This is a genomic window from Bacillus luti (assembly GCF_001884105.1).
GTDB lineage: Bacteria > Bacillota > Bacilli > Bacillales > Bacillaceae_G > Bacillus_A > Bacillus_A luti.
In genome coordinates this window covers 1-57,671 of the sequence record NZ_MACI01000026.1, presented here as the reverse complement: position 1 = coordinate 57,671, position 57,671 = coordinate 1, and the positions used below count along the sequence as shown (strand labels likewise).

The 57,671-nt window shown below is 35.7% G+C and carries 51 protein-coding genes, 1 pseudogene and 1 riboswitch (1 of these 53 running past the window's edge); of the genes and pseudogenes, 34 read left to right on the top strand and 18 right to left on the bottom strand.

Annotated features, from left to right (window positions below; translation table 11 throughout):
- The 7 genes from gatB to BAQ48_RS07125 form a co-directional block, all read left to right on the top strand.
- On the top strand, positions 1 to 959 hold the 3' portion of the coding sequence (gatB, locus tag BAQ48_RS07155; protein WP_001047679.1) for an Asp-tRNA(Asn)/Glu-tRNA(Gln) amidotransferase subunit GatB. The gene continues 469 nt to the left of window position 1, outside the view; 959 of the gene's 1,428 nt are visible here — the last part of the coding sequence; its start codon lies beyond the left edge, outside the window; its stop codon occupies positions 957 to 959.
- Positions 960 to 1,430: 471 nt separating this feature from the next.
- Positions 1,431 to 2,336, top strand: a complete 906-nt coding sequence (locus BAQ48_RS07150) for a diacylglycerol kinase (protein WP_071710543.1) — start codon at positions 1,431 to 1,433, stop codon at positions 2,334 to 2,336.
- A 140-nt stretch (positions 2,337 to 2,476) separates the two neighbouring features.
- Positions 2,477 to 3,223 (top strand): HAD family hydrolase, encoded by a 747-nt coding sequence (locus tag BAQ48_RS07145; protein WP_071710542.1) that lies wholly within the window; start codon positions 2,477 to 2,479, stop codon positions 3,221 to 3,223.
- Between the two features lie 154 nt (positions 3,224 to 3,377).
- The gene (gene gabT, locus BAQ48_RS07140) at positions 3,378 to 4,742 is read left to right on the top strand and encodes a 4-aminobutyrate--2-oxoglutarate transaminase (RefSeq protein ID WP_071710541.1); all 1,365 of its coding nucleotides are present in this window, start codon (positions 3,378 to 3,380) and stop codon (positions 4,740 to 4,742) included.
- A 115-nt stretch (positions 4,743 to 4,857) separates the two neighbouring features.
- The gene (locus tag BAQ48_RS07135) at positions 4,858 to 6,225 is read left to right on the top strand and encodes a sigma-54 interaction domain-containing protein (RefSeq protein ID WP_071710540.1); all 1,368 of its coding nucleotides are present in this window, start codon (positions 4,858 to 4,860) and stop codon (positions 6,223 to 6,225) included.
- Positions 6,218 to 7,669, top strand: coding sequence for an NADP-dependent succinate-semialdehyde dehydrogenase (gene gabD / locus BAQ48_RS07130; RefSeq protein ID WP_071710539.1), 1,452 nt, complete (start codon positions 6,218 to 6,220; stop codon positions 7,667 to 7,669). Before BAQ48_RS07135 ends, gabD begins: the two co-directional genes overlap by 8 nt.
- A 47-nt stretch (positions 7,670 to 7,716) precedes the next feature.
- Positions 7,717 to 8,040 (top strand): DMT family transporter, encoded by a 324-nt coding sequence (locus BAQ48_RS07125; protein ID WP_000641002.1) that lies wholly within the window; start codon positions 7,717 to 7,719, stop codon positions 8,038 to 8,040.
- 40 nt (positions 8,041 to 8,080) lie between these two features.
- Here the strand turns inward: BAQ48_RS07125 and BAQ48_RS07120 are convergent, their stop codons facing one another.
- Positions 8,081 to 9,310 (bottom strand): aminopeptidase, encoded by a 1,230-nt coding sequence (locus tag BAQ48_RS07120; RefSeq protein WP_000007358.1) that lies wholly within the window; start codon positions 9,308 to 9,310, stop codon positions 8,081 to 8,083.
- 116 nt (positions 9,311 to 9,426) lie between these two features.
- Positions 9,427 to 10,509, bottom strand: a complete 1,083-nt coding sequence (locus BAQ48_RS07115) for a polysaccharide deacetylase family protein (protein ID WP_071710538.1) — start codon at positions 10,507 to 10,509, stop codon at positions 9,427 to 9,429.
- A 536-nt stretch (positions 10,510 to 11,045) separates the two neighbouring features.
- Between BAQ48_RS07115 and BAQ48_RS07110 the strand changes: the two genes are divergently transcribed.
- A complete protein-coding gene (locus tag BAQ48_RS07110; RefSeq protein ID WP_071710537.1) occupies positions 11,046 to 11,753 on the top strand; it encodes a hypothetical protein in 708 nt (235 codons plus the stop codon).
- Positions 11,754 to 11,803: 50 nt separating this feature from the next.
- On the opposite strand, the gene BAQ48_RS07105 is transcribed toward BAQ48_RS07110, so the two are convergent.
- Positions 11,804 to 13,000 carry a NupC/NupG family nucleoside CNT transporter gene (locus BAQ48_RS07105; protein WP_001200500.1) on the bottom strand — a complete coding sequence of 399 codons (1,197 nt, stop codon included), beginning with the start codon at positions 12,998 to 13,000 and terminating at the stop codon, positions 11,804 to 11,806.
- 202 nt (positions 13,001 to 13,202) lie between these two features.
- A riboswitch (purine riboswitch) is annotated at positions 13,203 to 13,304 on the bottom strand.
- A gap of 121 nt (positions 13,305 to 13,425) precedes the next feature.
- On the opposite strand from BAQ48_RS07105, the gene rlmD reads away from it, so the two are divergent.
- The 5 genes from rlmD (at position 13,426) to BAQ48_RS07080 (ending at position 19,652) form a co-directional block, all read left to right on the top strand.
- Positions 13,426 to 14,802 carry a 23S rRNA (uracil(1939)-C(5))-methyltransferase RlmD gene (gene rlmD / locus BAQ48_RS07100; protein WP_071710536.1) on the top strand — a complete coding sequence of 459 codons (1,377 nt, stop codon included), beginning with the start codon at positions 13,426 to 13,428 and terminating at the stop codon, positions 14,800 to 14,802.
- A gap of 285 nt (positions 14,803 to 15,087) precedes the next feature.
- A complete protein-coding gene (locus BAQ48_RS07095) occupies positions 15,088 to 16,077 on the top strand; it encodes a tRNA dihydrouridine synthase (protein ID WP_000566679.1) in 990 nt (329 codons plus the stop codon).
- A 181-nt stretch (positions 16,078 to 16,258) separates the two neighbouring features.
- A complete protein-coding gene (locus tag BAQ48_RS07090; protein ID WP_071710535.1) occupies positions 16,259 to 18,277 on the top strand; it encodes a GAF domain-containing sensor histidine kinase in 2,019 nt (672 codons plus the stop codon).
- A 54-nt stretch (positions 18,278 to 18,331) separates the two neighbouring features.
- Positions 18,332 to 18,850 carry a YehS family protein gene (locus BAQ48_RS07085; protein WP_071710534.1) on the top strand — a complete coding sequence of 173 codons (519 nt, stop codon included), beginning with the start codon at positions 18,332 to 18,334 and terminating at the stop codon, positions 18,848 to 18,850.
- A gap of 94 nt (positions 18,851 to 18,944) precedes the next feature.
- Entirely contained in the window at positions 18,945 to 19,652 is a 708-nt protein-coding gene (locus tag BAQ48_RS07080; protein ID WP_071710533.1) for a M48 family metallopeptidase, read from the top strand.
- Between the two features lie 62 nt (positions 19,653 to 19,714).
- Here BAQ48_RS07080 and BAQ48_RS07075 read toward each other — a convergent pair whose 3' ends face one another.
- Entirely contained in the window at positions 19,715 to 20,410 is a 696-nt protein-coding gene (locus BAQ48_RS07075) for an N-acetyltransferase (protein WP_071710532.1), read from the bottom strand.
- A 14-nt stretch (positions 20,411 to 20,424) separates the two neighbouring features.
- Positions 20,425 to 21,534, bottom strand: a complete 1,110-nt coding sequence (locus tag BAQ48_RS07070; protein WP_071710531.1) for a mandelate racemase/muconate lactonizing enzyme family protein — start codon at positions 21,532 to 21,534, stop codon at positions 20,425 to 20,427.
- Between the two features lie 93 nt (positions 21,535 to 21,627).
- Between BAQ48_RS07070 and BAQ48_RS07065 the strand changes: the two genes are divergently transcribed.
- Positions 21,628 to 22,899, top strand: a complete 1,272-nt coding sequence (locus tag BAQ48_RS07065) for a transcriptional regulator (RefSeq protein WP_071710530.1) — start codon at positions 21,628 to 21,630, stop codon at positions 22,897 to 22,899.
- Here the strand turns inward: BAQ48_RS07065 and nhaC are convergent.
- Positions 22,888 to 24,309, bottom strand: a complete 1,422-nt coding sequence (gene nhaC, locus BAQ48_RS07060) for a Na+/H+ antiporter NhaC (RefSeq protein WP_000711537.1) — start codon at positions 24,307 to 24,309, stop codon at positions 22,888 to 22,890. The genes BAQ48_RS07065 and nhaC overlap by 12 nt on opposite strands.
- Positions 24,310 to 24,586: 277 nt before the next feature.
- Here nhaC and BAQ48_RS07055 point away from each other — a divergent pair, with 277 nt between their 5' ends.
- The 3 genes from BAQ48_RS07055 (at position 24,587) to BAQ48_RS07045 (ending at position 27,212) form a co-directional block, all read left to right on the top strand.
- Positions 24,587 to 25,702 (top strand): M20 peptidase aminoacylase family protein, encoded by a 1,116-nt coding sequence (locus BAQ48_RS07055; protein ID WP_071710529.1) that lies wholly within the window; start codon positions 24,587 to 24,589, stop codon positions 25,700 to 25,702.
- A 151-nt stretch (positions 25,703 to 25,853) separates the two neighbouring features.
- A complete protein-coding gene (locus tag BAQ48_RS07050) occupies positions 25,854 to 26,462 on the top strand; it encodes an SAM-dependent methyltransferase (protein ID WP_071710528.1) in 609 nt (202 codons plus the stop codon).
- Between the two features lie 3 nt (positions 26,463 to 26,465).
- Positions 26,466 to 27,212 carry a hypothetical protein gene (locus tag BAQ48_RS07045; RefSeq protein ID WP_071710527.1) on the top strand — a complete coding sequence of 249 codons (747 nt, stop codon included), beginning with the start codon at positions 26,466 to 26,468 and terminating at the stop codon, positions 27,210 to 27,212.
- Positions 27,213 to 27,252: 40 nt separating this feature from the next.
- On the opposite strand, the gene ahpF is transcribed toward BAQ48_RS07045, so the two are convergent.
- Together ahpF and ahpC are read right to left on the bottom strand one after the other, a co-directional pair.
- A complete protein-coding gene (gene ahpF / locus BAQ48_RS07040) occupies positions 27,253 to 28,779 on the bottom strand; it encodes an alkyl hydroperoxide reductase subunit F (protein WP_071710526.1) in 1,527 nt (508 codons plus the stop codon).
- 14 nt (positions 28,780 to 28,793) lie between these two features.
- A complete protein-coding gene (gene ahpC, locus BAQ48_RS07035; protein ID WP_000924420.1) occupies positions 28,794 to 29,357 on the bottom strand; it encodes an alkyl hydroperoxide reductase subunit C in 564 nt (187 codons plus the stop codon).
- Positions 29,358 to 29,945: 588 nt separating this feature from the next.
- Between ahpC and mtnK the strand changes: the two genes are divergently transcribed.
- From mtnK to BAQ48_RS07020, 3 genes are read left to right on the top strand one after another with little or no spacing between them, the layout of a single operon-like run.
- Positions 29,946 to 31,172, top strand: coding sequence for an S-methyl-5-thioribose kinase (gene mtnK / locus BAQ48_RS07030; protein WP_071710525.1), 1,227 nt, complete (start codon positions 29,946 to 29,948; stop codon positions 31,170 to 31,172).
- A 9-nt stretch (positions 31,173 to 31,181) separates the two neighbouring features.
- On the top strand, positions 31,182 to 32,228 hold the full coding sequence (gene mtnA, locus BAQ48_RS07025; RefSeq protein WP_084064455.1) for an S-methyl-5-thioribose-1-phosphate isomerase: 1,047 nt from the start codon (positions 31,182 to 31,184) through the stop codon (positions 32,226 to 32,228).
- 52 nt (positions 32,229 to 32,280) lie between these two features.
- Positions 32,281 to 32,922 carry an L-fuculose-phosphate aldolase gene (locus tag BAQ48_RS07020; RefSeq protein WP_000926562.1) on the top strand — a complete coding sequence of 214 codons (642 nt, stop codon included), beginning with the start codon at positions 32,281 to 32,283 and terminating at the stop codon, positions 32,920 to 32,922.
- Between the two features lie 40 nt (positions 32,923 to 32,962).
- Here BAQ48_RS07020 and BAQ48_RS07015 read toward each other — a convergent pair whose 3' ends face one another.
- The 3 genes from BAQ48_RS07015 to BAQ48_RS07005 are packed head-to-tail and all read right to left on the bottom strand — an operon-like array spanning position 32,963 to position 35,973.
- Positions 32,963 to 33,970 carry a FecCD family ABC transporter permease gene (locus BAQ48_RS07015; protein WP_071710523.1) on the bottom strand — a complete coding sequence of 336 codons (1,008 nt, stop codon included), beginning with the start codon at positions 33,968 to 33,970 and terminating at the stop codon, positions 32,963 to 32,965.
- The gene (locus BAQ48_RS07010) at positions 33,967 to 35,007 is read right to left on the bottom strand and encodes a FecCD family ABC transporter permease (RefSeq protein ID WP_002017353.1); all 1,041 of its coding nucleotides are present in this window, start codon (positions 35,005 to 35,007) and stop codon (positions 33,967 to 33,969) included. The genes BAQ48_RS07015 and BAQ48_RS07010 overlap by 4 nt, the downstream gene beginning before the upstream one ends.
- A gap of 48 nt (positions 35,008 to 35,055) precedes the next feature.
- On the bottom strand, positions 35,056 to 35,973 hold the full coding sequence (locus BAQ48_RS07005; protein WP_071710522.1) for an iron-hydroxamate ABC transporter substrate-binding protein: 918 nt from the start codon (positions 35,971 to 35,973) through the stop codon (positions 35,056 to 35,058).
- Between the two features lie 332 nt (positions 35,974 to 36,305).
- Here BAQ48_RS07005 and BAQ48_RS07000 point away from each other — a divergent pair, with 332 nt between their 5' ends.
- Both BAQ48_RS07000 and BAQ48_RS06995 read left to right on the top strand, forming a co-directional pair.
- Positions 36,306 to 37,355 (top strand): NAD(P)/FAD-dependent oxidoreductase, encoded by a 1,050-nt coding sequence (locus BAQ48_RS07000; RefSeq protein ID WP_071710521.1) that lies wholly within the window; start codon positions 36,306 to 36,308, stop codon positions 37,353 to 37,355.
- A 364-nt stretch (positions 37,356 to 37,719) separates the two neighbouring features.
- Complete coding sequence (locus tag BAQ48_RS06995; RefSeq protein ID WP_071710520.1) at positions 37,720 to 38,169, top strand: YkvA family protein; 450 nt, start codon at positions 37,720 to 37,722, stop codon at positions 38,167 to 38,169.
- Between the two features lie 190 nt (positions 38,170 to 38,359).
- Here the strand turns inward: BAQ48_RS06995 and BAQ48_RS06985 are convergent, their stop codons facing one another.
- A complete protein-coding gene (locus BAQ48_RS06985) occupies positions 38,360 to 38,728 on the bottom strand; it encodes a hypothetical protein (RefSeq protein ID WP_000235480.1) in 369 nt (122 codons plus the stop codon).
- Positions 38,729 to 38,914: 186 nt separating this feature from the next.
- Here BAQ48_RS06985 and BAQ48_RS06980 point away from each other — a divergent pair, with 186 nt between their 5' ends.
- The 9 genes from BAQ48_RS06980 to BAQ48_RS06940 all read left to right on the top strand — a co-directional run bounded on the left by BAQ48_RS06980 (position 38,915) and on the right by BAQ48_RS06940 (position 46,843).
- Positions 38,915 to 39,154 carry a helix-turn-helix domain-containing protein gene (locus BAQ48_RS06980; protein ID WP_000993177.1) on the top strand — a complete coding sequence of 80 codons (240 nt, stop codon included), beginning with the start codon at positions 38,915 to 38,917 and terminating at the stop codon, positions 39,152 to 39,154.
- Between the two features lie 235 nt (positions 39,155 to 39,389).
- On the top strand, positions 39,390 to 39,932 hold the full coding sequence (locus BAQ48_RS06975; protein ID WP_071710519.1) for a spore coat protein: 543 nt from the start codon (positions 39,390 to 39,392) through the stop codon (positions 39,930 to 39,932).
- A 21-nt stretch (positions 39,933 to 39,953) separates the two neighbouring features.
- The gene (locus BAQ48_RS06970) at positions 39,954 to 40,397 is read left to right on the top strand and encodes a spore coat protein (protein ID WP_071710518.1); all 444 of its coding nucleotides are present in this window, start codon (positions 39,954 to 39,956) and stop codon (positions 40,395 to 40,397) included.
- Positions 40,398 to 40,574: 177 nt separating this feature from the next.
- Entirely contained in the window at positions 40,575 to 41,243 is a 669-nt protein-coding gene (locus tag BAQ48_RS06965) for a hypothetical protein (RefSeq protein ID WP_001004289.1), read from the top strand.
- A 242-nt stretch (positions 41,244 to 41,485) separates the two neighbouring features.
- A complete protein-coding gene (locus BAQ48_RS06960; RefSeq protein WP_071710517.1) occupies positions 41,486 to 42,751 on the top strand; it encodes an S-adenosylmethionine decarboxylase related protein in 1,266 nt (421 codons plus the stop codon).
- Between the two features lie 146 nt (positions 42,752 to 42,897).
- Positions 42,898 to 44,124, top strand: a complete 1,227-nt coding sequence (locus BAQ48_RS06955) for an ATP-binding protein (RefSeq protein WP_071710516.1) — start codon at positions 42,898 to 42,900, stop codon at positions 44,122 to 44,124.
- Positions 44,125 to 44,353: 229 nt separating this feature from the next.
- A complete protein-coding gene (locus BAQ48_RS06950) occupies positions 44,354 to 44,734 on the top strand; it encodes a hypothetical protein (protein ID WP_071710515.1) in 381 nt (126 codons plus the stop codon).
- A gap of 104 nt (positions 44,735 to 44,838) precedes the next feature.
- Entirely contained in the window at positions 44,839 to 45,948 is a 1,110-nt protein-coding gene (locus tag BAQ48_RS06945; RefSeq protein ID WP_071710514.1) for a PRK06851 family protein, read from the top strand.
- A 112-nt stretch (positions 45,949 to 46,060) separates the two neighbouring features.
- Positions 46,061 to 46,843 (top strand): nucleotidyltransferase domain-containing protein, encoded by a 783-nt coding sequence (locus tag BAQ48_RS06940; protein WP_071710513.1) that lies wholly within the window; start codon positions 46,061 to 46,063, stop codon positions 46,841 to 46,843.
- Between the two features lie 93 nt (positions 46,844 to 46,936).
- Here the strand turns inward: BAQ48_RS06940 and BAQ48_RS06935 are convergent, their stop codons facing one another.
- On the bottom strand, positions 46,937 to 48,463 hold the full coding sequence (locus BAQ48_RS06935; protein WP_071710512.1) for an FAD-dependent oxidoreductase: 1,527 nt from the start codon (positions 48,461 to 48,463) through the stop codon (positions 46,937 to 46,939).
- Between the two features lie 578 nt (positions 48,464 to 49,041).
- Here BAQ48_RS06935 and desB point away from each other — a divergent pair.
- Complete coding sequence (gene desB / locus BAQ48_RS06930; RefSeq protein ID WP_071710511.1) at positions 49,042 to 50,127, top strand: Delta(10) desaturase DesB; 1,086 nt, start codon at positions 49,042 to 49,044, stop codon at positions 50,125 to 50,127.
- Between the two features lie 53 nt (positions 50,128 to 50,180).
- Here the strand turns inward: desB and BAQ48_RS06925 are convergent, their stop codons facing one another.
- The 4 genes from BAQ48_RS06925 to BAQ48_RS06905 all read right to left on the bottom strand — a co-directional run bounded on the left by BAQ48_RS06925 (position 50,181) and on the right by BAQ48_RS06905 (position 54,498).
- Entirely contained in the window at positions 50,181 to 50,873 is a 693-nt protein-coding gene (locus tag BAQ48_RS06925) for an amino acid ABC transporter permease (RefSeq protein WP_071710510.1), read from the bottom strand.
- A 93-nt stretch (positions 50,874 to 50,966) separates the two neighbouring features.
- Positions 50,967 to 51,761 (bottom strand): ABC transporter substrate-binding protein, encoded by a 795-nt coding sequence (locus tag BAQ48_RS06920; RefSeq protein ID WP_071710509.1) that lies wholly within the window; start codon positions 51,759 to 51,761, stop codon positions 50,967 to 50,969.
- A gap of 119 nt (positions 51,762 to 51,880) precedes the next feature.
- Positions 51,881 to 52,603, bottom strand: coding sequence for an amino acid ABC transporter ATP-binding protein (locus tag BAQ48_RS06915; protein ID WP_071710508.1), 723 nt, complete (start codon positions 52,601 to 52,603; stop codon positions 51,881 to 51,883).
- 170 nt (positions 52,604 to 52,773) lie between these two features.
- Positions 52,774 to 54,498 carry a methyl-accepting chemotaxis protein gene (locus BAQ48_RS06905; protein WP_071710507.1) on the bottom strand — a complete coding sequence of 575 codons (1,725 nt, stop codon included), beginning with the start codon at positions 54,496 to 54,498 and terminating at the stop codon, positions 52,774 to 52,776.
- 202 nt (positions 54,499 to 54,700) lie between these two features.
- On the opposite strand from BAQ48_RS06905, the pseudogene BAQ48_RS28540 reads away from it, so the two are divergent.
- Together BAQ48_RS28540 and BAQ48_RS06900 are read left to right on the top strand one after the other, a co-directional pair.
- A pseudogene (locus BAQ48_RS28540) lies at positions 54,701 to 55,051 on the top strand (HAMP domain-containing protein); the annotation flags it as partial.
- On the top strand, positions 55,043 to 55,993 hold the full coding sequence (locus BAQ48_RS06900) for a methyl-accepting chemotaxis protein (protein WP_415783964.1): 951 nt from the start codon (positions 55,043 to 55,045) through the stop codon (positions 55,991 to 55,993). The pseudogene BAQ48_RS28540 and the gene BAQ48_RS06900, both read left to right, overlap by 9 nt.
- A 31-nt stretch (positions 55,994 to 56,024) precedes the next feature.
- On the opposite strand, the gene BAQ48_RS06895 is transcribed toward BAQ48_RS06900, so the two are convergent.
- The gene (locus tag BAQ48_RS06895; RefSeq protein ID WP_071710505.1) at positions 56,025 to 57,359 is read right to left on the bottom strand and encodes an FAD-binding oxidoreductase; all 1,335 of its coding nucleotides are present in this window, start codon (positions 57,357 to 57,359) and stop codon (positions 56,025 to 56,027) included.
- Positions 57,360 to 57,671: the final 312 nt, after the last annotated feature.

Genomic DNA, 57,671 nt, shown 5'->3' with positions numbered 1-57,671 from the left:
TGCGTACGCCAGAAGAAGCATATGCATATTTAGAGAAGTTAAAATCAATCATTCAATACACTGGTGTATCTGATTGTAAGATGGAAGAAGGTTCTCTACGTTGTGATGCGAACATTTCCCTTCGTCCTGTTGGACAAGAGAAGTTCGGTACAAAAGCGGAACTGAAAAACTTAAACTCATTCACTTACGTACAAAAAGGTCTTGAGCACGAGCAAGTGCGCCAAGAAAAAGAATTATTATCTGGTGGTATCATCCAACAAGAAACACGTCGTTATGATGAAGCAACAAAGAAAACAATCTTAATGCGTGTGAAAGAAGGATCTGACGATTACCGTTACTTCCCAGAGCCAGACTTAGTTGAACTTTACATCGATGATGCGTGGAAAGAAGAAGTTCGTGCTTCTATTCCGGAACTTCCAGATGCACGTAAAGCTCGCTACGTTGCAGAAATTGGCTTACCAGCTTATGACGCACACGTATTAACATTAACGAAAGAGATGTCTGATTTCTTCGAAGCAACTGTTGCAGACGGTGCTGATGCGAAATTAACATCAAACTGGTTAATGGGTGAAGTGCTTGCATACTTAAACAAACAACAAAAAGAATTAAAAGACGTTGCATTAACGCCTGCTGGTTTATCTAAAATGGTTCAATTAATTGAAAAAGGTACAATTTCTTCGAAAATCGCGAAGAAAGTATTTAATGAATTAATTGAAAAAGGTGGAGACCCAGAAGAAATCGTTAAAGCGAAAGGTCTTGTTCAAATTTCTGACGAGGGTACACTTCGTAAAGTTGTAACAGAAATTCTTGATAATAATGAGCAATCTATCGAAGACTTTAAAAACGGTAAAGACCGTGCAATTGGCTTCTTAGTTGGTCAAATTATGAAAGCTACAAAAGGACAAGCAAATCCACCGCTTGTTAATAAAATCTTACTTGAAGAGATTAATAAGCGATAATAGTAGTAACTTTTAAAGATTAAGCAGAAAAACACCCACACATGGGTGTTTTTCTAGGTTAATCAAACGTTTGTTTAAATGAGGGGAAATCGTTTAAACAAACGTTTGATTAACTGTCAAAAGTGAAAAAATGTTTGTATAGTGACTATGGTATGATAGTTGCAAAAAGGTGGGAATAATGATAAATCTAGACATAGAGGTTTTTTTCATCTCATGAAATAATAGATAATTATTATTCGTTATATGTAAATTGTTGTGAGGAAATAGATGGGCATAACTTTTTTTGCCAAATAAAACAAAACCATCGAAATGAATATTTACTTTTGATGGGCTACACGAATCGGGTTCTTACTGCCTGTTTGAGAGGGATAAAAGTAGGATAGGAAGATGAGAGGAGGTAGGCATAGGAATACTGAAAGGAGTTTCGGTATGTTCTTTTTCAATGAATAAAGAAATTTCCTGTGCTAATAAATGATGAAGCGAGCAAGAATTATTTATAATCCTACTTCTGGGCGTGAGCTATTTAAGAAGAGCTTACCAGAAGTATTACAAAAATTAGAACAAGCTGGATATGAAGCATCTTGTCATGCGACAACGGGTCCTGGAGACGCGACTGTGGCAGCGAGGCAAGCTGCGGATCGTAAGTTTGATGTTGTTATCGCAGCTGGTGGCGACGGCACGTTAAATGAAGTAGTGAACGGTTTAGTGGGACATGAGCACCGTCCAAAGTTTGGAATTATTCCAGTTGGAACGACAAATGATTTTGCGCGTGCAATCGGTGTACCTCGTGTTATTGAAGAGGCTGCGGATATTATTTGTGAAGGAAAAACAGTTCCTTTAGATCTTGGCAGAGCAAATGATACATATTTCATTAATATTGCTGGTGGCGGTCGTATTACCGAATTAACATATGAAGTACCAAGTAAGTTAAAAACGGTATTAGGTCAGCTTGCTTACTATTTAAAAGGAATCGAAATGTTACCGTCATTACATCCGACATACGTTGAAATCGAGTATGATGGGAAGTTACTACAAGAAGAAATTACGATGTTTTTAATTACAAATACTCGTTCAGTTGGTGGATTTGAAAAGGTAGCACCATATGCATCTATTAACGATGGGTTATTTGATTTATTAGTACTGAAAAAGGGGTCTATCGCAGATCTAATTAAAGCAGCAACGCAAGCACAACGCGGTGAACATATTAATAATCCGAAAGTATTATATACACAAGCGAATCGAATTAAAGTCCATTCACCAGATAAACTAATGATTAATTTAGACGGTGAATATGGTGGGGATGCCCCAATGGAATTTGAAAATATGTACCATTGTCTCGAATTATTCGTTCCTGAACATCAAGAGGATGTCCTGTAAAGGCATCCTTTTTCTTTGTATAGAGGAATTGTAAATTGGAAGTTGGTTTGATTTTTATGGTATTTTTACAATTCGTTTATTTTATATCCATACTTTGTTGATACACTGGAGGAGATAAGAGACGAGAGGTAGGGTGTGCTATGGAGAAGGTAAAAGCAATACTATTTGATAAAGATGGGACATTAATGGATTTTCATTCAATTTGGATAAAAGTAGCTGAAGAACTTGTAGCGGACTGTATAAAATTATATCAACTCCCAGAGTCAATGCAGCAGGCTTTACTAAAGGAGATCGGTGTGGAGGGGACATTTGTCCATCCGAGTAGCGCATTAGCGGCTGGAACAAGCCTTGATGTAGCAAAGGGGCTTTGTAAGCATATTGCGTCTTCTAAGGAAGAGGAGATGCATGAGTGGGTAAGTGAAAAATTGTTTTCGCTTATGTATGAGCACCGCTCCTATATGAAAATGACAGCAGATTTACCGAGGATTTTACAAGGTTTAAAGGATAGAGGATTTATTTTAGGTGTTGTTACAGCTGATGATTTCGCACCGACAGAATTATTTTTAAAACAGTATCAATTAGAGTCCTTTTTTGATTATGTTGTAGCTTCAGATACATTTCCGGCACAAAAACCAGATAAAAGAATTGTAGAATCCTTTTGTGAAAAATTTCATTTAGAGACATGTGAAGTAGCAATCGTTGGGGATACGCCGACGGATTTACATTTAGCTAAAAACGGTGGCGATTGCTACGGAATCGGAGTGCTATCTGGTACAGGGGATCGCCAAACATTAGAACCACTTGCGGATTTAGTAGTACAATCTGTTGAGGATTTGATTTCTCATGCAGGTGAGTTTATTTGGGAGCAAGAAAAGTCTAACGTGTAAGAAAAATAAGTCTATAAAGACTCTCTATGAGTCTTTATAGACTTATTTTTTATGCCTAGATACAAAGAATATAGGATGAATGCTAGAAAAGAAAGTTGGCATATATTTTGCAATAAAAAGAGAAAACAATGTAAAGAAAAGGATGGGGTATGCAATGAACACAAAAAAATTTGCTAAAGTAAATGAACAAATTCCAGGACCAAAAGCAGCGTCTTTATTAGAACGCCGCCAAAATATAGTACCAAAAGGAGTAAGTAACGGCATCCAAACGTTTGTACAATCTGCAAATGGTGCTCTTGTAACAGATGTTGATGGCAATCAGTACATTGATTTCGCAGGAGCAATCGGAACAATTAACGTAGGGCATTGTCATCCAGTCGTTAAAGAGGCGCTCCATAAACAAGTAGATCAATACATTCATACTGGATTTAATGTCATGATGTATGAGCCATATATTGAATTAGCAGAAAAACTTGCGGCATTAGCACCAGGGAATTTTGATAAGCAAGTACTATTTTTAAATAGTGGTGCAGAAGCAGTTGAAAATGCGGTGAAAATCGCTCGTAAATACACGAAAAGACCTGGTATTATTGCGTTTTCAAAAGGCTTCCACGGACGTACATTAATGACAATGACGATGACAAGTAAAGTAAAACCATATAAATTTGGATTCGGTCCATTTGCTCCAGAAGTATATAAAGCGCCATTCCCATATGAATACCGTCGTCCAGAAGGATTAACGGAAGAGCAGTATGATGATTTTATCATTGAAGAGTTTAAGAACTTCTTCATATCAGAAGTAGCACCAGAAACAATTGCAGCCGTTGTAATGGAACCTGTCCAAGGAGAAGGTGGGTTCATCGTGCCAAGTAAGAAATTTGTTCAAGAAGTACGAAGCATCTGTTCAGAGCATGGCATCTTATTTGTAGCAGATGAAATTCAAACAGGCTTTAGCCGTACAGGAAAATACTTTGCGATTGATCATTATGATGTCGTGCCAGATTTAATTACAGTGTCTAAATCGTTAGGTGCTGGTGTACCGATAAGTGGTGTCATTGGTCGTAAAGAAATTATGAATGAGTCTGCACCGGGAGAGCTTGGTGGAACGTATGCAGGAAGTCCACTGGGATGTGCGGCTGCATTAGCTGTACTTGATGTAATAGAAAAAGAGAAATTAAATGATAGAGCGATAGAATTAGGTCAAGTCGTCATGAACCGATTCCAAGAGATGAAAAATAAATACAATTGTATCGGTGATGTACGTGGGTTAGGAGCGATGTGTGCATTTGAACTCGTTCAAGATCGCAAAACGAAAGTACCAGATAAAGTATTAACAGCTAATTTATGTACAGAAGCAAATAAGCGCGGGTTACTTTTATTATCTGCTGGAACGTATGGAAATGTTATTCGTGTGTTAATGCCATTAGTTATTACAGATGAGCAACTTGAAGAAGGATTAACAATCATTGAAGAATCATTGCAAGTCTGTTATGAGAAAGCAAATACTGCACATGTTTAAAAGCTAAATAATAAATCGCAAACATTCTAGCTGACTCTATATAAAATGCAGAAAATTCACTTTATAATAAAGGTAGTGAAGTGAATCGATGGATTGGAAGTTAGGAGTGGCTAGGATGGTTGCAGAAAAGGAACGAATGTTAATGGATTTACAAGATGTATTTGAATATGCGTTTGACGAAATTTTTGTAACTGACGAAAAGGGAATCGTTGTGCGTGTAAATAGTACATGTGAAAGGCACTATCAATTAGCTGCTAAAGAGTTAGTAGGTAAGCATGTGAAAGAATTGCAAAAGGATGAGATCTTTTATCCGTCAGCAACATTAGAAGTAATAGAAAAGAAGAGACCAATTGAACTTGTTCAAACGACAAAATCAGGAGAGTATTTGCACGTTCGTACAAGGCCCGTTTTTGATGATGAAGGAAATTTAAGAAGAGTGATCAGTTATTCTCGAGACCTTACTGAACTCTATCAATTACGTCAAAAGGTCGAGGAAATGGATAATCAATTAAAAACATATAAAAAAGAATTAAGAGAAACATATGAACATGAAGGACTTATTTTTAAAAGTATCGCTATGCAAAAAATAGTCGAGACAATCAAGAAAGTATCCGTGGTAGATAGTACAGTTCTCGTTTTAGGTGAGACAGGAGTAGGGAAGAGTCGATTAGTACGTCATTTACATGAAGTGAGTAACCGGAAGAATGAAAGTTTCTATGAAATTAACTGTGCGGCATTGCCAACGAATTTAATTGAATCAGAGCTTTTTGGATACTCAGGTGGATCTTTTACAGGTGCGAATCGTGAAGGGAAAAAGGGATTATTAGAGGTAGCGCATAGAGGAACTCTTTTCTTAGATGAAATTGGCGAAATGCCGCTTGAAATTCAAGCGAAGCTTTTGCAAGTGTTGCAAGAAAAAACGTTTCGCCCTATTGGCGGAAGAGAATTAAAAAAAGTGGATGTTAGAATTGTAGCGGCAACAAATCGAGATTTAAGTATGATGGTGAAACAAGGAACATTCCGGAAAGATTTATATTATCGTCTGAATGTCATTCCAATTTTAATTCCGCCACTCCGGGAAAGAACCGAAGACATTTTGCCACTCATTTATCATTATTTACAACACTTTAACGAGAAATATGGCCGGAATGTAAAATTAGCACCTAGCACATTGCAAATGTTTGTTGGTTACCCCTGGGAAGGAAATAATAGAGAAATTGAAAATGTGATTGAGCGAATTGTTATAACTGCTGACGATATCGTTACGATAGAAGATCTGCCAATAGCGATGCAAGAATCAACGGTTGAACAGTCCGGTCAAAGTCTCTATAAAATGTTAGAAGAAGTAGAACGGAATATTATTTTGAAAGCATATAAAACATATGGATCGAGTTATAAAGTAGCGGAGTTTTTAAAAATAAGTCAATCTGCTGCCACTAGGAAAATAAAGAAACTTATAGAGGAGGAAGAAAATATTGGATAAAAAAGCGACGTTCGTAAATGTAGAGAAAAAGGCGATGTATATAAATGGTGAGTGGATTACACTACAAGAGCAAATCGAAGTAAATAATCCAGCGACGAAGGAAATATTTGCAACTGTACCAAAGGGCGGCGTAACAGAGGCAAAGCAAGCTGTTGATGCTGCGCATAAGGCTTTTAAATCATGGTCAAAATTAACAGCAGCAGATCGAGCAGTGAAATTAAAAAAGTGGTTCACGCTTATTGATGAAAATAAAGAAGAAATCGCAGCGATTATGACGAAGGAGCAAGGAAAGCCATTTGCAGAAGCACTTGGTGAAGTGAATTATGCAAATAGCTTCGTTGAATGGTATGCAGAAGAAGGAAAGCGCGTATATGGTGAAATGATTCCTGCTTCTCATCCGAATAAACGTATTTTAGTTATGAAGCAACCAGTTGGCGTTATGGCAGCAATTACACCTTGGAACTTCCCAGCTGCTATGATTACGAGAAAGGTAGCCCCAGCGCTTGCAGCAGGCTGTACGGCAGTTGTGAAGCCTGCAAGTCAAACGCCGTTAACTGCATTGAAATTAGCTGAATTAGCTCATGAAGCAGACATTCCAAAAGGTGTAATAAATATTGTAACAGGTAGTGCGAAAGCAATTGCTGATACGTGGATGGAAGATGGACGCGTTCGAAAAGTGTCCTTTACAGGATCAACGGAAATCGGGAAAGAATTAATGGCTAGTGCTGCGCAAACGATGAAAAAAGTTTCGCTTGAGTTAGGTGGTCATGCTCCATTTATCGTAATGAATGATGCAGATTTAGATAAAGCGGTAGAAGCGGTAATTGGTTCAAAATTCCGTAACGCAGGACAAACGTGTATATGTACAAACCGAGTATTCGTTCAAGAAGACGTATACGAAGTATTTGTAGAGAAGTTCCAAAAGGCAGTAGGGCAGCTGAAAGTAGGAGACGGCTTCGGTGATGGAACGACTGTAGGGCCGCTTATTGATGAGAATGCAGTTTCGAAAGTACAAGAACATATCGAAGATGCAGTTCAAAAAGGTGGAGAACTCTTATATGGAGGCCAACAGATTGTAGAGTTAGATGGACATTTCATGCAACCGACTGTAATTGGGTTGGCAAATGATACGATGCTTTGTATGACTGAAGAAACATTTGGACCAGTCGCACCAGTTGCGAAATTTAAAACAGTTGAAGAAGTAATCGAAAGAGCAAATAATACACCATACGGCTTGGCTGCGTATATTTTCACGAAAGATATTAGTCAAGCATTCCAAATTAGTGAAGCGTTAGAATACGGTATTATCGGATTAAATGATGGACTTCCATCAGTTGCACAAGCACCGTTCGGTGGCTTTAAAGAGAGTGGCATTGGCCGTGAAGGAGGCCATTTCGGTATCGAGGAATATTTAGAAATTAAATATATTTCATTAGGACTATAAGTAGTATACTAGAATCTCTATAAGGTAACAGAGAAGGAGATTCTAGTATGATATATTGGCTATTATTACTTGTAACAATTATTTTTGAAGTAGCTGGAACGATTGCGATGAAACTATCAAATGGTTTAACAAAGCCCGTTCCAAGTGTACTTATTTTCGTATTTTATGGTATTTGTTTTAGTGTGTTCGCCATCGTTGTGAAAAAGATTCATTTAAGCATTGCTTATGCGATTTGGTCTGGTGTGGGAACATTGCTTATTACAATTATTAGTGTGTACTTTTTTAAAGAGCATATTAGCTTATTCCAAGCATTTTGTATTCTTTTTATTGTTTTGGGTGTCATTGGGCTTAAGGTTTCATCGGCATCATAAAAGGCTATCTTCCGGTGTGGAAGATAGCCTTTTATTTGTATTAAAACGCCCAGTTACCTTTACGGAAGATAGGCTCATGTCTGCCATCAGCAGTAATACCATCGATATCAAGTTCAGCTGATCCAATCATGAAATCTTCATGTGTAATACTAGCGTTTGCACCATTTTCAGCAAGTTCTTCTTTAGACATTGTTTTACCGCCATCTAAGTTAAATGCATAAGCATTTCCGATTGCAAGGTGGCAAGATGCGTTTTCATCAAATAGCGTATTGTAGAATAAAATATTTGTGTTTGAAATTGGTGAGTCATGAGGTACTAAAGCTACTTCTCCTAAGAAGTGAGAACCTTCATCTGTTTCTACTAAATGTTTTAAAGCTTCCTCACCAGCTTCAGCTTTATAGTCTACGATACGGCCATTTTCAAATGTTAACGTGAAGTTATCAATAATATTACCTGCAAATGCTAACGGTTTTGTGCTAGATACTTGACCGTTTACACCTGTTTTAAGTGGCATTGTAAATACTTCTTCAGTTGGAATGTTAGCCATAAATGGTACGTTCTTTTCATTTAAGCTACCTGCACCAGCCCATACATGTTTTTCTGGAAGTTCAATTGTTAAGTCTGTCCCAGGACCTGTATAGTGAAGAGCTGTATAGTGCTTTTCGTTTAAGTAATCAACTTTTGTATGTAGTGTTTCATCATGTTCTTTCCATGCTTCTACAGGGTTTTCTAAATCAGCGCGAGTAGCTTTGAAAATAGCATCCCATAGTTTTGCTTCTTGTTCTTCTGGTGCTACGTCAGGGAAAACTTTCGCAGCCCATTCTTTCGTAGGAACAGAAATGACACACCAGCTTACTTTATCTGCTTGTACGTAATCACGGTATACTTTCATTGCTTCACCAGCTACTTTATGAGCTGTCGCGATACGTGTTGGTTCTACACCTTTTAATAAATCAGGGTTTTCTGCATAAATAGACATAAATGCAGCACCTTCTTTTGCTAATTCTTCACGAGCATGTGCTTTCCAAGATGGAAATTCAGCGAATGCTTCCTCAGGAGCTAGATCGAACTTTAAGCGTGTTAACGTCTCATCATTCCAATCCACATATACGTGTTTTGCACCAGATTTATATGCTTTTTCTGTAACGAGGCGTACAAATTGTACAGCTTCAAGAGGTGCACTAATTGATAAAGTTTGTCCTGGTTGAATATTAACACCAACATTAACTGCAAGAGCAGCATATTTCTCTAACGTTTGTTCAAATGACATATGTATAATCTCCTTTAGTTTGAAAGATTTCTTACTTTATATAATACAAGAAAATTCTAAAAATATATATAAATATAAACTAAAAAGAGAGCTCAACATGCATTGAGCTCCCACACTTATTTAATGGAAGAGGCGAATTGCTCCACAGTAGTTGCATGGTGTATACGAACACGTTTCATCTTTAGCAATTCATCGGGTTCACCTTTTGTAATGAATTGTCCAGGCTTCGTTGTCGTTGCAAATTGATAATATTTCTTCGTTTCTGCGACGACTTTATCATCGACATGACCGAACGGATAAGCAATAGCGATAACTGGCTTACCTGTTACTTTTTCTAGCTTTTCTTTCGATCCTTTTAATTCTTCTTCATAGTTTGTAATTTTCGGTAAATCAGCATGCGTTGCTGTGTGAGATTGCACTGAGAAAATACCGGAATCAACCATTTCTTTTATTTCAGATGTAGAAAGAGAGCTTTCTGCATCAACGTTATCAACAATCATATATTCTGTTGCTGTTGGTTTAAACGTATCATCTCTTAGCTTTTGTAAAATGCGAAATGCATTCATATTATTTTTCATACCATCATCAAATGTAACGAAAATAGGTTTATTTACTTTATTTATATCGCCCCAATGTTCAAAAGTTAGTAATGTATAGCCATTGTCCTTTAAATACTTCATTTGGGCTTCAAAATTAGCTGGTGATACGAATAGGTCTTTAATGCCTTGACCATGATAATCATCAATTGCATGGTACATGAGAACAGGAACTTTTTGCTCGAAAGTAATAGTAGATTTTGTGAGTGGAATTGTTTTCCCATCTTCTTTTATTCCTGCTGCTTCAATTTGAAATTCACCGCGTTTTCCTTCAAACTCTTTTATATCAAAAGGAAGGGGAAATTGTTTTTCCTTTTCTTTAGAAGAAAAGGATTTAGCATGTTCCTTTCCATCAGCAGTGCGCCAAATTGTATATTGTACCTCGGTTAAAGAATCCTTAATGTCTGTAATATGAATACTTGTGTTTGTAGATTCGTGTGTAATTGGATTATAAGAAATTTTACCTTGTTCTTGCATAGTCTCTTCTTGCTTCTTAACTTCTTGAACCTTTTTCTCTTTTTTAGGTTCTTGACTTACATTGCTAGTATTACAGCCTGCTAGAATGGCAGATGTACATAAAGCAATTGCTGCGTATTTTCTCATAAAATCACCTTCTATTGTGTATTATGTTGCATATTTACATTAAAATCCCCACCGCTGTAAGAGTGGTGGGGATATACCCTTGTTCATCATATCATTTGAAGAAAATGAGGGGAATATGATTTTTAGGGGGATTAGGGTGATAGATTAGTGGCTTTGAATAGATGTATTCTTTCGTTTTTTATTCAAATTGATAATAATATAACCAACTATAAAGATAAGAGGAATAATGAAGACATAGATAGGCATTCCCCATACATAATAGCTTTTCATGCTCAAGACTAGTAAGTGTAAAAAATCGAAAAGGGCGTGAATTTTCATAAGGTCCTCCAATATACTTTTTTTACAAATTATAGCATTTTAATTTTTGATTTGTATATTTTGGTAAATGTTTTAAGGTAATTTTAAAGTAAAGGAAGGGCTTATTAATATGCAATTTTGCATATAGATGCTATTTTTATTAAAATATAAGGATTTTAGATTATAATAAGAACCGCTATAAATGTAAGTAAGAATGATGTACGGAATGGAGAACAGAAATGAAATATAAAAAAATAGTATATATCCTTCTCATATCGCTATTTGTAGTTGGTTGTCAAAGTGAAGTGAGTAAGGTGAATAGTGTGGAGGAGTATATTCCAGCACATCTTATGAACGCGGAAGTTACGGCGGATATTATGACGTTAGAGATGGATCCAGATACTCTTAAAAAAGTAGGGAATATTGGTCAAAGAATGAGAGAGCATCTAGCGAATAATATGGAATGGTATTTAAAATACATAGAAGAGCATGCTGAGAAAAAAAGTCTTCCATATCATCTTAATTTCGGTGTTACAAAAGAAGAGTATGAGTTTGTACTAAATGCAATTGATCAAAGTAAATTGGTGAATACAAAGGATGGAAAGCTTAAATTTAAGAAAAAAAGTGATCATGAAGTAGAGATTTTTTCAAGTGAAAGTATAAAGCTTCTTAAATATATAGTTATTGATACGGAGAAGAATACAGTAAAAACATCTCTAGGAGAATGTGAATATTTTGGAGAGATACTGGCATCCCCAGAGCAGAAGTTAACTGGTCCTTGGCACGGAAAACAATGGATGTTAAAAAAAGATGACTTAATATATATGTTTTCTTTAGGGAAAATGGAAACAGGAAATAAATCAATTATTGATATTTCGGTGAAAGGTAAATATAAGGGAGAAATTATTAATAAGGAAGAGGCATTAGAGTTTTCCTCAGTTTCTTAAATGATAATAAAAAAATCACCTTGCTGTGTAAGCAAAGGTGATTTTCTTTGTTAAATAAACAATCCAGCGATTGTCGCAGATAAAATAGAAGCAAGTGTTGATGCAAATAGCATTTTCCAACCGAATTTAGATACGATACTTCCTTGTTTTTCAGAAAGAGCACGAATTGTACCAACGATCGCACCAATTTGGCTAATACTTGCGAAACTAATTAAGAATACTGTAACGATTCCAACTGTACGTGGAGATAATGTTGCAGCTGCACCTTTTAAATCAAGGATTGCTACAAACTCGTTTAATACAATTTTCGTACCCATAATACCACCAGCCGGGATAATATCTTGAGCTGGAATACCCATTAAGAATGCGAATGGAGCAAGTATATAACCGAAGATTTGTTGTAATGTAATAGCATGTCCCATTGCACCTGAAGCTGCGCTAATTACGTAGTTTACAACTTCCATCACACCGATGAAGGCAATCATTAACGCCGCAACGATACCAGCTACTTTTAAACCATCAAGCGCACCGTTAATCATTGCACCGATAAAGCTGTCTCCGAATAGAGTTCTATCAAATTTTTGAATTACTTCGTCTTCTTTTTTCGTATCAACTGGTGTTAATAGCGAACAAACGATTAAGCTTGAGAATAAGTTTAGCGGAAGAGCTGCAAGTACGTATTTTGCATCTAACATCATTACGTATGATGCTGTAACAGAAGCAGAAACTGAGCTCATCGCAGAACAACAAATGATAAACATACGGTTTTTATTGAAATGTTGTAAATCATTTTTAATAACGATTAACGCTTCACTTGAACCGAAGAATACAGAGTTTACTGCGTGGAATGATTCGACGCGTGGTAAACCAGTAATTTTTGAAATGGCACCGCCGACAATGCGAACGATGAATGGTAAAACACCTAAATAACTAAAGATTGAAAGTAGTGCTGAGAAAAATACGATAATTAATAATACATTTAAGAAAAAGACAAAATCTCTTTGAATTCCATTAAAGAGAAAATCGACACCTGTCGTACCAAGTTTAATTAGTTTGTTGAAAACTTTACTAATGAAAATAATGATTTGTTGACCAATCTTTGTGCCAAACATAAACCAACCGATTAAAATTTGGAAACCAATCATAATAGCAATTGCACGGAAGTTGATTTTACTTTTGTTGTTTGACAAAGCAAAACATAAACCTAAAACGACAAGAATACCGATAATGCTCATTACATATTGCATGTAGTTGCCCCTTTCAGAAGTTCGTATAAAGTTTGTACATAAAACGCTCGTTATATTACTAAAAATAAAACGGAAAGGTTTTATGTCATACGTAAGATGTCTGACCTTTTAGAAAAATAAAAATAAAAAAAGACCCATATGGATTCACTTTCATCTATGAGAGAAAGCTAATCAATATGAGTCCTTTTTTGCACATAGGCTAATATTCATTAGTTTTCCCCATAGTCCAGCAATTTAAGGTTGCCGGGTAGAAACTCTCGATCCATATTATCAAGTATATATGAGGTAACATCGTCCGTATTAAATTAGTAGTAGCGTAACATTACTAGAGAACTATCGTCAATAGCTTTTTTTCTTCCAATAGAAATAGACCATATAAGTATGATAAAATGTAACGCAGTGTTATGAAAAAGAGAGGTCGGAAAATGAGTACAAAAATGACGCCACCAGTTGAAAAAAACGAGTTTATAGATGTAGTATTTGAAGATTTAACACATGATGGTGCCGGTGTTGCGAAAGTAAAAGGCTATCCTATTTTCGTTAAAAACGGCTTACCAGGTGAAGAGGCTCAAATTAAAATTATTAAAGTGAAGAAAAACTTCGCATTTGGTCGTTTAATGAAGCTTCATACAGAAAGTCCATATCGTAAAGATGCAGAGTGCCCAGTATATAACCAGTGCGGCGGTTGTCAGCTTCAGCACTTAACATATGAAGGACAATTACAAGCGAAGGAAAAACAAGTACGTGACGTGATGCAGCGTATTGGCGGACTAGGCGATATTCCTGTTCACCCTGTACTTGGCATGAAAAACCCGTGGGTATACCGTAATAAAGCACAAGTACCAATCGGAGAACGTGAAGGCGGACTTGTAGCAGGTTTCTATCGTCAAGGAACACATGACATCATTAATATGGAATCGTGTTTAATTCAGGCGGAAGAAAACGATACATTAATTCAAGAAGTAAAACGTATTTGTGAAAAGCACGGTATTTCGGCATATAACGAAGAGCGAAACAAAGGAACACTTCGCCACGTAATGGCTCGCTATGGACAAGTAACAGGGGAAATTATGCTTGTCTTCATTACGCGTACTGCAGAATTGCCAAACAAACAAGCGATTATTGAAGAAATCACAGCGAAATTCCCAGAAGTAAAATCGATTGTTCAAAACGTAAATCCGAAACGTACAAACGTAATCTTCGGAGACAAAACGACAGTATTGTACGGATCAGAATATATTTATGACTTTATCGGTGACATTAAATTTGCGATTTCAGCACGTTCATTCTATCAAGTAAACCCAGAACAAACGAAAGTGCTATACGATAAAACGTTAGAATACGCAAAATTAGACGGTAACGAAACAGTAATTGATGCATATTGCGGAATCGGATCAATCTCCTTATTCCTAGCGCAAAAAGCGAAAAAAGTGTACGGTGTTGAAATCGTTCCAGAAGCAATCGAAGACGCAAACCGAAACGCAGCACTAAACAATATGACAAACGCTGAGTTTGGAGTAGGAGAAGCAGAAGTAGTCATTCCAAAATGGTACAAAGAAGGCGTAATTGCTGACACAATGGTCGTAGATCCGCCGCGTAAAGGTTGTGACGAAGCATTACTAAACACAATCATTGACATGAAGCCAAAACGCGTCGTATATGTATCATGCAACCCTGCGACATTAGCACGTGACTTAAAAGTATTAGAAGAAGGCGGATATAAAACGCAGGAAGTACAACCTGTTGATATGTTCCCGCATACGACTCATGTGGAGTGTGTGGCTTGGCTTAAGTTGGTATAATAAAAAAGCAGTTGATATAGAAAAAGTCTATACCACCTGCTTTTTGGTTTATCCCGCTATTTGCGGATCGTAAGACCCCTACTTCAAAATTCAGCAAAAGCAAAGAAGTTAGGTGGGGACCACTGATTAAAGTTTCACTTTATAAAAATACTATTCAGCAACGATTTTAGTTAAAATAACTATTGCTGATTTTTACAAATAATAAATGTCCAGTTGTTATTTGGCCATATATTTTAAAATTGAGAGTTTGAAATTGCATTCATAGTGAGAGGATTTGAATTTAAAATGATAGATAATTTTTGGCGTGATTTACCGCGACCATTTTTCGTACTTGCACCAATGGAAGATGTGACAGACGTTGTGTTCCGTCACGTAGTAAGTGAAGCAGGTCGACCAGATGTATTCTTCACAGAGTTTACAAACTCGGATAGCTATTGTCATCCAGAAGGTATGAAAAGTGTGCGTGGCCGTTTGATTTTTACAGAAGATGAACAGCCGATGGTGGCGCATATTTGGGGAGACAATCCTGAATATTTCCGTCAAATGAGTATTGGCATGGCAGAGCTCGGATTTAAAGGAATCGATATTAATATGGGCTGTCCAGTACCGAATGTAGCGTCGAGAGGAAAAGGGAGTGGCCTTATTCTACGTCCAGACGTTGCAGCAGAACTTATTCAAGCAGCGAAAGCGGGCGGACTACCTGTCAGCGTAAAAACGCGACTTGGCTTTAAAGAGTTAAGTGAGTGGGAAGATTGGTTAACGCATATTTTCAAACAAGATATTGCAAACCTTTCTATTCATTTACGTACAAGAGAAGAAATGAGCCAAGTAGATGCGCATTGGGAACTAATTCCGGAAATCAAAAAATTACGTGACCGTATTGCACCAAATACGTTAATAACAATCAACGGAGACATCCCTGACCGCAAAACTGGGCTGGAACTTGCTGAAAAATACGGCATTGATGGCGTAATGATCGGACGAGGCATTTTCAAGAATCCATTTGCGTTTGAAAAAGAGCCAAGAGAGCATAGCAGTAAAGAACATCTAGACCTTTTAAGACTACAGCTTGATCTTCAAGATCAATATGCAGAAGTACTACCACGTTCAATCACAGGGCTTCATCGCTTTTTCAAAATTTATGTAAAAGGATTCCCTGGAGCTGCTGAACTAAGAAATCAATTGATGAGCACGAAATCAACAGATGAAGTGCGTGTATTGCTGGATAAGTTTGAGGCTAGTGTTGATAAGGCTGGCGATAGTGAAACGGTATAACTTTTGAAAGTTAGAGGGGATGCTTTATTAAGTTGAACCGTATCATAGGTAAGCGAGGTATTCTGTGTAAAACAAGGGGAAGAAAAGAATACAGGAGAAAATCTGAAATGACAGGTTGGTCTTGATTTTCACTGATATTATCATGTTTATTTTATTGTGCCTATAATTGGAGGCTATGTAAATGTTAAGTGATCAGACGAGATATTCTAGGCTCGCGAATATAACGAAAATAATAAATACAAAATTAGAACTACGTGAAGTATTGCAGCGTGTAACAGTAGCGATATCAGAGGAGATTGTTAAGTGCAACGCTGTTGGAATTTATTTACCACAGGAAGATGGAACGTTTAGAGGGTTTGCAGGAAAACCAGAGACTATAAATGGCGTAACGCTTGATACTCAGGTCATTGATCCTGAAATAGACTTACTAGCAAAAGAAGTTATTGAAACAAAAAAAACCATCTATATCCCTGACACCTCAAAGGACCATCGGCCGGATCCGAGACCGGTTGATGCGTTCAAAATTAAGTCCTTATTAGCTCTGCCTATTTCATTTGAGCAAGAGTTATTTGGTCTGGTTTTTCTATTTGATTATGGAACTCCAATGAACTTAACAGATTCAGAAATTCAAAGTGTTGAAGCTTATGTAAATATGGCTGCGGTCGCAATTCAAAACGCAAATAATTTAACACAAAAAGAAAACCTTATTGCCGAGAAACAGCTGTTACTAAATGTTACCCGTGATTTATCAATGTGTTCCTCGATACAGGAAAGTTTTGACAAATGTTTTTTTTACTTAGGACAGGTTTTAGAGAGCAAAAAAATGGCTGCCCACCTTTTAGACCCGCTAGACAAAACAACGATTAAGACAACGAAGTTAAGCTCGGACTGTGATTGGACAGAAGCAGATTGGATGGAGAAAAGCTATGAAGCCAAAATCCAAGAGGTTATTCAAACAAAAAATATAGATAGCAAGGGTTTACTGATGATTCCATTAGTTTCAATGGGAGAAGTATTAGGGGCGATCGTCGTTGGCGAAGAGGGAAAAGCTCACAATTACGATAATTCACAAATTCAACTGGCAAAATCTATCGTTGATGCCACAGCTCCTACGTTTTCAAACTTGTTATATATGGATCAACTTGAAAGCATGGTGGCAGAACGAACGAGAGAACTAGCAAATGCTAATGAGAAAGTTACAAGTGTGATTGAAAGTATTACGGATGGACTCTTTACTTTGAATAATAAATGGGAATTTACGTACGTAAATAAGCATCAATATTTTCCGCAAAGAAAAACAGCAAAAGATGTATTAGGCAAGAATGTATGGGAGATTTTCCGGAGTAGCGTCGACACAGTTATGTATAAGGAATTTCATCGTGCAATGTCAGAGCGAACTACAGTGCACTTCGAAGTTCTTTCTACCTCTGATGAATATTGGCACGAAGTGATTGCCTACCCGTATGATGATGGTATTTGTTGTATTTTTAAAAATATAACGGAAAAAAAGCAATATGAGCAGGAATTGAAAAGGTTATCCAACATAGAGTTAATAGGGCAAATGGCAGCAGGTATCAGTCATGAGATTAGAAATCCAATGACAGCAGTACGGGGGTTTTTGCAGTTATTAAAAGAAGAGAACACTTATGAGAAACATAATCAGTACTTTAAATTAATGATTGAAGAACTTGACCGTGCCAATTCTATTATTACTGAATTTCTATCAATGGGTAATACAAGGAAATCAGATTTGCAGATGTTAGATTTAAATGCAATTATTCACGACATTATCCCTTTAATAAAGGTTGATACGTATAATCAAAATAAATATATTCAAGTCGATACAAATGACATTCCGGAATTACTTTTAAATCGGAATGAGATACGGCAATTATTAATAAACTTATACCGTAATGGCTTAGAAGCGATGAGCGAAAGGAAAGTACTAGCCATTAGCACCTACAAGGAAGGCAAAAATTGCGTGGTGCTTGCAGTGCGAGATCAAGGAAAAGGTATTAAGCCTGAAGTATTAGAAAAACTGGGTACTCCATTTTACACGACCAAAGATAATGGAACTGGATTGGGGTTAGGCATATGTTATGCCATTGCTGCCCGTCATAATGCAAAAATAGAAATTCAAACAGGATCGGAAGGCACTACTTTTTTAGTTAAATTTAATTATGAAAATAATGAAAAATAACCTTATTTAAGTAAAGCCTAAGTAAACATAATCAACATTTCAGGAGGAAAAACAATGGCAATGAGCAATAACGATATATTAAAAAGAGTAAGGTACGCTTTAGATATAAAAGATATCGATATGGTGGAAATCTTTAAACTTGGCGGAATGGAAGTAACGAAAGAAGACGTAGTTGATATGCTTACAAAAATAAAGAGAGCGCCTCAGCATGAATCTGAAAATGACGATGTAATCGAAGATGAGTATGTACTAACATGCGATATGATGATGTTAGAGTCATTTTTAAACGGATTTATTACTTTAAAAAGAGGAAAGCAAGATCCAAAACCAGGACAACCTGCACCTGTACAAAGCAAAGAAAGTGCTAATAACCTTCTTCTAAAGAAAATGAAAATCGCACTATCTTTAACAAGTGAAGATGTACTTGATATATTAGATAGCGTAGGCGTTACAGTAACAAAAGGAGAGTTAGGCGCTCTATTAAGAAAAAAAGGTCATAAAAATTACAAAGAGTGCGGCGATAGATACGCAAGGAATTTCATTAAGGGATTAGGTGTAAAGTATAGAGGGTAATGAGTTCGTTAAAGCAGTAAATGATATAATAGGTAGAGTAGGACGTTTGTATCCTACTCTTTTTTATTTGTAAAATAATACGTTAGGTGATGAAATGGTACATACATATTTAGGTGAGACAATTAATTTTCATATAACTTATAAGAAGAAAAAGTCGGTGCGTCTTTTTGTAGATTCATACGGCAATGTGGAAGTTCAAGCTCCGAAGGGAACACCTGTTGAATACTTAGTCCAGTTGCTAGAGGAGAAATGGGATTGGATTCAGAAAACACGTAAGGAAATGCAAGAGCGAGCGCTTGGACCACAGGAAAAGGATTATGATCAAGGAGAGGGCTTTTTGTATTTAGGAAATACGTATCCGATACAAATTTCTCAGGATGCAAGTATTACGCAAGACAATGCAGTGTTTGAAGGAGAGAAGTTACATATTTATGTGAAAGAGCTTAAGGATGAGAAAATCCAGCAGGCTTTAAAACGATTTTACTATAAGCAGTGCAAGGCATTAGTAGAGAAGAGCATTAAAGCACATCAAAGTAACTTCAAAACAAAACCGCGTTCTATTCGTATTACAGACAGTAGTCGTACGTGGGGTACTTGTGATTCAAATTTACAGTTAACATTCAATTGGAAGTTAGCGATGGCACCACAGCGAGTAATTGATTATGTAGTTGTTCATGAGATGTGCCATATGGTTCATTTAAATCATGATCGTTCTTTTTGGCGTCTTGTCGGGAAGATAATGCCTGATTATAAGGAAATGGAGAACTGGTTAGCGTTATCGAGTTGGAAGATGACGGTGTAATTATTATTTTAGGATGAAATAAAGTAGAACCCTAATAAATTAGGGTTCTCTTTGTACATAGATTATCGTCCGAACTTCACAATGAAAGTATCGTCTGTTTTCTCCATCTTATACCCACGATACCCCTCTGAAAGCAACGCCTGCTGTCCACTAGCATCACTCATCGGAATACTCTTAACATCGGACCAATTTCTTTCTATATCATTACGCAATTCCTTCACAAAAACATACCGCATACTACCACTATACTTCTCTTTCAGTGCAGCAACCTCCATCCCTTGCGCAAACTTATCCTTCAAACTCGGAATGTTAAAAGGAGCTACGGTGCAGCAAACGTAATCGTATTTGCCATCTTCTTTTTGTAGTTCATCCATGATGACTGTCGCTAATATTTTTTGCATACCATTTCCGCGGCAGTTTGGATGAACGTTTGAGATTTCTTGATAGATGACGCGGTGTAGTTCGCTTTCTGATAGGCCGATATCAAGTCCTAAATGCTCATCATCGATAGGAGGGACGAGTAGGGCACGGAATGCGATGAGTTCGTTTTCGATAAAGGCACCGATCATCATGCCGTTTCCTTCTAGAATGTATTGAAATTCTTCTTGTGAGAGTGGTTGTAAACGACCTTTATCTTCTAGTGCTTCAACTACAACGTTTTGTAGTGATAAAATTTGTTCGATATGCTTACTTGATAGTAATGTAACGTGAAATGACTCGTTATTTTGTTTTAATGCACCTTCATATAGAACTGTCATGTATGAGTCCTCCTTTAGCGTACAACGTCTTGAAAGACGGTTAGTTCTTGCAGGGTATCTTCATTTATTTCAATACCTAGTCCTGGCTTTTCGTTTAAACGAATGAATGGCACGTCGTAATGTAAGTTACCAATGTCTTTCGTAAATTTTAATGGCCCTGTTAGCTCAACGCTCGTAATGATTTTCTTTGAGAAAGCGACATGGAATCCTGCGGAAGAGGCAACGGATGATTCGACCATTGATCCCACTTGGCATTCAATGCCGGCCATTTCAGCTTGATGAGCAAGTTTTACGGCAGGATATATGCCGCCGCATTTCATTAGTTTTATATTCACTTTATCAGCTGCGTCTAATTTAATGATTTGGCGCATTTCACGAGAACCTTTTAACCCTTCATCAACCATAAGTGGAAGGTCTGTTTTAGAACGAATATGAGCCATTGCGTCAATATCGTCGGCGATAACAGGTTGCTCAATCCAGTCAATGTTTAAATGTCCTAATGAACGAAGTGCCGTTAATGTGTTGGCGCTATTTTTCCAACCTTGGTTTACATCAACGCGAATCGCGATGTCATTTCCTACACGTTCACGCACCGCTTCAATTCGTTTTACATCTTCTTTTACATTTGTACCGACTTTCATTTTGAAAGATTGGTAACCTTTTTGAATCATAGAAGCAGCTTCTTCAGCCATATTTTCTGGAGCAGCGATGCTTAAGACGTGAGTAACGGGGAACTCATCATGGTAGCGCCCGCCAATTAATTGATATACAGGTTGATTTAATTTTTTGCCCATTATATCAAAACAAGCAATATCAATTGCAGCTTTCGCTGTTGGAACACCGTAAATTGTATTGTCCATCATATCGTGTATTTTTTCGATATTCATTGGATTTTGTCCGATAAGAGCAGGAGCTAGCGTATGTTTTAAAGTATGGAAAGTACTTTCCCATGATTCACCTGTAACGTGATCATCAGCGACGCCTTCACCGTAACCGATAATGCCTTCATCAGTTTCCATTTTGACGATAATAGAAGGCATATCAGAATAAGAACCATAACTAATAACAAACGGATCGCGAAGTGGTAAACGAATTGCGTAAAGATGAATAGCTGTAATTTTCATTGAATAAAGACCCCTTCCTGTTTACAATAGTTTTGTACATTTGATATAGTTGACGTTAAATAGTCGTTAATTAATGATAAGGAGTTAGAGAAAATGATAATAAAAATTGCAGTTGTCGGTTCAAAGGAGTTTATGGAGAATCTTTTACCTATTGCTCATAAATTAGAAGAAATAGAGATTGATCCATATATTTACCTTCATCCGGCTGAATCTTCTGAAATATTAAAGCGTTTAAAACCTTGTGATGTTATCTTTTTCTCGGGTGCCCTACCTTATTATATGGCAAAAGAAATAAGAGAACAATTACGAATTCCAAGTACGTACCTACAACAAGACGAGACAACGGTTGCATCTTCACTCCTTTCTATAATATATCATCAAAGCATTCAACCTCATAAAATTTCAATTGATTTAGTAGATCGTTCGTTTATTACAAATGTATTCCACGATATTGGTTTGAAAGAAAAGCCACAAGTGATGGATTATGAAAATATGTTGTGGAGTAAAGACGAAATAAATAGAGTCATCGATTTCCATGTAGCTAAGTATCAATCAGGAGATTCGGATCTAGCTTTAACTAGTATTCACGCTGTTTATGATGAGCTTCAAAAAATAGGTATCCCTTCAGAGCGTATGATAGATCCGACGCAATCCATTATACATGGGTTAAAAGATGCAAAAATAAAAGCCGAGTTAGCAAAAAGCCATTCAGCAACTGTTGGTGCTTGTATTATATCCTTTATGGAGATACAAGAAAGCTCGCTTGAACAATTAAATGTAGTTTCAAAAGAATTACGTGGTTCATTTAAACAAGTTGATGAAATGACATTTATTTTGTATACGACTCGTGGTGATATTGAATCGAGTATAAAAACAAATATGATAGATAACATATTTATGAGTATAGAAGGTAGGATAGCTATTGGGTTTGGTTACGGGAAAACTGTGAAAGAAGCGGAGCAAAATGCTAAAATCGCTCAAGATTTCGCGAAGAATAATCCAATAGATCATTGTTTTTATATACTAACTAGTGAGAAGGAACTATTTGGTCCATTTCCGAAAGAACAGAGAGTACAAAGTTTGAAAAATGCTAACCCAGAATTAATGAAAATAGCGAAGGAAACGAAGCTTAGTCCAGCAAACTTGTCAAAAATTATTCAGTTTAGTCAATCACACCCATCATTGAAATTTACAGCAGCAGATCTTTCTGAGTACTTACAAGTGACGCGGCGATCAACAGAAAGGTTGCTAAAGAAATTAGTTGATTATGGGTATGCCCATATTTGCGGCGAGGAAATGCCCTATCAACAAGGGCGTCCTCGCGCAATATATGAACTGAATTTACCGCTATTTTTAAGCTTCTAGTTGAGCTTTTTGTTTCTTTATTAGTTCTGCTTTTTCAATGTCTGATAGTTTCGTAATTGTAAGACCGGTTATGCCGTAAATAATGGAGATAATAGGTACGATGAAATTCAATATAGCATAAGGAGCATATTCGAATGCGCCTACTCCAAGTGTTGCGAGTATAAATACACCGCACGTATTCCAAGGAACGAAAACAGAAGTTAATGTTCCGCCATCTTCTAATGCTCTGGATAAATTTTTAGAATGTAGTCCTTTTTCAGTGTATGCATTTGCGTACATTCTTGAAGGAACAACAATCGAAATATATTGTTCAGAGCAAGTAAGGTTCGTTGCAAAGCAAGATGCGATAGTAGAGGCGATAAGTCCCTTTGCTGATGTCGCTAATTTTAAAATTTGATTTACAATTGAGCGAAGAATCCCGGTATGTTCTAATACTCCGCCGAAAGTCATAGCGACAATTGTCATAGAAACTGTATTCATCATCGAATCTAAGCCACCGCGGTTAAATAGTTCGTCTACTAGCTTGTTTCCAGTGTCTATGACAAATCCAGCTTGGAGTGCACCGACAGAGGCTGAGACAGAACCGCCTTGAATAAAGACTTGTGATAGAAATCCTAAAATAATACCTACGAGAATAGCTGGTATAGCTGGCACTTTTTTAGCGACCAATACCATAACGACTACGGGTATGATTAATAGGAAAGGTGAGATAACAAAGTTTTGTTGCAAGACTTGTAACGTTTGATCGATGCTTTTTGCATCAATATTGTTCTCGCCGAAGCTTCTTCCTAAGAACGCATAGACGATAAGAGTAATAATTAAACCTGGGATTGTAGTAAATAACATATGACGGATATGCGCGAATAAATCTGTATTTGTTAATCCTGCGGCTAAGTTTGTTGTGTCTGAAAGCGGTGACATTTTATCGCCGAAATAAGAGCCTGAAATAATGGCACCAGCAACCATTGGAGCTGGGATTCCCATACTTAGGCCAATACCCATTCCAGCAACGCCGATTGTTCCCATTGTAGACCAGGAGCTACCGATTGCTAACGCAACGATAGAACAAATCACGGTAATTGAAACTAAAAATAGTGATGGAGTTAAAAGTTTTAAACCGTAATAAATCATTGTTGCGACAATTCCACCGCCAATCCAAGCACCAATCGTTAAACCTACAAGAATAATGATAACGATAGCGGGTAATGCAAGACGAATTCCTTTATACATTGCTTCTTCAAGATCGTTCCATTTGTAGCCATAGCGCCAAGCGACGATAGAAGCAACGGTTGTGCCGATAATAAGTGGGACGTGAGGGCTTTGTTTTAATACAACAATTGTAACCATCATAACTGCAACTGTAATGATAATAGGGATTATTGCTACTCCAAAAGGTATTTCTTTTTTCATAAACTGCCTCCTCATTATGTATGTTTTGTATTTTTAGAATTGTCGCAAAATAGACGTTATTAAATTATAATAACTAAAAATTGATGTGAGCGTCAATAAAAAAACAGAAAATAACGAATGTTCTTTCTGCATAAATTGAGTGGAAATGAGTTATTAATAGTAACTGAAAATAAACAATTGACTTTTTTCTTAAAATTCAATATGTTCATAAAAACATCTGTTTTTCATAAGTATAATTAACCTGATTGCTTTGGAATTTGGGAAGGAGAATGTAGCTTTGAAAACATTAGAACTACAAGAGCGTTTAACGGAAATTTTTCAGCATTTACATGAAAACCCTGAAGTGAGTTGGAAAGAGTATGAAACGACAGCATATATTACTAACTTTTTAAAAGAAGAAGGAATTTCATATAAAATATTTGATGATTGCCCAGGTGTAATCGCTGAGATTGGTACTGGGAATCCGGTTATCGCAATTCGTGCTGATATGGATGCACTTTGGCAAGAAGTGAATGGAGAATTTAAGGCGAATCATTCGTGTGGTCACGATGCTCATATGACAATTGTAATGGGGCTTATTTTACAATTAAAGAATATGAGATGGAAAAGCGGTACGGTTCGATTTATTTTTCAGCCGGCAGAGGAAAAAGGAAATGGCTCTTTAAAGATGGTAGAGAAAGGCGCTGTGGATGATGCTGATTTCTTATTTGGTGTTCATTTAAGGCCGATTGAAGAACTACCTTTGAAACAAGCTGCCCCATCTATTCGTCACGGAGCAGCCGGATTTTTAGAGGGAACAATTCATGGGGAAGACGCACATGGTGCAAGACCCCACCAAGGTGTGAATGCCATTGATGTCATTTCTATGATTAATATCGGTTTGAAAAATATATGGTTACCACCGCAAAGTTCATATTCAGTGAAAATGACGAGGTGCCAAGCTGGTGGTGATAATCTAAATATTATTCCAGGTAACGGTCATTTCAGCTTAGATGTCAGAGCAGAGAGTAATGTGCTATTACAAGAATTAAAGAAAAAGATAGAGTGTGTAATAGAATCTGCTGCATCGATGGGATCAAAAACTTCATACGAATGGATTGATCTTGCCCCAGGAGCAGAAGTATCAGAAGAAGCAGAGCGTTATATGCGCAAAGGTATTATCGAAGTGTATGGGGAAGAGAGATGTACAGGACCACTCTATACGACAGGAAGCGATGATTTCCATTACTACACAGTGAAGAGACCGCATTTAAAAGCAGTTATGCTTGGACTAGGGGCAAACTTACAACCTGGATTACACCATCCGTATATGAAGTTTGATCATAGTTGTATTATGGATGGGGTAGAAATATTGAAACAAACGGTATTGAAAGTGTTAGAGGACAGGGGCTAGAGAGCTCCTGTTTTTTGTTGTGAATTGTCGAAACGTCGATATATTGAAAAAATCACCTATATAATTTCACGTATCAATTAAGTCGATAAAAAATTGCTCTCTAGTTCATGGTGTATAATAATAAGTACCATTTCTTAATAGGAGAAAATCAATGAACGAACAATATTATGATGCAGTTTTAAATATAAAAACAGTCGGTGAGCAAAAAGGATTTAACAAGTCTATGCACTATCACCGATATGAACCGACGCCATATAGCGGATTAGATGAGTTATTGAATCAATATGAAATAAGAAGTAGCGACCGAATTGTAGACTTTGGATGCGGGAAAGGAAGATTAAACTTTTACATGCACCATAAGTGTGGTGCTTCAGCCGTTGGAATTGAAATGAATGAAGAGTTTTATAACGAAGCGATGGTTAATCGTGATCGGTATGCGCGAAAGGCACGAAACAGTAAAGATAAAATTGGGTTTGAATGCTGTTTAGCACAGGAATATGAAATTGATCCACGTGATAACCGATTTTATTTCTTTAATCCGTTTTCAGTACAAGTGTTTATGAACGTAGTAAATAACATTTTGCTTTCGGTAGAAGAAACGGGGAGAGAAGTGGATATTATTTTATACTACCCTTCTGAAGATTATATTTTCTTCTTGGAGAATCAGACTGCGTTTGAATTGAAGAAGGAAGTAAGGTTGCCAGGTGCTTATGAGAAGAATGGGAATGAGCGGTTTTTAGTTTATAGATTGGAGTGCTAGTGTATGGGGGCTTGGGGAGTAGCGATATTATCAGATGATATCGCTAAAGATATTCAGTTGATTTATAAGGATTTGTTAGGAAATGAATATTCAAATGAAGAAGCAAGTAGGATTGTAATTGAGGAATATCAGACTGAACTAGATGATGAAGAAATACTGGTTTTTTGGTTAGCATTTGCTTACATACAATGGAAGTTAGGAAGGCTTCAAGAGAATGTTAAACAGGAGGCATTGCAAATAATAGAGGGTGGTGAAGATTTAGCACGGTGGAAGGCTGAACCTAAATTGCAGAGAAAACGTGAAGTAGTCTTAAATAAACTTAGGGAACAGTTACACTCTCCGCAGCCACAAGCTAAAAAAATACCGAAGAGATTTATAGCAAATACTTCTTTAAAAGCAGGTGATGCTGTTAGTTACAAATTAGTATCGGGGAAGTATATTATTCTGAAAGTCATCGAGATTATTCAACAGTGGTATGGGGATCGATATCCTCTATTTGAAATATGTGATTGGGAAGGGAAAGAGATTCCTTCAAAAGAACAAATTGACCAATTAGATTTAAAGAAAAGGATTTATGAAGATGGAGAGCAGGAAATAATTAAGCTTGCTATTTATCCTTCAGGAAAAAGAGATAACCCAGAAAAAAGAATACAATTAGTAGCAGAAGATGTAAATGTAGTATTAGATATAGAACCACCGTATGATTTAATATGCTGGAAGGAATTTGACGACCATTTGCATACAATGTAATAAAAAAAACGCGCAACCTATTGGTAGCGCGTCTTTTTTATTAGTTACGGATTAAGTAATCAAATGCACCTAAAGCTGCGTTTGCACCTGAACCCATAGAGATGATGATTTGTTTGTACGGATTATTTGTACAGTCACCTGCAGCAAACACTCCTGGTACGTTTGTAGCGCCATGCTTGTCTGTTACGATTTCACCGCGAGCGCGTTCAACAGTTTCGCCTAACCAGTCTGTGTTTGGCACAAGACCGATTTGTACGAATACACCTTGTAATTCAACGTGATGAACTTCTTCAGTTTCACGATCGATGTAAGAAATACCGTTTACTTTGTCAGTACCAGTAATTTCTTTCGTTTGAACGTTTTTCAGAACAGTTACGTTTGGTAAGCTGTTAAGACGCTCTTGTAATACAGCATCAGCTTTTAATTCTGGCATGAACTCAAGAACAGTTACGTGCTTAACGATACCCGCTAAGTCGATAGCTGCTTCGATACCAGAGTTACCGCCACCGATAACTGCTACGTCTTTTCCAGTGAATAATGGACCGTCACAGTGTGGGCAGTATGCTACACCTTTATTTTTGAACTCAGCTTCACCTGGTACGCCAACGTTACGCCAGCGAGCACCTGTTGAAACGATTACGCTCTTACTTTTCAGAATAGCGCCGTTTTCAAGTTCCACTTCAATAAGTTCTTTTTTCTCTAAACGTTTCGCACGTTGTAGATTCATTACATCGATGTCGTATTCTTTTACGTGCTCTTCAAGACTTGCTACTAGCTTAGGACCTTCAGTGCGTTTTACGCTGATGAAGTTCTCAATGCCCATAGTATCCATTACTTGACCACCGAAGCGCTCAGCAACGATACCAGTGCGGATGCCTTTACGTGCTGCATAAATTGCTGCACTAGCACCAGCAGGGCCGCCACCAACAACAAGAACATCGTATGGATCTTTATCAGAAAGCTCTGATGCATCTGGACCGTTACCCATTTTAGCTAAAATTTCTTCAAGTGTCATACGACCGCTTCCGAAAGATTCGCCGTTTAGATAAACAGTTGGTACTGCCATGATGTCTTTGCTTTCTACTTCCTCTTTGAATGCAGCGCCATCAATCATAGTATGTGTAATACCAGAGTTAAGAACGCTCATTACGTTAAGAGCTTGTACAACATCAGGACAGTTATGACAACTTAGGCTGATATAAGACTCAAAATGATATTCGCCTTGAATGTTTTTAATTTGATCGATTAATTTTTGTTCAACTTTTGGAGCGCGTCCACTTACTTGTAGTAAAGCTAACACTAATGAAGTAAATTCGTGTCCTAATGGAATACCAGCGAATACGACACCAGTGTCTTCACCAGGGCGGTTTACGCTAAAGCTTGGTGTTCTCTCTAATTCAACTTTTTCTACTGTAATCTTAGATGACATAGTAGCTAATTCGTCTACTAGAGCTAACATATCTTTAGATACGTTGTCGTCTCCTGCGCTTACTTTAAGTAAAATATCGTTCTCCATTAACTGAAGGTATTGGGATAGTTGTGTTTTTATATCTGCATCTAGTATCATTTTGATCGAACTCCTTAGATTTTGCCTACAAGGTCAAGGCTTGGTTTAAGTGTAGCAGAACCCTCTTGCCATTTAGCTGGGCAAACTTCACCTGGGTTGTTACGTACGTATTGAGCTGCTTTAATTTTGTTAACAAGAATGCTTGCGTCACGGCCGATACCGTCAGCATTGATTTCCATAGATTGGATAACGCCGTCTGGATCGATGATGAATGTACCACGAGCAGCAAGACCTTCTTCTTCCATTAAAACGTTGAAGTTTGTAGTGATTGTGCGAGTTGGGTCACCAATCATGATGTACTCGATTTTGCCGATAGTTTCTGAGCTATCATGCCATGCTTTGTGAGTGAAGTGAGTGTCTGTAGATACAGAGTATACTTCAACGCCTAAATCTTTAAGAGTTGCGTATTGGTTTTGTAAGTCTTCAAGTTCAGTTGGACAAACGAATGTGAAGTCAGCTGGGTAGAAACAAACTACACTCCATTTTCCTTTTAAACTTTCGTCAGTAACTTGGATAAATTCTCCATTATGGTAAGCATTAGCTTTAAACGGTTTTACTTCTGTGCCGATTAATAACATATTAAAATTCCTCCTAAATGTTGGTTGTGAGCATCAAAAAATAGTGTGCTCATAAAATATATTTTTTAATTAACTATAATAATTCTAATTCGATATTAATTATCATATAGAATTGGTTATTTTGTCAAGAGAATAAACCAACTTTATACCAATTTAATTAATATTTATTCTCAATTAAGGGTGTTAGGGAATAAAAAGGTAATTTACATGCCATAAATTTTTGATGAGTGTTTGAAAGAGTAGTGTGTATGTTAGAGATATGGTGTAAGTATAAGTTCTTCGGGAGGAAATATTTCTTAGAAGTTTTGGATTTGAAAGGAACTGCTTATTTCTATTTTACAAAGAATTGTGCGATAAATAAAATAAAATGAATCGGAATCTTTGTGAACAATTTTTGTCATCCAAAATATATAATTAAGAAGTATATTGTAAGGATAATTAGAAACATTGACTCAAAGTACTAACAAGATATAATAAAACCTAGATATACATTTCAAAAAGAAGAATATATATTATAGGATAAAACAGTTCATCTACTATTTTTTACGGCTTTTAGAAAACGCTTACAATTAGTGTGGAGGGGAAACCATGTCTAAGTTCACGAAGTATTTTTTAATGGAAGCTAAAGATGTGATTGCATATGTGAAAGAGAAAGTGCCTAAGTTTGAACAGGCAAAGGGGTTACAGTGTAAAGAAATAGGTGATGGCAATTTAAATTATGTGTTCCGCGTTTGGGATGAAAAGGAGAACATTTCCATCATCGTAAAGCAGGCTGGGGATACAGCCCGTATTTCAGATGAGTTTAAGTTGTCGACGAATCGAATCCGTATAGAATCGGATGTTTTACGATTAGAGGGTGAATTAGCACCTGGACTGGTGCCAGATGTATATTTGTTTGATAGTTTGATGAATTGTTGCGTGATGGAAGACTTATCAAATCATACGATATTGCGCACAGCACTTATAAATCATCAAATGTTTCCAAAGCTTGCAGATGATTTAACTACTTTTATGGTAAATACTCTTCTATTAACATCAGATGTTGTAATGAATCATAAAGAGAAGAAGGAACTTGTGAAGAGTTATATAAATCCTGAATTATGTGAGATTACAGAGGATCTCGTATATTCAGAGCCATTTACAAACCATAATAAACGTAACGAGTTGTTTCAATTAAATGAAGGATGGATTAGGGAGCATATTTATAGTGATAAAGAGCTTCGTATGGAAGTAGCGAAGCTTAAATTTTCTTTTATGACGAATGCGCAGGCGCTTATCCACGGTGATTTACATACCGGTTCTGTTTTTGTGAAAGGTGATTCTACAAAGGTTATTGATCCTGAGTTTGCTTTTTATGGGCCTATGGGATATGACATTGGGAATGTAATGGCGAATTTAATGTTCGCTTGGGTGAATGCAGATGCAACGATGCCGCTTAGTGCTGAGAAAGATACGTATATGGATTGGCTACAAACTACAATGGTAGAGGTAATTGATTTATTTAAGAAGAAGTTTTTAGATGCTTGGGATATTCATGTGACAGAGATTATGGCGAAGGAAGAAGGCTTTAACGAAGTTTATTTACAATCTGTATTAGAGGATACAGCGGCAGTGACAGGTCTTGAGTTAATTCGTCGTATTGTTGGATTAGCGAAAGTAAAGGATATTACTTGTATTGGGAATGATGAAGCACGTGCTAGAGCAGAGCGAATTTGTCTTCAGGCCGCGAAGAAATTTATTCTAGAAGCAAATCAATATAAAACAGGTAGCAGTTTTGTAGAAACGTTAAAACAACAAATGCATAGCACGAAGTAAGGGGAGAAGATGATGGCAGAGCAATTAATACCCATTCAGTGGAAAGATGATGCTTTAGTATTATTAGATCAAACAGTATTACCGAACGAAGTAGTCTATGAATCTTTTAAAACGGCTGAGGGTGTTTGGGATGCGATTCAAGTAATGAAAGTACGAGGAGCACCGGCAATAGGTGTTTCAGCAGCCTATGGTGTGTATCTAGGGGTAAAGGAATTTGCTGAAAGTACGGTAGAAAGATTTATGGCTGAAGTAAAAAAAGTATGTGCATACTTAGCGACATCAAGACCGACGGCAGTAAATCTATTTTGGGCGCTTGAAAGAATGGAGAATATAGCGACGGCGAATACTCACTTATCAATCTCGCAGTTGAAAGATAGATTACTAGAAGAGGCAAAAGAGATTCATAGAGAAGATGAAGAAATTAACCGTCAAATTGGAGAACATGCATTAACATTATTCCATGATGGAATGGGAGTATTAACACATTGTAATGCAGGTGCGTTAGCGACGACTAAGTATGGTACTGCGACAGCTCCAATGTACTTAGCGAAAGAAAAAGGATGGGACTTAAAAATCTATTCTGATGAAACGCGCCCTAGATTACAAGGTTCAACGTTAACGGCATTAGAACTACAGCGAGCGGGAATTGACGTCACTGTCATTACGGATAATATGGCAGCTATGGTCATGTCACAAGGGAAGATTGATGCGGTAATCGTTGGATGTGACCGTGTAGCAGCAAACGGTGATGTAGCAAATAAAATTGGAACATTAGGTGTATCTATTTTAGCTAAATACTACAACATTCCATTTTATGTAGCGGCACCAACACCAACGATTGATTTAAAAACACAAACAGGAAAAGGAATTCCAATCGAAGAAAGGGATGCCTCTGAAGTAATTAATCGCTTCGGACAATATTCTGCTCCGAAAGAAAGCAAAGTATATAATCCAGCATTTGATGTTACGCCACATGAAAATGTAACAGCGATTATTACGGAAAAAGGGATTGTAAAAGCACCGTTTACGGAGAATTTAAAAAAGCTATTTCAATAAGTAGATAAATCTAAAGTCAGTCATCACAAGCTTCATACTTAGGGGGATATATATGTTATTACAAAAAGAAAGAGAAGAGATTGTAGCGTACGGAAAGAAAATGATTTCTAGCGGTTTAACAAAGGGGACAGGAGGTAACATTAGTATTTTCAATCGTGAACAAGGTCTTGTTGCGATTAGCCCAAGTGGTTTAGAGTATTATGAAACAAAGCCTGAAGATGTAGTTATATTAAACTTAGATGGTGAAGTAGTAGAGGGAGAGAGAAAACCATCAAGTGAACTAGATATGCATCTTATTTATTATCGAAATCGTGAAGACATAAATGCGCTTGTGCATACACACTCTCCTTACGCAAAGACGATCGCATCATTGGGCTGGGAGCTTCCTGCTGTATCATATTTAATTGCTTTTGCAGGCCCAAATGTTCGCTGTGCGCCATATGAAACATTCGGTACGAAGCAATTAGCAGAGGCTGCTTTTGAAGGGATGATTGATCGACGTGCCGTGTTACTTGCCAATCACGGTTTAATTGCTGGTGCAAATAATATAAAAATGGCGTTTACTGTTGCGGAAGAGATTGAGTTCTGTGCGCAAATTTATTATCAAACGAAAAGCGTCGGAGAACCGAAGTTATTGCCAGAAGATGAGATGGAGAATTTGGCGAAGAAGTTTGAAGGATACGGACAGCAGTAGAATAAAAACACCCTCAAGAAAAGTTCTTGAGGGTGTTTCTTTACGCTTTTTTAAGCAACAAATACATAAAGTAAGGTGCACCAATTAAAGCGACGACAATACCTGCTGGGATGCCATTAGGATCAACGATATTTCGTCCGATTGTGTCTGCTAATAGCAATAGCCATCCGCCAATTAAAAGGGCGATAGGCATGAAGATTTGATGCCTTGGTCCGACTAAGGATTTTGCGATGTGAGGAGCCATCAGCCCGATAAAGCTAATTCCTCCTGTTACGGAAACAGCTGCAGCGGCAAGTGCAACGGCTGCAACTAATAGGTATCTGCGTTCTTTTTCAATTTCAATTCCAACACCGATTGCGACTGGTTCGTTTAACGCTAAAATGTTTAATCGATTTGCTTTATAGAAAACGAACGGAATTAATATGATTAACCATGGGAGCATTGCTAGAACGAAGATCCAGTCATCCCCCCAAATATTTCCGGCAATCCATTTTGAAATAAAGTCTACCTTCATACGATCTGCGGATGAAATAAGGACAATCATCGTTCCAGATAGTGCAAATGCAAAACCGATACCAGTTAATGTTAATCGTATTGGTTGAAGTCCAGTTGATTTACTATATGAAAATACGTAAATTAGAACAGCTGTTAGAAATGCCCCGATAAATCCAACGACAGGTAGTAAGTAAAGAAATGAACCTACATCTATTGGAAAGTATAAAAAGAAAATAGCAACAGCAACACCGGCCCCAGAGTTGATACCGAGAATACCAGGTTCAGCTAAATCATTTCGGGTAATTCCTTGTAGAATAGCCCCTGATAAAGCGAGAGCCATACCAGCTAATAATGTAATGACAATTCTAGGTAGTCTTAAAGAGTATAAAACGAACTCCTCTTTAAAAGTCCCTTGTCCCATTAACGTTGGGAGTAGTCGATCATAAGATAAAGATGCTGAACCGAGCCCCATTCCAATTACAATGGTTGTGATGGTCACTATAAGTAAAGCGAGTATAATAAGACGTTGTTTTCTTAGAATAGATGGCATCATGAGAATGTTTTTCCTCCTTTACGTACAATGAATAGGAAGAATGGTAACCCTACAATTGCGACAATAGCGGCAACTGGTGTTTCGTACGGAGCGTTAATGGTACGTCCGATTGTATCTGCAAGTAGCATAAAGGAAGCTCCAGCAATTGCTGACATCGGTATAACAAATCGGTAATCAGGTCCAACAATTGGACGTACCATGTGAGGTACCATTAAACCGATAAATGCCATATTTCCGACAAGGGCTACAGAAGCACCAGCAAGTAAGATAATAATGATAAATAAAATGGTTTTAATGAAGATAATTTTTTGACCTAGTCCAATAGCTACTTCTTCACTGAAACTAAGAACTGTCAATTTTTTTGCTAGTAAGATAGCGATAAAGATACTAATTGAAATGACTGGAATAATAACTTTTAATTGGCTCCAAGTTGTTCCAATTACGCCCCCAGCAGTCCAAAGTGATACATCTTGTGAAATTTTGAAGTAAATGCCAACTCCTTCTGAAATTGCGAGTAGAAATGCCGAAACGGCAGCACCAGCTAATACAATTCGAAGAGGGGAGAGCCCGCCTTTTTTCACCATACCAATTCCAAATACCATAATTGCGCCAACTGCAGCACCGATAAAGCAAGCTAATGTTAAGTAAAGATAGCTGATGGAAGGGTTGAAAGCAAGTGTTAGTGCAAGCGCAGCATTTGCTCCACCAGATAGCCCTAATAATCCAGGATCTGCAAGTGGGTTTCGTGTTAATCCTTGCATAATTGCTCCAGAAACAGCAAGTCCAGCTCCTACAAAAATAGCAGCAACTTCACGTGGCAAACGTATTTCGCGAATAATAGATATTTTGTCTCCTTTAGCGGAGGAAGTGAGTGCTAACCATACGTCTTTTATTGAAGTATCTGCAGCACCTAATACCATTGCAACCATAAAAATAAGAAAGAATGCAATTATGCTTAAAATTAATTTGTATGTAAAAGCTATAGAACGTGTATTGTCATGTTCTTTTGTCATTCGTTTCACATCTTTTCTGTTCATAGAATAAAGGAAGAGGAATTCTTAAATTAAGAATTCCTCATGTTTGTATTATTTACCAAGAAAGCTCTTCTTGAAGAAGTCTAGTTGGAAATCTAATGTAAGTGGATCATTGAAATAGAATTCCATCATGTTTGCTTCGTATACGCGATTATTTTTTACTGCTGGGATGTTTTTGTATGATTCTGTCTCTTGGAATGAGTTATCAGTATCTTTGTTTTTACTTACGATTAAGTAATCACCAGCAAACTCAGGTAATACCTCAGTAGATAATGCGTAGTAACCTTCTTTTAATGCTTTTTCTTTTACTTTTTCAGGCATTTTTAATTTCATTTCTTGGTATAGAATTTCTGTTCCGCGGCCCCAGTTCTCGCCGTATACATAAAGCTGTTTGTTGAAGTTTTCTACAACAGAAACTGTTGCATCTTCACCAATTTTTGCTTTAATTTCTTTACCAGCGTCTTGTGCACGTTTCTTGAAGTCATTAACCCAAGTTTTTGCTTCTTTTTCTTTGTTTAATAACTTACCGATCTCTAAATGTTGTGTTAAGTAATCAACTTTTCCGTAAGTGTATGTTACAGTAGGAGCGATTTTCTTTAACTTATCGACATTTTTAATATTTGATAAACCAATGATTAAATCTGGATTTAGTTCAGCGATTTTTTCAACATTTTCATCTGATACTTCAGCAACATCTTTAAGTTTGCTATCAAAGCGTGGGTTTTGTTTAGACCATGAATCTACCCCAACAAGATTTACACCTAATGACATTACGTTACCAGCGAATGATGATAAAACAACAACGCGTTTTGGATTTGCAGGAACTTCTACTTTACCATTTTCAGATTGGTATGTAATTGTTTCTGATTTACTACCTTTTGCATCGTTCTTTTTGTCTGTAGAGCCATTGCTACAAGCACTCATAACAAGAACGAAAAGAACAGTTAGTGAAATAAATAACTTTTTCATCGTCTTTCTCCTTTAACATAGATGATATGTGTATACAATAATTTGCTTAACTGCAATCTTTTTGAAAGAGTAGTGGTAATGCAAAATGTTTATTAAAAATCTTGAATGTGAGATTTCACAATATAGTATTAACCATATTAATAAAAGAAGATGTAATCTCAAATTTGCTAATTATTAACAAATTGATAATGATTATCACTATTGATTCTTTAAATAATATAATTTTATATAGGTGTATTGTCAATAGTAATTTTGATTGTAAATTTTGAAGAAACAGGTTATATTTTATTGAGAATGATAATCAATGATTAGTAGCTGAGGAGTGAGCACGAATGAATCGAGAAGAATTGTTTGATGTAACTGTGATAGGCGGAGGACCTGCAGGGCTTTATTCAGCTTTTTATAGTGGACTCAGAGAGATGAAAACGAAAATAATAGAATTTCAACCACAGCTAGGTGGAAAAATACATGTTTATCCAGAGAAGATGATTTGGGATGTAGGTGGACTATTGCCAGTTACAGGTGATAAATTAATTGAACAACTTGTACAGCAAGGGCAAACATTTAAGCCAGAAGTTGTATTAAATACAAAAGTAGAATCGATTATTCGTAATGAAGATGGCACTTTTACATTAAAAGCAAGCGATGGAAAAGAACATTATTCAAGAACAGTTATTGTCGCAACTGGTAGTGGTATATTGAAACCGCAAAAGTTATCAATTGAAGGTGCTGAGCGATTTGAAGTATCGAATTTAAATTATACAGTTAAATCTTTAAAACGTTTCAAAGATAAAACAATCATTATTTCCGGCGGCGGAAATTCTGCCGTTGATTGGGCAAATGAATTAGAACCAATCGCGAAAAAAGTGTATTTAACATATAGAAAAGAAGAATTATCTGGTCATGAAGCGCAAGTGAAACAACTAATGAACAGCTCAGCGGAGTGTTTCTTTAATACATCGATTACAAAATTAATTGCTGGTGATAATCATGAAGCGATTGAATATGTAGAATTAACGAATCACGAGACAGGTGAAGTTTCTCATTTACCTATTGATGAAGTTATTATTAATCATGGATATGAACGTGACATTACATTATTAGAAAATAGTGAGTTAGACGTTGCGATTATAGATAATTTTTATATTGCAGGGAATGCAAATAGTGAATCCTCAGTAGATGGATTATATGCAGCTGGAGATATATTAAAGCATGATGGGAAATTACATTTAATTGCAGGAGCGTTCCAAGATGCTGGAAATGCTGTGAATAAAGCGAAACAATTTATTCAACCAGATGCAAGCGAGTACGGGATGGTTTCTTCTCATAATGAAGTATTTAAGAAGAGAAATCGAGAGTTAATAAAGCAGATGATGAAATAATTTGTAATAGTAAATAAAACAGAGGGATCTTCTTAGATTCCTCTGTTTTATTTACATAGACTAATATCATTCGATTATTTTTAAACTCAATGTGTCTAATTCAGTGTTCGTTGTAATTAAATCAAGTTTCTTTTCTAAACAATGGGTAATACTACCATCACGTGTATCTCTAAAATATAATGTGCAGTTTAAAAGAGTGGGGTTACAATTATTTTAATGATGTAGTAGTAAAAGGAACTAACGCTAAAAAGATAACGTCTTGGCTTTTTAATATTGGAAATATAATAGTGATGTGTCTTTCATCAGAAAGAAATTGTTCCGTATTTTGATTATACAAATTAAATGATGAAGGAGTGTATGATATATGTTTAATAAGAAAAATAATAAAGGTGCATTTGATAGTAAAAAAATTGAAAAAGAAAATAAAAAGTATCAAAATCGGGCTAGTGCATACTTAGAAGATGAAAGTAAAATACAAACTTTAATACAAAAAGGGATGAAAATATCTCAAAATAATAAAGGTGCTTTAACTGATGTTTGGGATAATCTTCAAGTGTTATTTGAAATGATGAATTGTTGGAGAAAAGGGGAGTATCGGGAAATTTCGAAGAAATCACTTCTTGCTATTGTAGGTGCAATTTTATATTTTGTATCACCAATAGATTTAATCCCAGATTTTATTTTAGGATTAGGGCTAATAGATGATGTAGCGATAATTAGTTTAGCCATTAAACAAGTTAGCAGTGACATTGAAAAATTTAAAGAGTGGAAAAATGAATTGGGTAATGAGGATAATGTTAGTAATTTCGAATGAAATGTTTAGGACCCCCACTTACTTCTCTATTCGAATGACGAGAGATGTAAGTGGGGGTTTTCCTGTTTACTATATTTTCAATCATTATAATAACACCGGTTTCATCAGTTCATAGGACATGAACGTTTTATTTGAAAATCTTCCTAGAAAACAATGAATTTATGTTTTGTTTGCGTGGAACAGGATTCAATTATGCTGTCCCTTTAGCTCTTTCACTAGGAAATGGCATATTTAATGTAGACGCGATGTATTGTTTTCCATGTTTTCGAGCTAATGATTCTAATATTTGGCGGACGCGTTTTGTAAGATGTCCTTGTTTTTTGATAGCCTCACAATATGCGTCATAGAAAGCGTATTTAGCCCAAAGGAAATCATCTTGCTGGAATAAGAAATGATTTTTGTACCATTCACTAATTGTACGGTAACAATTGCTTTCGTGTATTGCTGCGCTTTGAGAAAGAATACGATCAGATAAAGATGTAGTTAAATGAGAAATTGTGTTTTCTGTTTCAACTTGTAATGTTTTTTCTAACATTGTAATGATGTGACGAGTAGCCATGTGTTAACTCTCCTTTGTGTAAATGGGTAATACCATTCTATATTTTAAAAAATTCTTACTATTATTAGTATACAATATATGGAATGCATCTACCTGCTTTTTAAATTGTATTTACAAAATCTTTTTTATTTGTTTACAAAAATAAGGTAAAGTAAGATACAGTATATATGAAAAAATAATAAAGGAATGAACGCATTGTATATAACAGTAGAAGAGGCTGCGGAGTATTTGAATTTACCAAAATCGTATATTGAAGAGTTAATTCAGCAAAAGAAAGTTCGTGCGCTATTCGATGGAGAACAATATTTATTAAATAAAGAACAATTCAATACACATTTAGAACAAATGGAGAAATATAAACAATTAGTGGAAGAAATATTAAACGAACCAATTCCAGAAGATATGGATGTTAAAGACGAGGACTAAACGTTGGGAAATCCCGTATGAAGTATACAGAAATGTACCTTCATACGGGATTTTTTTGTCTAAAGCTATCAAAAGCCCAAAGAGCCCTCGGCGTTCCATGAAATTTTGATAGGTAGTAGTCTACCAGGTTAAAAGCATATTTTTTTCTAGCTAGGACAAACATAGAGAACGTAACCTGTACAGATACATATACTATCAGTGCAAAAGCTTATAAATTAATGGAAGGGGTTTTCTCGTGAGTTTATTTCATTGGGATTTTTTGAAAGACTTAATTGGATCTTATGTAAGAGTAAACAGAGGTGGACCAGAATCTCAAAAAGGAACAATCGTATCGTTAGGTGGGGACTACTTCGGATTAGAGAATGAAAAAGGAGAGAACCATTACTATCAACTTCGCCATCTAAAAAGCATTACCCAAAATACGAAAGATGGTGGAATAGGTGATTTTGAATGGGCGGAAGAAGACATTGCAGAAGATTTTGAAACGTTACTTCAAGGCTTCAAATACCGCTGGGTGAAAATTAACCGTGGTGGACCAGAGAAAATTGAAGGTATTTTACAAGATGCTTCTGGCGGTTATGTAACATTGATTATTAAAGAAGAAGTTGTATTAATTGCACTATCTCATATTAAGAGTGTTAATTATAATGCACCGGTAAGTGGAGAGAGTGATGAGAGTGATGAGAGTAGCGATGAGAGTAGCAACGAGAAAAGTAATGAAAACAGCAATAATTCAAGTCGAGCTCGTGCACTAAGACAATCAAGTAGAGGAAGATAAAACAGAAAGGAGGGTATGAATTTGGAGGATGCATTATGCTGTGATCAAATCAAAGGTCTAATCGGTGAGAATGTAAAAGTAAATCTTCGCGGACCGGAAAGTCGAGTAGGTGTACTGTTAGTGTTAGGAAAAGATTACCTTACACTACAATTACCTCATGGAGAATTAGTGTATTATCAGCTGAATCATGTGAAGAGTCTAATCAGAAAAGTGAAAGAAGAACAAGGAGAATATGATTCATGCTTCTATGCGGAAGAAGATACTTTTTTAGATGTATTAAATGACTTGAAGTATAAATGGATAAAGATTAATCGTGGTGGACCAGAGTGTGTGGAAGGTTTATTAAGTGATATACATGATGGAAATATTACACTAGTAAACGGTCATGAGGTTATTTATGTAATTCATTCCCACGTGAAGAGTGTGAGTCAAATAGTTAAGAACAAAAAGAATGAAGAAGAATAATGTTTAATAAATAAAAGGGGCATTATGATTGGAAATGAAGAATGATTTCATATTTCTCTGTAATTATTTTGGGATATATGAAAAGGGATTTCTTACTATTAAAAAACAGAACATTGCCCCTGATTATTTTTAGAATAAAAGACAGGAAAATAGAAATTCATAGAAAGGAGGATATAGATGAATGAGTTAAACAAAAGTATTGGAGAAAATATATATGTTAAATTAATCGGTGAACAGAGATTTAAAGGAGTATTAATTGATGTAGGAAATGATATTGTTGTTCTTTACAATGGACAAGACTACGTATATATATCTTTATATCATGTCCAATATTATAAATTTTTAAGGGGACACAATGAAGAAATATTAAAACCTGATGTGGACTCTGTAATTAAGAGGGAATCTCCTTCAATTTCTTTGAGAAAAGTATTAAGCACCTCTAAAGGGATTTTTACAGAAATTTATGTAGCAGGAAATGCCCCAATACATGGGTATGTAACAAGTGTAATGAACGATTATATTGTTTTTTATAGTCCAGTTTATAAAACTGTATATATATCCTTAAAACACTTGAAATGGTTAATTCCGTATAAAGAAAACCAAGTGCCTTATTCCCTCAATAAAAATGAACTCCCTGTAAATCCACTAAATATTACGTTAGCTCGAACGTTTGAAGAACAACTTATTAAAATGGCTGGGAAAATTATGGTATTCGACTTAGGTGAGGAATCCAATAAAATTGGAAAAATGGCGAAAATTGATGAAGGACATATTGAAATATTAAAAGCTCGTGATGCAAAATTATATGTAAATATGCAACATGTAAAATCTGTTCATTGTCCGTAGGCTAGTTGAAAGGGCTGGCTTTTTCTTTTATATGCAGAAGAAAAGGTCGAGCCTATTTGTTTACCGTTATTTGGATATGAGGGGGAAAGTGAATTGAATATATAAGTATGCTCCTGTTTTTACTTATAAAGAGGTAATCATGTACTAAATTATAAAAAAAGATGTACGAGCTACCTTTTGTTGTATTCAATCCACTTTTTGAGGAAGTGCTGCTCAACTACTTTATTAAAGGGGTTTTGTTTGTGGAGCAGTTTCCAAATTCGTTATCGATTACATTACTTGGTAGTGCTGGTGGAGCAGCAAAGGCAGTTTTAGCAATTTTAAATCAGGCGATAGCAAATGAAAAAGATCCAATTTATGAATCGATAAAGAATGTTAAATTTCATTTAGTTGATATAAAACAAAAAGATAAAAGTTATTATGATGAGTTGTTTCCAAATTTGAAAGAGCAATTGTTTTTATATGAAATAAATCTTCAAGATGTAGTCAAATTTAAACAACATTTAAAAGAAAAAAGAACAGGTGTTGTTATTGATGTTTCAGGTGCAGATACGATTAGGGTACTGAGTTGTTGTAATGAACTTGGAATTTGTTACATTAATTCAGCTTTGGAAAATGAGGCAGTAGATCAAGACGATAGTTTACTCGGTTTTCAGCTTACGGAAAGATATACGAGGTTTGAGAAGGAGAAAGAAAAATTCACAAATACAAAAGCGATTATAGGTTCAGGTATGAATCCCGGGGTTGTTCAATGGATGGTTGTTGAACTCATGAAAGAAAAGCCAAATGAAAAGCCACGAGCATGCTATATTATAGAACACGATACGTCGTTTTTGAATGATACAGCGCTTATAAAGCCGCATACACTCTATGCTTCATGGGCGGTAGAGCGATTTCTAGACGAAGCGATTTGGAGCTATCCGATGTATATGAGCCATCATCGTCCTCTTTACTTTTATGAGGATGTATATGCTTCAGAGTATAAAGTGAAGTTAGGAGAAAAAGAATTTTATGGTTGTTTAATGCCGCATGAGGAAGTATTAATTTTAGGAAAAAACTTCAACATGGAAGTCGGTTTTCTGTACCGAATTAATGAGTATACAACAAATGTAATTAGACAGAACTTAGATAAAGTAGAAGATTTATGGAACTGGAATCGTAAAGTATTTAATCCAGCGGAAGAAGAGGTTGCGGGAGAGGATCTAGTCGGTGTGTTACTCGTTTATGAAAATAGCGAAACATATATGTATAACGTGATGAATAGTAGCCAAGTTTTTCATAAATATAAAACGAATGCAACTTACTTTCAAGTAGGATGCGGAATTTATGCAGGCTTGTGCAGCTTACTTTTGGATCAATTTGGACAAGGTGCTTATTATGTCGAAGAGTTATTATTAAATACAGAAAGTAAGTACGGTGAATATTTAAATTTATATATGAAGAATTTTATAATAGGGCATAATAATTTTACGGATGGACTGCTACATGATAGGGTAAGGTGGATATAAGTTATAATAGTAAAAAGGAAGGAGGAAAATCCCTTCCTTTTTACTATTATAAGGTTATATATTGCCCTGAAAGCAATTTCATACGTATAATTTAAGGGGCTAGCATGTACAATGTTATTTTTGCATTGATCACGAGGAGTATTTATATGAATAAAATTAAAAGCTTGATTTATGAAGAAAGAGAAGCTTTAAAAGTATTTTTATTATTATTTTATATTATATTTTTTTTATATGACGTTATATATTACTTTGTGTATCCGGCTATGAACATTAATGAAGCGAGGATAGGATGGCCAGAAGGTGGTATGGGAATAGGTGTGTATATATTAGTAGTATCTTTATTTCCTATTTCGATCTATCTTCAAAAAAAAAGTTACGTATATTTTGTGAAATATTTGTTTTTAATTGGGTATATGTTCATTGATCTGACTAATAATTTAATGATTTATTTAAACAGCGATCGTGTGTTTGAAAATGGAAATATGGTTGAAATATTTTTAATTTTATTTGCACCGATATTTGTGAATAGAAAATATTTTTATTTAGTTTCCTTTAGTGTAATTGGAAAATATGTATTTTTCACTTTGATATTACAAGATATTAAAGTTGTGATTCCGCTTGTTTTATGTTCATTCTTTTTTATTATTTCACATTCTTTATTAAAACGATTTCAATCTTATGTAAGTACAGTGGTTGAAATGATGAACAATATGAAAGAGGCGGAAAATTTAGCTGTAATTGGGACTATGTCTACAACAATTGCGCATGAAATTCGAAATCCATTAACAGCTTTAAAAGGGTTTACGCAAATGCAAAAAGAAAGAAATCCTGCAGATACGATGAGCTACGACATTATGTTACAAGAGATTGAAAGGATTAACGGATTTGTTAGTGAGTTGATGCTATTAGGAAAACCGAAACCAACAAATTATGAATGGTGTAATATACGAGAAATCCTTCTATATGTTGTGCAGTTAATGGAAAGTTATGCAACGCAATATAGAGTGAAATTTCATTTGCAAGTAGAGGGGAATTTACCGGCTATAAACGGTGATGATAAACAATTAAAACAGGTGTTATTAAATATCATGAAAAATGGAATAGAATCAATGCCAGAAGGTGGAGACATTCATATCCGTGTATATCAAAAAGCGAAAGGATATTTGTGTATTTCTATTGAAGATCAAGGATTTGGTATAGCGAAAGAGAAGTTAGAGAAAATCGGCAAAGCTTTTTACACAACAAAGGAGAATGGTACAGGACTTGGATTAATGATTACATATAAAATTATTAAGGAACATCAAGGGAGTATCGCAATTCAAAGTAGTATGGGAGTAGGAACGAAAGTAGAAATTTCTTTACCGACAATTTAACGTGTTTGGAGAAAGGATTTTTCAGAAAAGTGTTCTTGTTGTGTAAATATAAACATTTTATAAAATGTTTCAAGAAGGGTTTTTTTTATAAAATACTTCGTTTATAATGGAGGAAAATATCGACATGAGATGGATTGCTCATGTAACGGTTTAGTGGTGTTATGAAAAGATAAGAAGGGGTGCACGCGCATCCTTTTTTCTATGCAGATATTATGAAAGGGGTGGTATGATGGAATTAACATTAAATTCGACTGTATGTTTGCACACGATTCAATTTCGAAAAGAACAAAAGAATTATATTGTAAAAGATACAATTACAGGAGAAAAATATGAAATGCCGCCACTTTGGATTGATGCACTAGCAATGATGCGTGACGGTTTTTTATTGGGAGAAATTGAGGAGAAATTGAAAGAAGAGTATCCGGCTGAAGACATAAATATGCTAGCATTCACGAGACAACTGTTAGAGCTAGAACTTGTCGGAATGGTAGATGGGGAAGAGATAGCTTGTACAAAGAAGAAAGAAAAGGATTATTTAGCTTGGGTACGTCCTAAGGTAGGACAATTTTTTCTTAATTTAAATAAAAAATATAGAAGCAAAGGTCAGTAATGACCTTTGCTTTTTTTGTGTAATACAAAATAGGTACTCACCCAAATAAAGTTGCTCGCATATTGTAGCTTATGTAAATAGAATGCTGCGAAGGAGTGAGTGCAGTGACAGGGAATGTATTGAATTATTATGCTGGTGGAAATACAGCTAGAGGATTTCATAATTTATACGAAGAGAATTTAAAAGGGCTAGATAGGTTATTTATTTTAAAGGGTGGTCCAGGAACGGGGAAATCTTCTTTAATAAAGGCAATAGGTCGTGAATGGGTTGAAAAAGGCTATGATATTGAACTTTTACATTGTTCTTCTGATAATAAGTCAGTTGATGGTGTGATTATCCCACAGTTAAAAGTAGGAATTGTTGATGGGACATCGCCGCATGTTATTGAGCCAAAGATGCCAGGAGTCGTCGAAGAATATATAAATTTAGGAGTGGCTTGGGACTCAGATAAATTAAGAAAGCAGAAGCTAGAAATTGAACGATTTGTTTCAGAAGCAAGTAAGGCTTTTCAATCAGCTTACGCATGTTTTAAAGAAGCACTAGTTATACATGATGAGTGGGAGAAAATATATATTAATAATATTGATTTTAATAAAGCAAATGAACTAACAGATGAGCTGATTCAGAAGTTATTTACGAATGAAGGCGGAAAACAATCGACTGTGAAGCATCGTTTTTTAGGAGCTGCAACACCAAAAGGAGCAGTTGATTTTGTTCCTAATTTAACAGAAGGATTACCACAACGTTATTTTATAAAAGGACGCCCGGGTTCTGGAAAATCAACAATGCTCAAAAAGTTAGCTAAGGTAGCGGAGGAAAAAGGGTTTGATGTTGAAGTGTACCATTGTGGATTTGATCCAAATAGTCTTGATATGGTTATCGTAAGAGAATTAGGGTTTGCAATTTTTGATAGTACTGCACCACATGAATATTTTCCAAGTCGCGGAGGTGATGAGATTATTGATATGTATGATCTCATTGTTGCTCCAGGAACGGATGAGAAATATGCGACAGAAATTCGTGATGTGTCCATTCAATATAAAACAAAAATGAATGAAGCAATGTCTTTCTTAGCGAAAGCAAAATCAGTTCGTGATAAGTTAGAACGAATTTATATTGCTGCTATGGATTTTTCAAAAGTTGATGCATATAAAGAGGAGATTCAAAAAGAGTTTGAACGTATTGCGGCTATTGTAATTGAAAAGAAAAAATAAGCGTTTTGTTAAGCTGTCAGAAAAATTCTGACAGCTATTTTAGTATGTAGTAAAATGGCCGTATACTTGTCGAATTTCCAGGGAAATGATCAAAAAATGGGGAGGATATGAAATGAGAGAGAAAATAGAATTGGAATTAGAAAGAATTGAAAAAGAGAATGATGTGAAAATCTTATTTGCAGTGGAATCAGGGAGTCGAGCTTGGGGATTTCCATCGAAAGACAGTGATTATGATGTTAGGTTTGTTTATATACACCCTGTAGAATGGTATTTATCGATTCATGATAAGCGTGATGTAATTGAATATCCGATTAGTGATGATTTAGATATAAGTGGTTGGGATATTAAAAAGGCGTTGCAACTATTTGCAAAGTCGAATCCAGCTTTACTCGAGTGGATCCGATCACCAATTTTTTATTCGAAAAACTCTAATTTTCCAGAGAAGCTGCAGCAAATGAGTGAAAAGGGTTTTGATCCAAAAGCAACGATATATCATTACTTACATATGGCGTCGAAAAATTATCGTGAATTTTTGCAAGGTGAGAATGTAAAGTTGAAAAAGTACTTTTATGTATTACGTCCTATTTTAGCTTGTAAATGGTTAGAAGAGAAAGCGACTTTGCCACCTGTAGAATTTGATCGGTTGATTACAGAATTATCATTAGAACGTAGCGTATTAGATGAAATTGAACAGTTGTTAATAAAGAAAAAAGCAGGTACTGAATTAGATGTTGGATTGAAAATTAAGGTGCTGAATCAATTTTTAGAAGAACAAATTCATTACTATCAGCAATACGTAAAAGGAATTGAAAAGGGATTAGGGATTGATATTGAAATTTTGAATACAGTATTTCGAGATATGTTGTTTGAAGTATACAAAAAAGAGCACAAGTAAGTTTGTGCTCTTTTTTCGTTTGTAGGAATTAAGAAAATACATATAGCTACGATAAGGTCTACAAATGATAACGAATAAATCATATTGTATGTTTTATTCGTTATCAACTCGTTTTAATGGTTGATCTGCTGGGCCTTCCATAACATCCCCGTCAATTGAAAAACGAGAACCATGGCAAGGACAATCCCAAGTACAATCCCCGTTATTCCATTCAACTTCGCAGCCAAGGTGTGTACAAGTCGTATCGACGATATGTAATTTTCCTTCTTTATCTTTATAGGCACCTGCTCGTTTACCATTGACATGTACAACAGATCCTTCTCCAACCTCAAGATCTTCTGGTGTACGTAATGCGGTTTCAATTTTTCCTTCAATTAAATGTTTAGCGACATCAATGTTCTGAGAGAGGAATGTTTTTATATCTGGGGTTGCATGAAAGCGTGATGGTGCAAACAGCTCTTTATATGGACTGTGGACTTTTAGAATGGAGTCCTTGAGTAAATGAGCGGCAGCAGTTCCAGTTGTCATTCCCCATTTCCGATACCCGGTTGCAACAAATATATTTGGATTCCGTTCGTTAATATGCCCGATGTAAGGGAGCTTGTCCAGAGTAATCAAATCTTGTGCTGACCATCGATAGGGAACTTCATCTACTCCAAAAGTTGCTTCAGCAAAAGAATAGAGTGCTTCATAATGAAGCATTGTATTTATTCCTTGCCCTGTTTTATGACTCTCTCCACCAATCAAAATTAATTTTTCTCCATTGTTTGTTATATAGCGTAAGGAGCGTTTTGGATCATCGATACTTAAATACATGCCACCTGGATAATCCGTTTTTGCTTTTATTGCAAGAGCATAGGAGCGTTCTGCATACATTCGGGTAAAGAAAAAGCTACTAGCATCATAAAAAGGAAAATGTGAACAAGAGACAACATATTCGCAAGTAATACGATGACCAGCTTTTGTAATGACTTGTGGAGAATCTCCTTTCTCCACATCCATAGCTGTTGTTTGTTCATAAACTTTGCCACCCATCTCCACAAACTTTTCTAAAAGTGTTTTCAAATAAAGGAGGGGATGGAATTGCGCCTGATTTTTCATTACAAGTGCAGATTGTACTGAAATTGGGATCGACAGAGATTGAACATAGTCACAAGGAATATTTAGTTTTTGATAGGCTTCATATTCTTTCGATAAATTTCTTAATCCATTATCAGTAGTTGTATATAAATATGAATCTTCATTTGAGAAATTACAGTCGATTTTATATGTTTGTACGATTTCATTTATGAATTGTAGAGCGTGATTATTTGATTCATAGTAAAGTCCGGCCTTTTCCAGACCGAAATGATTTATTAATTCAGCATAAATAAGATCATGTTGCGCTGTTACTTTCGCCGTTGTATGCCCAGTAGTTCCGTTTAAAATAAGACCGGAATCAATTAACACAACATCGATGCCTTCTTTCGCTAGTAAATAGGCAGTGGTTATACCTGTAATACCAGCACCGATAACAGCAACTTTCGTTTTTATATTTTCGGATAAATGGGGGAAAGTAGGAAACTGAGTAGATTCAACCCAATAAGATAACGGTAATTGTGGGAATGTATCACTTGTCATTATGGAAACCTCCTGATTTAGAACAATTTTCCTTTTAATATTTCCATATTATATGGAATTCATGTGTGTTGTTTTAGTAGGATTCTATTTTATTAACAAAAAAGATAAAATTATTTCAATATAATTATTTTCAGGGTGGTATGACGGGGAGGTATTTATGGAAAACTAAATTCAGAGGATATTAGTTCTTAACTATACAGTGAATTATTGAATAAGATAGAGTCTTTGTTACTGAAATTTATTTGGTTATATATTGGATAAAACCTTATAAAATCTATGCTTTTTCTTTAGTGGAATAAAGTATAATTATAAAAATATAACCAACTTTTATTACTAGGTCATAAAAGTTGTTGACAATATAGAAATTCTATTGTTATGATTCATCATGTGGAAAGGTTGATAGAGAGTAAAAAGAGAAATGTTTTTCATTGATAATAAAAGCGAAAAATAAGTGACGATAGAGTGAGTATATTTTCCTTATAATAGATGCTTTTTTGATCATCTAGTAAAATCAATCTGGAAGCAAGAATTGATATATGTAAGTTGCGCAAGGCGCGGCAACAGAAAGGGGCAAAAGGATGAAGGAGCTTCATACGTTTGGGTGGTATGCAGCGCGTGTATCACCACATTTGCCGAAAAAAGCATTTAAACCAGTTCCTACTCGTTTATTTGGTGGACTGGCTTATTTACTTGTGGCATTGTCGGGATTAATAACGATTGGTGTATTTGAATTGAATGTGTGGGCAAATCTAGGAATTGCGATTGTTCTCGGATTATGTTTTGCTTCACTTGGATTTTTAGGGCATGAAATTTTACATGGAACAGTTGTAAGAAAGGCATGGCTTCGTGATTTCTTAGGTGCGATTGCATTTATGCCGTTATCAACTGGACCAAAACTTTGGAGAAAGTGGCATAACGCAACGCATCATGTTCATACACAGCATGAAGAGAATGATCCTGATGCATGGCCAACGCTTGAGAAGCTTAAAAAGAGTAAGTTTTTGAGTTGGGTATATCGCATGCCTCTACATGTACGTTCATTCTTTAGTTTTCTGTCACTAACAATTCAATTTACATTGCATTCGACTCGAATGTTCTTTCATTTTATAAAAGAATTTAAGTCATCCAATCAAAAATCTGTATGGCTTCAACTTCTTTTGCCTTGGACTGTTTGGATTAGTTTATTGTTTATTATGGGACCAGCAAAATGGTTATTTGCATATGTGATTCCGCTGTTAATTGCTAACTTTATTGTAATGGCATATATTGCAACGAATCATCGCTTAAATCCAATTGTTCCAGTAAATGATCCGTTAGCAAACTGTTTATCAGTAACAGTGCCGCGCTGGGTAGACGTTTTACATTTCAATTTCTCATATCATACAGAACATCATCTGTTCCCTGCTATGAGCTCTAAATACTATCCGTTAGTAAAAGAGAAAATTAAAGAAATGTGGCCGGAACGCTATCACGAAATGCCGATGACAAAAGCTTTGGCAGCACTATGGAATACACCACGTGTGTATTATCAAGGAAGTGAATTAGTTGATCCGCATAGAGAGCATTTCTATGGCTCTTTAGGAAATGGATTAGACCCTCATAATATTTCATATCGTGAGGATCATATAGAGGAAAAAGAGAGTATTAAAAAAGTAAATCAGTAAAAGTTGATATATTTTTGCAGTGAAAAAGCAAGCCATCTCAGGCTTGCTTTTTCTTATAAAGAAACTTCTTTTTTGTTCTTTGCACTAACTTGGACTGAATTTGTTTCTTTTCTTTGTAGTCGTTTCTCTAAAAGATTAACAAAGTAAGTAAATAGAAGAACAAGTACGAGATAGTACAAACCAACGATTACATATGTATCTAATTGTTGGAAGTTACCTGCAGCAATTGATAAACCTGATCCCCATAATTCGGATAGTCCTACGTAAGCAACGAGTGAAGAATCTTTCAATCCGATAATAAATTGATTACCAAGAGGAGGAAGAGATAGACGAAATGCTTGTGGTAATATAATTCGGCGCATAGCTAAAGGATAAGGCATACCTAAAGAGCGAGCAGCTTCCAATTGTCCCCGGTCGACGGATTGAATGGATCCACGGAAAATTTCAGTAATATATGCACCGTTATGGATTGCTAAAGCAATTGCTCCTGCCCAAAAAGGGGTGAAAACAATAACAGATGTAATACCGAAATAGAGAATTGCGATTTGAACAATTAAAGGTGTACCACGAATAATGGCGATATATACATGAGCAATGCTATTTAGAATTTTATTGTTAGAGATTCGAAAGAAAGCGAATAGTAATCCGATTAATGAACCGAGTACTAGGGAGGTTAATGTTAATTGTAATGTGATAACAGTAGCCTTTAAGAGTGTAGGATAGGTAGAGATAAAAATTTCATACATGTGTATCACCTCATATTGTATGGATTTTAGTCGGGAATGAAATGCCCCACGTGCAAGGTGGGGCACAATTTATGAAAACTTTGAAGAGCTAATCTACTTCGTTTTTGCTTCTTCTCCAAGAATGTTACGACCGAACCATTTTTTACTGATCTTTTCATACGTACCATCTTTAATAATTTCATCTAAAGCCTTATTTACTTTTTCAACCATTTCTTTATCATCTTTGCGAATAGCAATTCCCATCTCATCAAGATTTAATGGTTTTCCAGCTTCTTTAATATTAGATTTCCCTTCTTTTATCATACGTAGGCCGACCATTTGATCGGTAATTACCGCATCAACACGCCCAGGTTCTAAGTCCATAAGAGCAGTAATATCACTATCGTATTCTGTAATTTTATCTGTATATTTTGCGACAAGATCTTTAAAGGTACTAGCTTTTACAACACCAATTTTTTTATCTTTTAAGTCTTCTGGAGAAGAAATGGATGTATTCTTTTTCGTTACAAAGATTTGGGCACCAGAGCGATAATAAGGGTCTGAGAAATTAACAGCTTTTAAGCGTTCTTCTGTAATGGCCATACTGCCTAGTATTACATCATATTTCTTTGCCTGGAGACCTTGAATTAGTGTTTCCCATGGATTTGTAATAGGAACGGGTTTCATATTCATTTTTTTAGCAAGCGCCGCACCGATTTCCACATCAAATCCGGCAAGTTTCCCATCATTTTCTTTATAATTAAAAGGCTTGTATAAGCCACTCATAGCATAACGAAATTCTTTTTCACCGCTTGATGAAGTAGTGGCGCTGTCCTTACTACAGGCCCCTAGTATGAAGGATGTACATAATGTAATGCTCGCAACAATGGTTAATAATTTTCTTTTCATAAAACCCCTCCTAAATATTGATCATACGGATGGTTTTAAATGTTATTGAGATGCTTTATTTGGACAATTATTTGTACGCCGTATGAATGTATTTCTTTACGTTTGAAATAGAAGTTACATTATAAAACGTTACGTAAAAATTGTTTGGCTCTTTCATGTGATGGAGCTGAGAAGAATTGCTCAGGCGGAGCATCCTCTACAATTTTCCCATCATCCATAAAGATGACGCGATCAGCTACATCTCTTGCAAAATTCATTTCATGTGTAACAATAACCATCGTCATTCCTTCTTCGGCAAGTTCTTTCATAACTTGCAATACTTCTCCAACAAGTTCAGGGTCTAAAGCTGAGGTAGGTTCATCAAATAGCATAATTTTAGGATTCATAGCAAGAGCCCTTGCAATCGCAATACGTTGTTTTTGGCCGCCTGAAAGGAGGTGAGGAGTTACATCCGCCTTATCTTGTAGGCCAACCTTTTGCAAAAGCTGATTTCCGATTTCCTTTGCATTTGCTGCTTCCAATTTTTTTACGTGAATAGGTGCTTCTATGATGTTTTCTAGTGAGGTCATATGAGGAAAGAGGTTAAAGTGCTGAAAAACCATACCGACATTTTCACGTACTTTGTTTAAATTTGAATGCTTTGGATCAATTCGCTCACCTTGTAAGTGAATTTCACCTTCATCGTACATTTCTAAAAAATTAAGACAGCGAAGTAATGTACTTTTTCCAGAACCACTGGCGCCAATTAAAACAACAACTTCTTTTTCTTTTACTTCTAAATCAATTCCTTTTAAAACATCCAGTGAGCCAAATGATTTTATTAGATTTCGAACTTGAATCATACAAAACCCCCAGTCAAAAATATATTTTACAAATGTTGCCCCTTATTTCTGTTATTAGTCATGAATTGTCAGAATCCTTTATTTTTTTCATGGTTCAGTTATTACATAAGGAAATCTTAATGTATAATTTAAATAGAGAAACCACCTAATTTAGGTGGTTTCTCACTTACTTATAAATTTTTAATTTTAAATTGAGATGCAAATGTTTCTAATTCTTCAACAAGTTTTTGCATTTGAAGAGACATATTTGTAATTTCTTGTATTGATATAGATTGGGTTTGTGAAGAATTGGATGTATACTCAGTTTCTGAAACTATATTTTGCGAAATAGAAGAAATATTAATAAGAGCGCTATTTATTTCTTCAGAGCTTGCAGACATTTCTTCTGCACTTGCTGTTATATCCTGTATTTGATTTGTAACTTCAGTAATGTGATCTACAATATCATGGAATGTTAACTTTGTATTTTGAATGGCATGAATTCCTTCTTGAATTTCTTTTTGTCCTTTCCCCATCACGTTGACTACATTTTTTGAATCATCTTGTACGAGTAAGTTTAATTTTGTAATATCTTTAGCTGCTTGTTTTGATTGTTCAGCAAGCTTACGAACCTCTTCTGCTACAACTGCAAATCCTTTTCCATGTTCTCCAGCGCGAGCGGACTCAATTGCAGCGTTTAAAGATAATAGATTTGTTTGTTCAGAAATATAGGTTATAGTTTGCAGTGCGCTATCAATTTCTTGTGTGCGAACAATTAATTGATCTACTACTGTATATATTTCATCCATGACAGTGTGGATAGTTGTCATTTGCGAAATGGACTTTTCAATGGTTTCATTCCCTATAGTTGCTTTATCGGAAGTAGAAATAGCTAAGTTTGAAATCGTTGTAGAAGATTCAGCAATGCTTTGCACTCCATTTGCTATTTCATCCATTGCTGTAGAACTATCTTTAATGTTTGCTGACTGATCATTAATATGGTAAGACAGTTGTTTCATTGTATTTGCAATGGTATCCATAGTGGAAGAGGAAACGGTTGTTGTGTCAACAATGTGGTTTGTAGAGTCTTTTACTTTTGCACTTGTTTGAATCACATTGTTAATAATTTGCTGCAAATTTAATATCATTTGATCAAAACTATTAAACATATGACCGAATTCATGATGATATTGTTTTGGTACAGCAACGGTTAAATCGCCCTTTCCAGCTGTATTCATTATGTTCCGTAATGAATTGATTGGATTGATAATAGATTTAGCAGTAAATAAGGAGATAAGAATGCAAAGAACTAAACATGCAATGAATAAAATAATTGTTACGCTTATCACTTGTTTATAAGAATGTTCGCTGTCGTTATACAAACTTTCAGCTAACTTTTCGTTATAATCACTAAGTTTTTTTAAAGCGTCTACTGTAGCCGATAAATTAGGTTCAACTGTAGTTAGGTAAAACGAATACGCCTGATTAAGTTTATTCTCTTTAATGAGATCAAGCATTTGAGCACGATGCTTTTCATAGTTTTCTAGTTTTTCTTTATATTGGTTGAGGAGTTTTTTTTCTTCGCCTGTTATGTATGTATTTTCGTATTGGGCTTGTAATTTTCCGGTTTCTTTATTTGTTTCATTTAATTTATTTAAAATTGTAGTACGTCGATTTTCATCTTCAGTAATAATGAGTTCCTTTACATAACTAAACTCTTGGTACATGCTACTCTCAATAGAACCTAGCCATTTAATAGGTAGTAGACGATCCACATAAACTGTTTGAAGTTGTTTATGCATTTGTTGTAAATTTATATAATTTACAACGCTAATAATTAATATGGAAAGAATCGGTACTGCTACTAACAATATTAATCTGTTTATAACGTTTAAGCGATTTGAAATTTTTAACATAGAATCACCTAACCTTAAATTATTTAGTTGAATATATAATGGCATCCAAATAGAAGTATACATTATTTTAGTTTTATATACAGAAAAAATAATGTAATTAATATGTAAACAAAAAATAAAAAATCTATATATCTTTCTATAAGGAAAATATGGATAATGATATATAGATAGTATGTATATTACTTATGAGGAGGAATGAGAAATGGAAAAGGAGAAGAAAACTTTTTCCTTTGGCTTACGTACACAACTTATGCTATTTACTACAGTTTTAGCTTTTATTACATATTCAACAAGTATATTTTTTATTTACGTGATATACGATTATTTTCAAAGTTATGTAAGTCAAACTGTTTATAATATTATCGTTATGTTATTAGGTGTAGTATGGTCTGGAATTTTAGCGTATGGAGCAGCAATCTTTTTAATTAAACCACTTCGAAAATTAGAGGAGGCTGCAAGGAAGGCGGCTGATGGGGATATTCGTGAAGATGTCCCGTTGCCAAAAACAGATGATGAGATTAAATCTTTAAGTGTTGCATTTAATATGATGCTAGGGAACTTAAGGGGTATGGTAAAAAATATTGATACTACATTTTCGTATACAAATAATCAAGTTCAGCAAATTAGAAAGCAAACAGGGGAAGCGACAAAACAAGCTCGAGGTGTTTCTGAAACTCTTGCAGAGATTTCTTCTGGCGCTGAGCAATCAGCAGCTTCAATTCAGGCAATTGTGTCTGCTGTTGATACAACAACTTCTATTGCTAGTGAAGTAGAAGAAAAAGCAAAACAGTCTGATGAGTTGTCTTTAGAAATGGTTCAAGCTTTAGGGCAAAGTACACGTGTCTTTACTTCTTTAATTCAAGGTATTCAAACATTGGCAAAAGAAAACGAAGATTCGATGCAAAATGTACAAAAATTAGAAGAACGAATGAAACAAGTAGAACATATTGTTTCTGTTGTGAGTGAGATTGCTAGTCAAACGAATTTATTAGCACTGAATGCTTCTATCGAGGCAGCTCGTGCTGGAGAGCATGGAAGGGGCTTTGCAGTTGTAGCTGAAGAAGTACGTAAACTTGCTGATGAAAGCGATCATTCTGCAAGAAATATATCGCAGTTATTGCGGAATATGCAAGAGGAAGTGCAACAAGTCGCATTGAAAATGACAGAGCAAGTGAAAACAGCTAAAGAAGAGGCGAAACGCGGGGCGGCTACCGAATTAATTTTAAAAGAAATGTCATCAAGTATTATGGAAGTTGCAGATGCAACCAAGCAAATTAGTGGCTATATGAACGAACAAGTGAGTCACATTCATCAAACAGGAGCGCAGACGAAGGCTGTAGCAGCAATTGCTGAAGAAACATCGGCAGGTTCGCAAGAAGTAGCACGTGTGACACTGCAACAATCTAAAAATATGGTAGTAATCGATCAATTGTTAAAGGATTTAGAGAAGCAAGCAACAGACTTGAAACAAACAATTGAACGATTTTCAATGTGAAAAGGAAGAACAGTATTTTGTTCTTCCTTTTTTACGTATGAAAGGGTGGGATACTTTGTTGAAAACGAAAAACATTGCAAGGGTCATATATGGTTTTCACTTTACGCAATCTTTGAAAGTTAGGGCCATAATAACTAGTTTGCCAATTTTTAATGTCGATATCGGGCCAATTGACATAGTCACCTAGTGTATAAGGATCTAAGCTTTCTCGTAAATCTTTAACCCAGCGTATATTTCGATTTTCTTCATCATCACATTTCCAAGAGGTAATGTATTCTTGAGCAATAATTGCTTTACGATGGAAATAAGCTGTTTCAGTAGGCGGAATATTTTCAACAGCACCCACAAGTGATTGGTGCCAAATACTCGCATCTTTATTTGGTGCATGAGAAAGAAAATATTGCATGATTTCAATTCCTTTAAGAGGAATAGGTTTATATACGTAGGAACCGGAGCGCTTGAAGTTTTCAGGGATGTTACCACTGTTAAAAAATTCAACAGCCTTTATATAAGGAACTTCATCTATAAAGAGAGAGGGGGTACCAGTTTCAAGAAGAGGAGATAATAAGGAATGGAGTTCAGAGGGAGAGCCAACAAACTCACCTTGTGCTTCAATTTTGTTTTGTTGCTTTGTGAATAACTCAATTGATGAAGTCAGACGCTCGTCTGTATAAGGCGCCCAGTTTTGCCAAGCTTGAAATGCAGCAATAAAATCTTCCCATTCCCATGTGATGGAGAAGATTGATACATTTTTTATAGGGTGTACTCGAAAAGTTAAAGAAGTAATAATTCCGAAGTTTCCACCACCACCACCGCGGCATGCCCAAAACAAATTATGGTTTTCATGTTCGCTTGCACGAATGATTTTTGCTCCAAATTTACCACATGCTTGTACCATTTCAACTTCTATTAATTGGTCACATGTTAATCCAAATAAGCGTGAAAGCATACCGATGCCACCGCCAAGTGCTAATCCAACAATTCCAACGCTTGCGCTTGTACCAGCTGGTATTGTCACACTGTAATTCCAAAGCTCTTTATAAACAGTGCCAAGGTTTGCACCAGCTTCAATTGTTGCTGTTAATTTATCTGTATTAACAGTAATGCGATGCATTTCACTCACGTCAATAATAAGTCCTCTATTTAAAAGAGAAAAATTTTCATAGCTATGACGTCCGCTTCTTAAGCGAAATGGTACATGACGTTCGCGTGCCCATTTTAAGGCATTACACACATCATTTTTATTTTGGCAAAAAACAATAATACAAGGGAGTTTTGGAATACTTAAATTTAAATTCATTCGGGCTACGTCATAGTCAGGATCTGAAGGAACAACGATACGACCTGTTAATTTTGTCTGCTTCATAGTATAGCTCCTTTTTTTATATAAGATTGTTCGTACTATAATATATATATGGAAAAAATATTTAAGGGTGTTTGAATTGTATGTTAAGTGTAATATAAAAGAGATAGAGTAATAATGTACATGTAGCATAGCTTTAGACTATGAAGGAACAGTGCTATTTTAAATTTTAGAAGTAAGATGTATGGTGGTTTATTAAAAGTTTTTTTGAAAATTATTATGTGAAATAAAACAATATAGTAGATAAATTGTCATTTTTTTTATAGAATAGTAACATTGGAATATCTTGGCACACTATTTGAAAGAATAGGTCGC

What these genes read in the sequence shown, in the direction of transcription:
- BAQ48_RS07150 (WP_071710543.1), top strand. Translation starts at nt 1,431, where the DNA reads ATGATGAAGCGAGCAAGAATTATTTATAATCCTACTTCTGGGCGTGAG.
- BAQ48_RS07145 (WP_071710542.1), top strand. Translation starts at nt 2,477, where the DNA reads ATGGAGAAGGTAAAAGCAATACTATTTGATAAAGATGGGACATTAATG.
- gabT (WP_071710541.1), top strand. Translation starts at nt 3,378, where the DNA reads ATGAACACAAAAAAATTTGCTAAAGTAAATGAACAAATTCCAGGACCA.
- BAQ48_RS07135 (WP_071710540.1), top strand. Translation starts at nt 4,858, where the DNA reads ATGGTTGCAGAAAAGGAACGAATGTTAATGGATTTACAAGATGTATTT.
- BAQ48_RS07125 (WP_000641002.1), top strand. Translation starts at nt 7,717, where the DNA reads ATGATATATTGGCTATTATTACTTGTAACAATTATTTTTGAAGTAGCT.
- BAQ48_RS07120 (WP_000007358.1), bottom strand. Translation starts at nt 9,310, where the DNA reads ATGTCATTTGAACAAACGTTAGAGAAATATGCTGCTCTTGCAGTTAAT.
- BAQ48_RS07115 (WP_071710538.1), bottom strand. Translation starts at nt 10,509, where the DNA reads ATGAGAAAATACGCAGCAATTGCTTTATGTACATCTGCCATTCTAGCA.
- BAQ48_RS07110 (WP_071710537.1), top strand. Translation starts at nt 11,046, where the DNA reads ATGAAATATAAAAAAATAGTATATATCCTTCTCATATCGCTATTTGTA.
- BAQ48_RS07105 (WP_001200500.1), bottom strand. Translation starts at nt 13,000, where the DNA reads ATGCAATATGTAATGAGCATTATCGGTATTCTTGTCGTTTTAGGTTTA.
- rlmD (WP_071710536.1), top strand. Translation starts at nt 13,426, where the DNA reads ATGAGTACAAAAATGACGCCACCAGTTGAAAAAAACGAGTTTATAGAT.
- BAQ48_RS07095 (WP_000566679.1), top strand. Translation starts at nt 15,088, where the DNA reads ATGATAGATAATTTTTGGCGTGATTTACCGCGACCATTTTTCGTACTT.
- BAQ48_RS07090 (WP_071710535.1), top strand. Translation starts at nt 16,259, where the DNA reads ATGTTAAGTGATCAGACGAGATATTCTAGGCTCGCGAATATAACGAAA.
- BAQ48_RS07085 (WP_071710534.1), top strand. Translation starts at nt 18,332, where the DNA reads ATGGCAATGAGCAATAACGATATATTAAAAAGAGTAAGGTACGCTTTA.
- BAQ48_RS07080 (WP_071710533.1), top strand. Translation starts at nt 18,945, where the DNA reads ATGGTACATACATATTTAGGTGAGACAATTAATTTTCATATAACTTAT.
- BAQ48_RS07075 (WP_071710532.1), bottom strand. Translation starts at nt 20,410, where the DNA reads ATGACAGTTCTATATGAAGGTGCATTAAAACAAAATAACGAGTCATTT.
- BAQ48_RS07070 (WP_071710531.1), bottom strand. Translation starts at nt 21,534, where the DNA reads ATGAAAATTACAGCTATTCATCTTTACGCAATTCGTTTACCACTTCGC.
- BAQ48_RS07065 (WP_071710530.1), top strand. Translation starts at nt 21,628, where the DNA reads ATGATAATAAAAATTGCAGTTGTCGGTTCAAAGGAGTTTATGGAGAAT.
- nhaC (WP_000711537.1), bottom strand. Translation starts at nt 24,309, where the DNA reads ATGAAAAAAGAAATACCTTTTGGAGTAGCAATAATCCCTATTATCATT.
- BAQ48_RS07050 (WP_071710528.1), top strand. Translation starts at nt 25,854, where the DNA reads ATGAACGAACAATATTATGATGCAGTTTTAAATATAAAAACAGTCGGT.
- BAQ48_RS07045 (WP_071710527.1), top strand. Translation starts at nt 26,466, where the DNA reads ATGGGGGCTTGGGGAGTAGCGATATTATCAGATGATATCGCTAAAGAT.
- ahpF (WP_071710526.1), bottom strand. Translation starts at nt 28,779, where the DNA reads ATGATACTAGATGCAGATATAAAAACACAACTATCCCAATACCTTCAG.
- ahpC (WP_000924420.1), bottom strand. Translation starts at nt 29,357, where the DNA reads ATGTTATTAATCGGCACAGAAGTAAAACCGTTTAAAGCTAATGCTTAC.
- mtnK (WP_071710525.1), top strand. Translation starts at nt 29,946, where the DNA reads ATGTCTAAGTTCACGAAGTATTTTTTAATGGAAGCTAAAGATGTGATT.
- mtnA (WP_084064455.1), top strand. Translation starts at nt 31,182, where the DNA reads ATGATGGCAGAGCAATTAATACCCATTCAGTGGAAAGATGATGCTTTA.
- BAQ48_RS07020 (WP_000926562.1), top strand. Translation starts at nt 32,281, where the DNA reads ATGTTATTACAAAAAGAAAGAGAAGAGATTGTAGCGTACGGAAAGAAA.
- BAQ48_RS07015 (WP_071710523.1), bottom strand. Translation starts at nt 33,970, where the DNA reads ATGATGCCATCTATTCTAAGAAAACAACGTCTTATTATACTCGCTTTA.
- BAQ48_RS07010 (WP_002017353.1), bottom strand. Translation starts at nt 35,007, where the DNA reads ATGAACAGAAAAGATGTGAAACGAATGACAAAAGAACATGACAATACA.
- BAQ48_RS07005 (WP_071710522.1), bottom strand. Translation starts at nt 35,973, where the DNA reads ATGAAAAAGTTATTTATTTCACTAACTGTTCTTTTCGTTCTTGTTATG.
- BAQ48_RS07000 (WP_071710521.1), top strand. Translation starts at nt 36,306, where the DNA reads ATGAATCGAGAAGAATTGTTTGATGTAACTGTGATAGGCGGAGGACCT.
- BAQ48_RS06995 (WP_071710520.1), top strand. Translation starts at nt 37,720, where the DNA reads ATGTTTAATAAGAAAAATAATAAAGGTGCATTTGATAGTAAAAAAATT.
- BAQ48_RS06985 (WP_000235480.1), bottom strand. Translation starts at nt 38,728, where the DNA reads ATGGCTACTCGTCACATCATTACAATGTTAGAAAAAACATTACAAGTT.
- BAQ48_RS06980 (WP_000993177.1), top strand. Translation starts at nt 38,915, where the DNA reads ATGAACGCATTGTATATAACAGTAGAAGAGGCTGCGGAGTATTTGAAT.
- BAQ48_RS06965 (WP_001004289.1), top strand. Translation starts at nt 40,575, where the DNA reads ATGAATGAGTTAAACAAAAGTATTGGAGAAAATATATATGTTAAATTA.
- BAQ48_RS06955 (WP_071710516.1), top strand. Translation starts at nt 42,898, where the DNA reads ATGAATAAAATTAAAAGCTTGATTTATGAAGAAAGAGAAGCTTTAAAA.
- BAQ48_RS06950 (WP_071710515.1), top strand. Translation starts at nt 44,354, where the DNA reads ATGGAATTAACATTAAATTCGACTGTATGTTTGCACACGATTCAATTT.
- BAQ48_RS06940 (WP_071710513.1), top strand. Translation starts at nt 46,061, where the DNA reads ATGAGAGAGAAAATAGAATTGGAATTAGAAAGAATTGAAAAAGAGAAT.
- BAQ48_RS06935 (WP_071710512.1), bottom strand. Translation starts at nt 48,463, where the DNA reads ATGACAAGTGATACATTCCCACAATTACCGTTATCTTATTGGGTTGAA.
- desB (WP_071710511.1), top strand. Translation starts at nt 49,042, where the DNA reads ATGAAGGAGCTTCATACGTTTGGGTGGTATGCAGCGCGTGTATCACCA.
- BAQ48_RS06925 (WP_071710510.1), bottom strand. Translation starts at nt 50,873, where the DNA reads ATGTATGAAATTTTTATCTCTACCTATCCTACACTCTTAAAGGCTACT.
- BAQ48_RS06920 (WP_071710509.1), bottom strand. Translation starts at nt 51,761, where the DNA reads ATGAAAAGAAAATTATTAACCATTGTTGCGAGCATTACATTATGTACA.
- BAQ48_RS06915 (WP_071710508.1), bottom strand. Translation starts at nt 52,603, where the DNA reads ATGATTCAAGTTCGAAATCTAATAAAATCATTTGGCTCACTGGATGTT.
- BAQ48_RS06905 (WP_071710507.1), bottom strand. Translation starts at nt 54,498, where the DNA reads ATGTTAAAAATTTCAAATCGCTTAAACGTTATAAACAGATTAATATTG.
- BAQ48_RS06900 (WP_415783964.1), top strand. Translation starts at nt 55,043, where the DNA reads ATGATGCTAGGGAACTTAAGGGGTATGGTAAAAAATATTGATACTACA.
- BAQ48_RS06895 (WP_071710505.1), bottom strand. Translation starts at nt 57,359, where the DNA reads ATGAAGCAGACAAAATTAACAGGTCGTATCGTTGTTCCTTCAGATCCT.